We start from the raw sequence: 50,655 nt of genomic DNA on the forward strand, positions 1-50,655 counted from the left end.
ATCATGCGCGTCGCCTAAACCAAAGGGGAAAAGGGCAGGTTCGGCCTCCGGTGGAGTTCTGCAACAACCCCATCCGGACCGTTCAAGGGCATCCCGTCGCCGTCCTGGTCGTTGACGTAGACGGGGTCGGTCAGACGCGGGAACGGGGTTCCGCTCGCGCCGAAATCCTCCTGCCCGGGCAGAAGATTGTTGTCCATGCCGTCCACGGTCCGCAAGCCCGCCGGCATAAGCGCGGCATCCTGGGCGGACACGCCATAGACCTCTTGGATGGCCGCGATGGTTGACATGCCACCGGCATGCAGCTCGGCAATCTTGATCTGCTTCAGGATGAATTCGAGATCGTGCTGGTTGACGTGGAAACTCGTCGACATGGCTGGGTCCCCCTTGAGCCAGACAGGTTCGCACCCCGCACGGACGTGCGGCGCAGGGCAGGACCCAACGGCCAGGCAGCAAAGGACGCGACGCGGTTCTCGACCCCGCGCGCGACCCCGCTGACCGAAGGGCCGGAACTGACGTTTTCGGATGCGAACTTCCCCTAGTGTCCCAAGGCTACGGACGAGGGGGGGCGGATCGCAATAGCGACCGGTGTCTGGCGACCAATAGGACCAAGGTCCTAAGACCGCAGGGCGGCCAAGAGGTCATGCCTGTCCGGTCACATCGACAGCAATGAAATGATCCCGATCAAACATGTCCTTGATGTGTCTGCGCCGTAGTATTTCTTGGCCTTCTTCGCCATCCCGCACATGAATGCGGTCATATTGCCATAAACATTGATTGCGCGGCTTGCCTCGGCTAGCCTCGATCTTGGGGAGCCGGTCGCCGTGTGGAGTGGGCAGCCGGGTGAACGTGTAACTGTGCTGGTGGTCGGGTCATGGTAAGGATAGGCGCGGTCCATCGCTGGTCGTCCCTGAGCCTGTCGCGCCAGTTCGTCCTGCTGTCCATGTTCCTCATGCTGGCCAGCATCGGTCTCCTGGGCCAATGGATGTCGTCGCGCATCGAGGCGGCCGTGAAGGAGGATGTGGGCATCCGTGCCAGCGTCTACCTCGAGCACTTCCTGGAGCCCTACCTCACCGACCTTGCCGATGGAGGGGGGCTCTCGCCCGACAGCATCGACACCATCGACCGGGCGCTGGCCGCGTCGTCGGCCAGCCTCAACGTCGTGGCGACCAAGGTCTGGAGCCCGGAGGGCGTGATCCTCTACGCGACCGACCCGTCTCTGCGGGGGCGGCAGTTCCCCGTCGACGGCGGCCTGTCCAAGGCGCTGACCGGCGCCACCGCCATCGAGACGTCCGATTGGGACGATGCAGGACTGGCGTCGTCCGATCCGATGCTCCTGGAGGTCTATGTTCCGATCCGGCGGCACGCGGAGGGGCCGATTCTGGCGGTGGCCGAGTTCTATCAGGACACGACCGCGCTCATGGACATCGTGGCCTGGACGCGGGTCCAGACCTGGGTGATCGTGGGCGTCGTCACCGTAGCCGTCCTGGCCGGCCTTTACCTGATCGTCGCTCAGGGCAATTCGCTGATCGTCCGCCAACAGGGCGAGCTCAACGAGAAGGTCAAGGAGCTCACCCGGCTTCTCAATCACAACGAGTTCCTGAGGCGGCGCATCCAGCAGGCCTCCTCGCGCAGCGCCGAGGACGCCGAACTGAACCTGCGCCGCATTGGCGCCGACATCCACGACGGCATCGGGCAGCTCCTCACCATCGCGCTCCTCAAGCTCGAGCAGGTCTTTCCCGAAGAATGCGGACGTGGTCCCGACTATCAGGTGATCCGGGGGATGCTGGAGGATGCGATGACCGAGGTCCGCGCGATGGTCTCGGGCCTCACCCTGCCCCACATCCAAGAGCGCAGCTTGGTCGAAGCCGTGGACATGGTGGTCATGAAGCACCGTCACCGCACCTCGACCGAAGTCCTCCTCACCCTGGCCGACGACCTGGGCGAAGTGAACAGCGCGGTGAAGCTGGCGATCTGCCGCTTCGTCCAGGAAGGCCTCAACAACGCCTACAAGCATGCCGCCGGCGTGGGCCAGTCGGTGACGCTGCGCCGGAGCGGACAGTTCGTCGCCGTGACGGTGAGCGACCGGGGTCCCGGCATCACGCCGCACCGCGACAACGGCAAGCGCCAGCCCTTAGGCCTGATCGGCTTGCGCAACCGCGTCGAGAGCCTGGGAGGCGAGTTCGCCATCACCAGCGCTCCCGGGCAGGGCACCACCGTTTCCGCTTATTTTCCGCAAGATGTCTGAGGTGTGTCATGGTTGATCAAATCAAGATCGGGGTCGTCGACGACCATCCGCTGGTGCGGGAAGGGATCGTCTACGCGATCGGAACGTCGGACGACATACAGGTGGTGGCTCAGGGCGCCACCGCCGAGGAGGCGCTCCGACTCGTCCGCCAGCACGAACCCGACATCCTGCTTCTCGATCTCAGCATCCCCGGTCTCGGCCTGGTGGCGCTGCGCGAGATCAAGCGCCTGGAGATCGGCACCAAGGTGGTGATCCTGACGGTTTCCGAGGACAACGGCGACGTGCTCGAGGCCCTGCGCTGCGGGGCGAGCGGCTACATCCTCAAGGGGATCAGCGGCACCGATCTCAAGGACGCGCTGCGCCGCATTCACGGCGCGGAGCCCTATGTCTCGCCGGAACTGGGCGCGCGGCTCCTGTCGGACATCAGCCGCAACCTGGAGACGGTGAACAGCAAGCGCAGCAACCGCCTGAGCGAACGGGAACGTGAGATCTTCAAGCTGGTGCGACGGGGCTACTGCAACAAGGAGATCGGCAATTCGCTGAACATCAGCGAGAAAACGGTCAAGCACTACATGACCAACATCTTCAAGAAGCTCGACGTGAGGAACCGGACCGAGCTCGCGCTGCTGAACTGAAGCGATCGTCGGACCGGCTCAGGACGGGGTCGCCTGCTCGCGCCCGGCACGCGGGCCGCTCGACCTGCCTGCCCCGGCCGAACGCCGGACGCGCAGCGGTCATCCCGGCCATCCAATGGAGCGGGCCTCGGGCGGCGCGGATGGTGGTCCCGCATGGCCTCGGTCGGCCCATGAAGCGCCTTGATGCTGTCGATGCCTCTCCAGAACGGCAATCCACAAGCCGAGCTTGGTCCCAGATCCAATCTATCCGGGCAGGGTCCTATCTTGTCTGACGCCTTGGGACGGCCATGGCGCATATGCCTGAAGTGTCGCCTCGGGGCTGCGATCAGGGGGAGAGCGTCCGTTCCGTCCAGTGGCTTGCCAGTGTTTCGGGCAGCGCGGCACGTTCGCGGCCGCGACCAAAGACCGCCGTGGCGATTATTGTAACACTTCAAGCGAGCAGGACCTGCTCTTGACGATGTTGGAGTGGTTCAAACTCGCATGCCCACGAAGGGCCGGGGGCGAAGGGTGATGCCCCCGTGCCAGACATGGGACGGGGCGGTCCTACTCGACGGCCTCTTCTTCGATGACCTCACCCTCGGCCGGCTCCTCGACCACGACAGGGTCAGCCACTTCGCTAGGCCAGAGCCACCAGATGAGCAGCGCAAGCGCGATCGCCACAAGCAGCCACCAGAGCCACGTCCTCGAGCCGCCCCGATCGGTGGTGGTCACCTTTGGGTCGCGATAGTCCTTCGGTCCATCTGCCATGTTCGCTCTCCTATGTCGATTCTCGTGGCCTTCGGGGAACTAATGTCACAGCGGCGTGAGGGTTCCGCAGCAGCCGGCTGGCCAAGGAGCTCGCCCGCGCCGGCGTCACTTCGGGCATGGGGACTATAGCACAGTTCCGAATTCATCGTGGTGGCCAAGAAGCAGCTGCTATAATGGGCCTACAGAGCCGTTCGCCGATCCCGCGCCCGAAACGATCTCGCCAGAAACGACTTGGAACAGCGCGGCATCGGCCGCCGTGTCGTGAATCCGCTGAACCGCCGCTCGGCAATGCTCGTCTGCGAAGTCGAACCTCAACGTCGCCGCACGGATTGAAAGGCGCCGAAACCTCGTACAACCAAGACCGGGGCCGGCAAAGGCCGTGCCTTTGACTCCCTTGAGCAGAGCTTCGATCGCGTTGCCGACGAGCCAGACATCTTTGGAGATGAACGATCACACTGTTTGTCGATGTCGCGCTGACAGGGAACTCAGGAGTCGTGGTGACCCCATTCGATGGTGACGAAGAAATCGCGCCCGGGCAGCTCGTTCCCAATCAACCGCGCGCTGGGCGCCAACGTCCCCATGCCTGCGGTCAATGGCCATATCGGCGAGCCCTACGCCCTGTCCTCCGATGAGGCAGAAGACATGCACCATGGACCGAGCCGGCTGCCGGGTGGACTCGGTTTCTGCAAGATCCACGCCACGCGCCCTGCCCAGCAAATGCCCAGTCGTCGCATCCCGAGGGGCGTTGAGGTCCTGACCCTCCAGGGCCGGGATGGCCAGAAGATCCGCGGGCTCCTCAACACGGCCCTCGACGGCGCACCCCACCAGTCGGGCTCTCACGTTCGATAGCCGCTCCACGCAGGCGACCGCGATCGGGTACATCGGCCATGTGATCGCCTCCAGTTCCGCGTGCGGAGAACCCGCCCCGACAACGTCATGAAATCCGGGGCACGGTCCACTGGTCTGGTCGGCCGCGGCCAAGTCTCCAGAAAGAGATCGCTTCTCCCGCCTCGCTCGCCTGATGGCGCCCATACCGGCCAGAGCCCTCACAAGGCGCTCAGAGCCGGGGCACGACCTACCCACAGCTAGTCTCGTCAAATCGTGCGGGTTACAGGCTAGCTGGGCACCATCAATCCTCTCCCAGGAATCCCGCACGAAACAGAACAGAGCGCTGCGCGCCGCCTTCGCCGTGAACCGCAATGGCGCCATCCTCCTCGTGGAGGTCCACCACGGCCTCGCCGGACGGCCAAGCGATCGCACCGATGACGTGCCGCACCTCGGCCGTCCCATCGGGCACCAGCGTCAGCAGGCCGGGGCCGGACAGGTCGGCCTCGTCCGACAGGCCGAGCATGGTGGCCGCCGCTCCCTCCTCTACGCCCAAGCAGCCGACATGGCGGCCGGACCAGGGGGCGTAGTTCCGGCCCCCGTTGGAGTGCCAAAGCATCGTCATGGGCAGGAGGCGAGCGTCGCGCAGCGAGAGATAGACGTCGCCCTCCTCCGGCCGGGTCACGGCGGTCCAGCCGAGGCGATGGCCCGGTGCCTCCAGACCCATCACGAAATCCTCGTGGCGCGGGTTCCAGGGATAGCGGGTCAGGTCCGAGGAGCCCTCCACGCCGGGAAAGACACGAGGGTCCCGGGCCCTCGCGGGATAGCGCAGGGCCGAGCGCCCCCGCGCCGGGTCGCTTTCCTGGGGGCTGGCGGGCGTTTCCCAGGCCGCCTTGGGCGAGGTCCGCAGAAGGCCGCCGTGCCGTAGCGACACATTGGCATGGTTGGCTACGGGAACGCGTCCCTGCCCCCCGACAAAGACATGGCGCTGGTAGACGAAAGGATGGCCATCCTCGACCGACAACTCCTTGAGAAGCGCCGCGCCGGATACGGGCCGCCCGAGGGCCGCCCGCAACGTGCCGCCCGAGGCTTGGATCACGTGCCAGGGCGCGTTGCAGGGCCAGCCGTGAAGGGGCGAGTCCTCCTCGCGGCCTGCGAAGGGCGCGCAGAAGAAGTCGCCGCCCAGGCGCGCCATCATGGGCCCGGCCCCTTCCGGCATCGGCTCCCCTGTGCCGACCCAGGGCGCACGGTGGAGCGGCGCGATCTCGCGTCCCTCGTCGAGGACGGTGAAGCCGTCGAGAAGACCCACCTCTGCGTCGAAGCCGAAGCGGATGCCGGAGGCCGAGATGGTGAGCCTCATGCCGCGAGATGCTCCCCGGTGATGATGTCTTCCACCTCCTGGATCGAGGAGGTCCTGGGGGACAGGTCGTCGGCCACGATAGCGCCGCGCCGCATGACGACGATGCGGTCCACGACTTGAAAGACGTGGTGGATGTTGTGCGCGATGAAGATACAGGAATGCCCGGTGTCCCGCGCCTCCCGCACGAAGCGCAGGACGCCCTGCGTCTCGGCCACGCCAAGGTTGTTGGTGGGCTCGTCGAGGATGATAATGTCGCTGTCGAAGTACATGGCGCGGGCGATGGCGACGGCCTGTCGCTCCCCACCCGAGAGCGACCCGATGGGCGTCGTGGGCGGAATGTTCTTGGAGATGCCGACCCGCCGCAGCAGGTCCGCCGCGACGTGGTTCATCCGGTCGATGTCCATGCGGTCCAGGAAGCCCGGCCCCTTGCGCAACTCGCGGCCCAGGAAGAGGTTGCGCGCGATGGACAGCTGCGGGACCAGCGCCGAATCCTGGTAGATCGTCTCGATCCCGTTGGCGATCGCGTCGAGCGTGGAGCGCATCCGCACGGGCCGCCCCTTGATGACGATCTCGCCCGAGGTGTAGGGTACCGCCCCCGAGAGCACCTTGATGAGCGTGGACTTGCCCGCGCCGTTGTCGCCCAGGAGCCCCACGATCTCGCCCCGTCGGATCTGGAGGTTGACCCCGCGCAGCGCCCGGACGCGGCCGTAGGACTTCTCGATATTGCGCATGTCGACAAGGATCTCGGCCATCTCAGGTCCCCGCGTTGTGGCGGCGCTCCAGCGCCGAATGGAGGGCCATCATCCCCAGAATGATCGCGCCGATGAAGATGTTGTAGGCGAGGCCCGGCACCCCGATCATGACGATGCCGTTGCGCATGAGGCGCAGGATCAGCACGCCCAGCACGGTGCCGACGATGGTGCCGCGTCCCCCCGTCAGGACGGTGCCTCCGATCACCACCATGGCGATGACCTCCAGCTCGTAGCCCGTGCCCGAGTTGGGGTTCGCGGCCGACACGCGAATGGAGGAGATCATCCCCGCCAGCGCGGCCATGGCGGCCGAGACCATGAACAGGATCACCTTCACGCGGCCGATCTTCACGCCGCGGTTGCGGGCCGCGCCCGGGTTGCCGCCCGTGGCCTGGATCCAGTTGCCGAAGCGCGTGCGCGTGAGCACGTAATGGAACAGCACTGCCAGCAGGACGAACCAGACAAGGCTCATGTAGAGTCGCAGACCGCCGGTGCAGGTCTCGCCCTCCCCGCCCAGGCAGAAGCCGCCCACGAGGACCTGGCTCAGCCATTGATCGCCCGCGCTCCAGGTCCGTTGTGGAAAGCCGTCGGTCAGCCAGAGCGCCGTGCCCCGTACCACCAGCAGCATCCCCAGCGTGACAAGAAAGCTTGGGATGCCGAGCCGGGTGACGAAAAGGCCGTTGACCCAGCCGATCAGCAGCGCCGCCCCGATCGCCACCAGGAACGCCAGCGGCAGCGCCATGGCTCCGGTGTTGAACAGCGTCCACATCAGGACGGGGGCGAAGCCGAAGACCGAGCCCACGGACAGGTCGAATTCGCCCGAGGTCATCAGGAGCGTCATGGCCAGCGCGATAAGGCCCAGCTCGACCGTGAAGGTCAGCGCGTTCCCGATGTTGGTGAGCGACAGGAAGGCCGGGTTGATGGACGTGAAGACGACCAGCATCAGCACGAGAAGTACGAGCGGGCCGAACTCGGGCTTGGCGATGAAGGCGCGAAGGAGCCCCGGGGCCGATGCGCCGCCAGGGGGAAGAGTCGTGCTGCGGTCGGTCATGGGGATCTCCTGGCCGGAGGTGACGAAAGGGCCGCCCGCGCCGGTCGGGCGGCCCGGCATGCGTCAGTTGCCGCCCATGATCCCGTGATAGAGCGGCGCCTGCTCGGCCTCGTAGAGCGCGCCGGTGATGATGTCGAAGCCGATGGGGACGCCCGAGGACTCCATCAACAGCGACGACAGGCAGAGGTACGAGGTCGCCTGCGGGTCCTGCCACATGGCGGCGTTGACGTAGCCGTCCATGACCGCCTGCGTGGTGTCGAGGCTGTTGCCCCAGCCCACGACCGGGATCTCGCCCGCGGCGATGCCCGCCTGCTGCCAGACGCGCTGCACCGAGCCCGTGACCATGTCCCCGAGACCGATCATCGCGGCGATCCGCTCGCGGTTGGCGGTCAGGTAGTCTGTCATCCGGGTGATAACCTCGGCTTGGTCAAGCGTGGCGTCTGTGACCTCCCAGGTGATGCCCAGGGGCTCGAAGACCTCGGCGATGCCCTTCTCCTCCTCAACGCCGTAGGAAGCGCCGGGGACCTCGACGGGCATCCAGACGAAGTCGCCCTCCTGGACGTGGCCGTTGTCCACGAGGTACTGCGCCCATTGCCGGCCCACCGAGAGGAGGTCACCGCCCACATAGGCGTTCCAGTCCGGCGCATCGTCCGATGTGTTGAAGTTCACGATCGGGATGCCGGCGGCCCGGGCCTCGGCCACCACCTCGGTCATCGATCCCGGGTCGGGGCTCGTGGAGCAGATGCCGTCGGCGCCGGCGGCAATGGCGGCACGCACCGCCTCCTGCTGCGAAGGGACATCGCCCGAGTGGAACGAGGTGTTCACCGTCTGGCCTGTGTCGGTGCCCCATTGCTCGGCGCCCTGAAGGAAGTACGTCCAGACCGGGTCGGCGGGCGATCCGTGCGAGATCCAGTAGAAGGTCTTGGCCTCCTGGGCCATCGCACCGGTGGCAAGGGCCAGCGCCGCGGCTGCCCCCAAGAACGTGCGTCTCAGCATGGTTCGTCTCCTCCGCTGTGGGTGTGGCGTGGGGCTCTGGCGGCCCCTTGCCGGGTCCGGGCGATCTGGCGGGACGCGGCCCTGGGGCCGGATCCGAAGGCGCGAGCCGATCCGCCCGACGGCAGCCCGCGCTTCATGCTAGTGCCACGCCCCCCGATCGGGGAAGGGCCATCCCGGCATCCGGCGGCACGTCATTCGGCGGCACGTCCTGCGGCACGCCCGTCCAGGCCGGACAGGAATGCGTCCAGCTCGGCCGGCGGCATGCGCACGAGGTGCCGGTTCTCGGGGTAAGCGCCGCTCTCCACGTCCGTCACGAACTCGCGGAAGGCCGCGACGCGCTCCTGCTGGAGGCGGTCGAACTCGGCGGCGAAATCGCGGTAGACCTTGGCGTGGCGGGGGACATGGCCGCGGTTGGCGCCCAGGATGTCCTCGGCGAAGAGGTACTGCGCGTCGCAGCCCGGCCCCGAGCCCATCGACCAGAGCAGGATGCCGACGCGGTCGCTGATGGCGGAGGCGACCTCGGCCGGGACGACCTCGATCTCCACCGCGAAGGCCCCGGCGCTCTCGTAGGCTTTGACCTCCTCGTAGAGCCGCAGCGCCGTCTCGGCGGTCTTGCCCACGGCCCGGAAGCCCCCCGTCCAGGTCGCGCGCGACGGCACGAGGCCCACATGGCCCACGACGGGGATGTGCTCGCGGGCGAGGTGCTCGACGGTCCGCAGGCTCCCCGAGCAGTAGACCGCGTCCGCGCCTTTGCCCATGGCCTCGCCCGCCCAGCGCAAGTAGTCGTCGGGCCTGCCCGCCTCCAGATGCGTGAGGCCGGTCATGGAAAAGATGGAAGGGGCCACCTCGCGGTAGCGCGGACGGGCGAGCAGGTCGAGCGGCACCGAGGCCACGTCGATGCCAGCGGCCTCCGCGGCCTCTGCCTCATCCAGGCTGAAGTAGCGCAGCATGGTGAGCTGGCGTCGTCCCTTCAACGCGCGGAGGTCGGCAACGGTCGGTCGCGGTCGCATCATCGGTCCTTGTCGGCCATGGGGGTTCGATCTCAGGCGGTCGCGCGTTCGGGGACGGCGGTGTGCAGGTCCTCCTTGTAGGGGCGGGCGGTGGGCGGCAACTCGCGCTTCAGGTAGTAGCCCGGCTCGCGCCGCTGCCGAAGGACGGCCCCGAACATCTCCTTGTAGGCCGCCCATATCGAGGGATTGGGTGGCGGCAGGTCGTGCTTGATGGCCTCATGGAGCCGGGGCAGCGCGTGGTACGGCACCATGGGGAACATGTGGTGCTCCACGTGGTAGTTCATGTTCCAGTAGATCCAGCGGCTGATCGGGTTCATGTAGACCGTCCGCGAGTTCAGCCGGTGGTCGAGCACGTCCTCCGCCAGGCCACCGTGCTGCAGCAGCCCCGTCATCACCATGTGCCAGCAGCCATACAGGCGCGGCAGCCCGACGAGCAGGAAGGGGATGACCGACCGCCAGCCCTGCCCCGCCAAGAGCATCGCCAGCGCCACGAGGACGGTCGCCGCATAGATCGCCATGTGGACGCGCGCCCAGAAGATCGCCTTGGGCCACTCGCTTTCGGGAATGTAGTCCCTTTCATCGGCCGACAGCACGCCGGCTGCGTTGCGGGCCAGGACCTTGAGGCTATGCCAAGCGTCCACGAGGCCCACGTAGGCCAGCGCCTTGAGCCCGAGCTTGATGGGGTGCATCCAGGCGATCTCGGCATCGCGGCCGACGATGATGGTGTCGGTGTGGTGCCGTGCGTGGCTCCAGCGCCAGTTCACCGGGTTCCGCATCACTTGGAACGACGCGATGTGGTAGACGGCGTCATTCATCCAGGGCGTTCGAAACGCGGTGCCGTGGCCGCATTCGTGCCAGCGCGAGTCGCAAGCCGACCCGTAGACGACCCCATAGGCAATCCAGAAAGGCACCGACAACCACGGGTGGCCTGTGACCGAAAGCCAGACCGCGACGCCACCGAAGACGACGTGAAGCGCGATCCACAGGATCGTGTCCCGGATCGCCGGACCGTCGCTGCGGGTCATCAGCTCCTTCATAACCTTGCGCGGCACCTCGGTGTGGTACCATTCGGCCGCCGCGAGGCCCATTTCGACCGCGCGACGCGAGGACTCGCCGGTGAGCGCGTAGTCGCGGAACGTCCGGGGCTGCGCCGGGACAGGAGGGGACGATGACGGAACACTGGTCATGAGGGAACCTCCGTCAGGACGCGGGGCGGCAACCGCGCGGCCGGGAACCAGGTCGGCCGCGCAGGTCCGGCCAGACTCCGGCAGGTTCCTCACTCGTGCAACGAAGGACCCCATCAGATCACATCAGTCCGGGCCCGCTCCGCTTTCTCCGACAAGGCCCGGACAGGCTGACAAAGGGCGCGGTGGGCCCTAGCCTTCCGGGCAGACAGCACGAGAGCCGGAGGGCCATGGGCCGGGCCACCATTAGCGACGTCGCGCGCCGGGCGCAGGTGTCCACGGCCACGGTGGACCGGGCGCTGAACGGACGCGCGGGCGTCAGCGCCGCCAATCGGCAGCGGGTCTTCGAGGCGGCGCGCGACCTGGGCTACCTGCCTTCCGAGGGCATGGTGCCCTTGCCCACCCGCCCAGCCCATCTCGAGTTCTACCTGCCGGCCGGCAGCAACAGCTTCATGCGCAGCCTCGCCAGTCGCATCGCGGGGTTTGCGGCCTCCCTGCCCTTGGTGGCCTCCTGCCGCATCGTGACCATGGACGGCATCGGCCCCGACGCCCTGGCCCGTGCGCTCGACCGGATCGGTCCGCGCACGAGCGGCGTGGGCCTCGTCACCACCGACCACCCCCGCACCCGGGCCATGATCCACCAGCTGACCGAGGGAGGCGTGCGGGTCGTCACCATCGCTTCGGACCTGCCCGGGACCTCGCGCTCGGCCTATGTGGGTGTAGACAATCACGCGGCCGGGCGGACGGCGGCTCTGCTCATGGGGCTCACGGCCGGCCCCGCCGAGCGGTCGGTGGCGTTGTTCCTGGGCTCCCGCGCCTTCCACGGCCATCAGGAGCGCGAGCGGGGCTTCCGCGCACTCGTGCGGGAGCGCTTCCCTAACCTCCGGCTCTTGCCCGCTTTCGAGACGGGCGAGGATAACGCGCGCTCCCACCCGGCCATGGCGCGGCTTCTGCGCCAGGTGCCCGACCTGGGTGGCGTCTACTGCATCGGAGCGGGCCGCTCGGGGATCGTCGAGGCCCTTCGCGGCGTGCCGGGGGCCGCGCGCCCCTTCGTCATCATGCACGACCTGACCGAGATCACGCGCGCTTGGCTCGCTGCGGACCAGGTGGATGTCATCGTCGACCAGAACGCCCGGCTCGTGGGCGAGCAGTCGGTCATCCGGCTCCTGGGCTCGATCGCAACCACTGCCCCTTTCCTGGCGGACAAGGACATCGAGCCGCGCATCGTCCTGAAGGAGAACCTGCCCCGGTGATCGGCCGCCCGCGCGTTTGCGCGTGACGGAACGTCCCAGCCCCGTGCTAGGCTGCCCAGGCACGGCTTGGGGAAGCGACGGCGACGGAGACGCAGGGGAGGGCGGAGCAGGGACATGGAGGTCGGGCTTTCCAATCAGGTCATCGTCGTGACCGGGGCCGCAAGCGGCATCGGAGCGGCCATCGCGCAGCGCGCCGCGTCCAGCGGCGCCGAAGCCCTCCTTCTCGTCGACCGGGACGCGGACGGCCTTCGGGCGATGGAGCGGCGGCTGGCCTCGGTCGGCGCGACCGTGGCGGGTGCGTCGGTGGACCTGCGGGACCCCGCGTCGAGCGCCGCCGTCGCACGGGAGGGAGTCGAGCGGTTCGGCCGCATCGACGGCTTGGTCAATGCCGCGGGGCTTACCACCCGGGCCTCGTTCCGGGACGGCACGCCCGAGGTCTGGGACGACCTCTTCGCCGTGAACGCCCGCGCACCCTTCCTCCTGATGCAGGCCGCCATCGTCGACATGACGGCCCGCGCCACGCCCGGAACCATCGTCAACATCCTGTCGATGAACGCCCACTGCGGGTCTCCTGAGCTTGCCATCTACTCGGCCACCAAGGGGGCGTTGGCGACGTTGACCCGGAATGCGGCTCACGCGCACCTGCGCGACCGCATCCGGGTCAACGGCATCAATCTGGGCTGGGTCGCCACAGAGGCGGAGCACCGCATGCAGTCCGAGACGCTGGGCCTCGGGCCGGGCTGGCTCGCGGCCGCCGCGGCGCGGATGCCGCTCGGGCGGCTGCTGGAGGCCGAAGAGGCCGCGCGCCTTGCGGTGTTCCTCCTGAGCAAAGCCTCGGCCCCGATGACCGGCGCGCTGATCGACCTAGAGCAGAGGGTGACCGGGGCGCCGGGCTGAGCGGAGGAAGAGCCCATGATCCGCGATTATGATGGACTCGTCGCCGCGCTCGTCGCCCGAAAGGGACAGCTGAGCCGGCGGCATGGCGAGGTCGCGCGCTTCGTCCTGAACCATCCCGAGGACGTGGCTCTCAACTCCATCGTGCGGCTGGCCGAGCAGGCGGGGGTTCCGCCCGCGACGATCACGCGCTTTGCCAAGGAACTGGGTTTTGCGGGCTTCGCCGACCTCCAGCGCGTCTTCCGCGAGCGGCTGCTGGGCCCACGCCCCGCCTATTCCGCGCAGATGTCCGGGCTGCAGGCACGACCCGAGCCTGGCGGGGTCGAGGACGTGGACCTCGACGATCCTGACCGAGTCTTCGACGGCTTCGTGCAGGCGGCGGTCGGCTCGCTGCTGCGGATCAGCCAGACCTTGGACCGGACGGCGCTCGATGGTGTCGTGGCGGCGCTCGCGGCCAGCGACGCCGTCCATGTCGCGGCCGCGCGGGGGGCCTTCGGAATTGGAGCCTACGCCTTCTATGGGCTTGCCCGGTCCGGCAAGCGCGCGCATCTGCTTGACAACCTGGGCGCGATGCGAGCCGAGCAGGTCGCATCCATGGGCCCGGGGGATGCCCTTCTGGCCCTGACCTTCGACGACTACACCCCCGAGACGGTGGAGATCGCCCGTCGGGTCGCAGAAACCGGGCGGCCGGTCCTGGCGATCACCGACAACGAACTGAGCCCCATCGCCGGGCTTGCCCGCCACGTTCTCTACGTCAAGGAGGCCCGGCTGGGTCACTTCCGGTCGCAGGTGCCCGCACTGGTGGTCTGCCAAGCGATCATCGTCAGCTTGGGCCGGCGGCTTGGGGCCGGCGGCGATGAACACTTCGTTGCAAATTCGGTGAAATGAAAAACCACTTGCAGCGAAGCGGGGCCTTGGAGGAGAGTCGGCCAAGGGAGGACAAGGATGGCCGCAGCCGCCTTCGACTTTTCAGGGGCCGAGGTCCTGGTGATCGGCGCGAGCCGGGCCGGGATCGGGGCCGCCGTTGCGCGGGCGTTCCAGGACAGCGGGGCCCGCGTCGCCATCACGGGGGCCGAGCCTAAGCCTGTCGAGGAGGACCGGGGCCGCTTCCCGTACATCTGCCTGGACGTGACCGACCTCGACGCCGTGCGCGCCTTGGCCGAGTCGACCGGCCGGCTTGATGTCCTCGTGAACTGCGCCGCAATCACCCGGCGCGGGGAAGAGATGGAGCCGGGCTTCTTCCAACGCGTCGTCGACGTGAACCTGCACGGCACCTTCCGGACCGCGCTGGCCTTCCACCCGCACCTCAAGGCGAGCGCGGGCGCGGTCGTGAACATTGCCTCGATGTACGCGGGCTTCGGCAGTCCCCGGAACCCGGCCTACGGCGCCAGCAAGGCGGCGGTCGTCCAGCTCACCAAGTCGCTGGCCATCGCCTGGGCGCCGGATGGGATCCGGGTCAACGCCGTAGCGCCCGGCTTCATCCTGACCGAGCAGTCGGCCCGGAGCCGGACCGACCCCGCCCATGTCGCCGCCGTCACGGCGCGCACCCCCCTAGGCCGATGGGGCGAGCCTGACGACATCGCGGGGACAGTGCTGTTCCTGGCCTCGTCGGCGGCGGGCTTCATGACCGGCGCCTGCCTGCCCGTGGATGGAGGCTACTCCGTTGTGTGAGGGACGAGAATGGGCATGAGCCGACCCGGTGCCGCCGTGATCGGCACGGGCTTCATCGGGACGGTGCATCTCGGGGCCCTGCGGCGCCTCGGCGTGCGGGTCGCGGGCGTCCTGGGCAGCAGCGCGGGGCGGGGCAGGGAAAGGGCGGCGGCGCTGGGTGTCGATCGGGCCTATGCCTCGCTCGACGAGTTGCTGGGCGATCCGGCGGTGGACGTGGTCCATGTCACCTCGCCCAACCACCTGCACTACCCGCAGGTGAAGCAAATTCTGGCCGCGGGCCGCCATGTCGTCTGCGAAAAGCCCTTGGCCATGACCGCCGCCGAATCGGCCGAGATGGTCGCGCTGGCGCGAGACAGCGGCCGTGTCGCGGCGGTCTGCTACAACGTCCGCTTCTATCCGTTGAACCAGCAGGCCCGGGGCATGGTGCAGGACGGCAGGCTGGGAGAGGTCCGGCTCGTGACCGGTCACTACCATCAGGACTGGCTGGCCAAGGACACCGATTGGAATTGGCGGCTCACTTCCGAGGCCGGGGGCGCGCTGCGCGCCGTGGGCGACATCGGCACGCACTGGGTGGACCTCACGAGCTTCGTGACCGGGTTCCGGCCCACGGCGGTGCTGGCCGAGCTGTCCACCTTCATCCCAGAGCGCCACCGCCCCCTCGGCCCCGTCGAGACGTTCGCGAAGGCCGACGATACCAAGACCGAACCGGTGCCGATCGCGACGGAAGATGCCGCCTTGATCCTGTTGCGTTACCCCAACGGCGCACGCGGGTCGCTCACGGTGAGCCAGGTGAGCCCAGGGCGCAAGAACATGCTCCAGTGGGACATCTCCGGGTCGGCCGCCTCGGCGGCTTGGCAGTCCGAGACGCCGGACCACCTGTGGATTGGCTACCGCGACGGGCCGAACCAGATCCTGCAACGCGATCCGGGCCTGATGAATGCGTTGGGCGCAGCGGCGGCCAGTCTGCCGGGCGGCCATGTCGAAGGATTCGCCGACAGCTTCTTCGCGCTATTCCGCCAAGTCTACGCCGACGTGGAGGCCGGGGGACGGCAGCCCGGCTCCACCTACGCGGGCTTCGAGGACGGCCATTACGAGATGCGGTTCTGCGAGGCGGTGCTGCAAAGCGCAGGGAACGGAGCCTGGGCCGATGTGCGCGACTGAAGGGAAGACATCATGAAGCTCGGCCTGCTCACGGCCCCGTTCCCGGACACCGACCTCCTGGCCGTTGCCGATTGGGCGTCAGGCGTAGGATTTGAGGTGCTGGAGATCGCCTGCTGGCCGCGTGCAGGCGGCGAGACGCGGCGCTACGCCGGGACGTCGCACATCGACGTGGACGACCTGACCGACGAGCGGGCGGGCGAGGTCGTGGCCGCCCTGGCCGAGCGGGGGATCGGGATCTCTGCGCTGGGCTACTACCCCAACCCGCTCCACGCCGAGGCCGACCACCGCGACCGGGTGATCGGGCATCTGCGAAAGGTGATCGCGGCGGCGGCGCGGATGAAGGTGCCGGTCGTGAACACGTTCCTTGGCGGCGACCGCACGCTGCCCCTCGACCGCAACTGGGAACGCGCGCAGGCGATCTGGCCGGGTATCCTCGCCCATGCGCGCGACCACGGCGTGACGCTCGCCTTTGAGAACTGCCCCATGATCTTCAGCCAGGATGAATGGCCGGGCGGGCACAACATCGCCTATTCGCCCAAGATCTGGCGTCGCATCCTCGAATGGGACGGCGTGGGGATGAATTACGACCCCTCGCACCTCGTCTGGCAGATGATCGACCAAGGCCGCTTCATCCGAGAGTTCGGCGCCCGCATGGTCCATGTCCATGCCAAGGACCTGATGATCGACCGCGACGGCCTTTACGAGAACGGCATCCTTTCGCTGGGAATGGGCTGGCAAGTGCCGCGGATGCCCGGCCTGGGCGACGTCGACTGGGCAGAGATCTTCTCGGGCCTGTACCGTGTCGGCTACGACGGCCCGGTCGTCATCGAGCACGAGGATCGCCGCTTCGAGGGCACGGACGACAAGGTCAAGCGCGGTTTCCTGTTGGCGCGTGACGTGCTTCGGCCTTACGTGAAATGACAAGAACCAAGAATCGACATCGGGGAGGATCACAATGACGCATCGGCATCGGGCCGTGGCTTTGGCCGCGCTGCTCGTGGGCATGGGTGGGATGGCCGCGGCCCAGGACACCTACACCATCGGCATTTCCAACACCGTGCAGGGCAACGGTTGGCGCGAGCAGATGATCTGCGCGATGAAGGCGCAGGCGCTCGACTCCGGCAAGGTAGCCTCGCTCAACATCGCCCACCGCAACACCGACGCGGCGGGCCAGCTCGAAGACATCCGCAACCTGATCCAGGCGGGCGTGGACGCCATCGTCGTGAACCCGGCCAACCCGGAAGGCATCAACGACGCCATCAAGGAGGCCACCGCTGCGGGCATCGTCGTGGTCGCCGTCGACCAGGCGGTGACGGAACCCTCGGCCTACGTCATCTCGAACAATCAGGAGGAGTACGCCTATCTTGGCGCCAAGTGGCTGTTCGAGCAGATGGGCGGGTCCGGCGACGTGGTCTACATGCGCGGCGCGGCCGGGGCCTCGGCCGACGACGACCGCGACCGCGGCTTCAAGCGGGCGCTGGAAGAATATCCCGAGATCAACGTGGCCCAGGAGGTCTTCACCGGCTGGCAGCAGGACCAGGCCAAGCAGCAGATCCTCGACTTCATCGCGAGCGGCATCCCCTTCGACGGCATCTGGACGAGCGGGATCGACAACGTGATCGTCGACGCGCTGGTGGAGTCCGAGGTGCCGCTGGTGCCGGTCGTGGGCGCCGACAACGCGGGCTTCGTGGGCCAGCTCCTCGACGTCGAGGGCCTGCAGGGCGCGGCGGTGACGAACCCGGGCTCCGTGGGCGGGGCGGGCGTGGCGCTGGCGCTCCAGATCCTGGACGGACAGGTGCCAGCCGAACAGACGGTGCTGGTCACACCCGAGCTTTGGGACAACGCCTCCGAGGACGGCCGCGCCAAGCTCGAAGGCGCGCAGAACCCCGACCTCGATCCCGAATGGCCGGTCAGCGTCTCGATCCCCGGATGGACGACTTACGACATGGCAGAGATCATCGCCTGCAAGGGCCCGGGCGAGTGACACCGGAGGGCCCCCGGCCGCGCGCCGGGGGCTTCCCTTCAAGAAGGCAGGACCGACCGAGATGCCGATGACCCAGGCCGAGGCCGGGCTCCCAGCCCTCGACGCGCAGGGCGTGTCGAAACGGTTCGGGGCCGTGGTGGCGCTGCGCGACGCTGCCCTGACGGTCCGGCGAGGCGAAGTGGTGGCCCTCATGGGCGCCAACGGCGCGGGCAAGTCCACCTTCGTAAAGATCCTGACCGGCGCGCTGCGCCGCGATGGCGGCGATGTCCGTATTCGGGGGCAGGACACCCACTTGGCCTCCCCGGCAGGCGCGCGGGCGGCGGGACTGATCCCGGTTTACCAGGAGCCCTCGCTCATCCGCGACCTCGACGTGGCGGACAACCTCCGGCTAGGCCGCACCCCGGCCGACCCCTTCCTCCACTGGGTGCGGGAACTGGGCATCCCCGATCTCCGGCTTGACGACCGCGCCGGCGACCTGCCGCTCGCCACGCTGCGCGTCCTTGACCTCGCTCGCGCCCTCGCGGCCGAACCCGACGTCCTGATGCTCGACGAGATGACGGCGGCGCTGCCCACCGACCTTGTGGAGCGCGTGCTTCGCGTTGTGCGCGGGCAGGCCGACGGGGGTCGGGCCGTCATCTACATCTCGCACCGCTTCGCGGAGATCGCGCAGATCTGCGACCGTGCGACCGTGCTGCGCGACGGGGCGACCGTGGGCGACCTGCCCATCGAGCCCGGTGTCGAGGACCGTGTGGTCGAACTGATGCTGGGCGCGGCCCTGACCCCAGCGGCGGCGCGGGACGGCGGGCCTCGGGCAATGACGGGCGAGCCGCGCCTGCACGTGCGGGGCCTGTCGTCAGGCGCCCGGCTCGCCGACGTGTCCTTCGACCTGCACCGGGGCGAGGTCCTGGGCGTGGTCGCGCTCGAAGGACAGGGCCAGGACGAGTTGTTCGAGGTGCTGGCGGGTCAGCGCCGTGCCAGCGGCGGGACGATCGAGATCGAGGGCCGCCCCCAGCGGTTCCGCCATCCCGCCGATGCCATCGCGGCAGGCCTGAGCTTCGTGCCCGGCGACCGGGCCGACGCGCTGCTCATGGTCCGCTCGGTCCGCGAGAACATCGCCCTGCCCATTCTGGCGCCCTTGCGGCGCTGGGGCGCGATCCCCATGCGGACCGAGGGCGCCCGCGTGGCATCCGCCATCGAACGCCTGCAGATCGACACGCGGGCCCAGGGCGAGGTCCGGCGGCTCTCGGGCGGCAACCAGCAGAAGGTCACCATCGGGCGCTGGGTCGCGGGCGAGGTTCGCACCCTTCTCCTGTTCGATCCGACGCGAGGCATCGACGTGCGGACCAAGCGGCAGATCTACGGGCTCGTGCGGGATCTCGCCGATCAGGGCGCGTCCATCCTGTACTACACCTCGGAGTTGCCCGAGATCCCGCAAGCCTGCGACCGCGTGGTGGTGATCTTCAACGGGCGCGTCGTCGAGATCCTCGATGTGGCGGAGGCCACGGAGGAACGGCTCATGCGCGCCGCCTATGGCCTGACGAGCCCCGAAGGCCGCAGGGCCGTCGCCGGGGCTGGCCGGGCATGACGCGGACGCTCCGGCGCAGCGGCTGGGTTCTCGGGCTCGCGGCGCTCCTCGCGGCGCTTCTCCTGCTGACAAAGCTCATCCAACCCGGCTTCGGGGCCTCGGGGATCGAATCCCTCGTCCGCGCCGCCCTGCCCTTCGCCTTCGCGACCGCGGCCCTGGCCGTCGTGGTTATCGCGGGCGGGATCGACCTGTCGGTGGCCTCCATGATGGCCGTAGCCAGCGTCACCGCCGCCGTCCTTATGGAGAGTGCCGGAGAGGCCGCGACGGTGCCGGTGGTCCTTCTGGTGCTCCTTGTCGGGATCGCGATGGGGGCGATCAACGGCGCGCTGGTGGTCTGGACGCGCCTGCCCGACATCGTCGTCACGCTGGCCATGCTCTTCGTCTGGGAAGGGGTCGCGCTCCTCATCCTCCAGGCTCCTGGCGGGGCTGCGACACCCTGGTTGCGACAACTCATCGTGGGGCCATTCCCCATTCCCGGGCTGCCGGAGGGCGCGACGGCGTTCCTCCCGAAGTCGCTGGTCGTGCTGGTCTTCTGCCTGGCTCTGGTCTGGCTTCCGCTGCGCCGCTCGCGGCTGGGGCTGTCCATCTACGCCATCGGCAGTGACCCGACGGCCGCTTTCCGCTCGGGCGTGGCGATCGGCCCGACGCGGATCGCGGCCTACGGCATCGCCGGGCTGCTCGCTGCGCTGGGTGGCCTGTCCCTGACGCTCAGCACTGGGATCGGCGAGCCCATCCCCGGCCCGTACCTCCTGGCCGCGGTCGCGGCGGTGGTACTGGGCGGCGTGGCGCTCACCGGCGGGCGGGGGGGCCTTCTAGGCCCCATCCTCGCCGTGCTGATCCTGCGGGTCGTGAGGCTCATCCTCACGCTGCTGTCGGTCGACCCGAACGTGACGACCATCATCGAGGGAACCATCATGGCCGTGGTCGTGATGCTGGGGGGCCTCTTGGCCATGAGGGAGCGGCGGGCATGAGCGTCGAAACGGCACGGCCTTCGGTCCTGGGGCGGGCGGGGCGGTTCTTGCGGGACCATCCGACGGTGACCCTGATCCTTCTCCTGCTGGCGCTGGTGGCGCTGCTGCAGGTCCTGCGGCCCGGCATCGTTAACGAGCGGTGGATCGGCAACACCGTCAAGTTCGCCATCCCGCTGGCGATGCTCGCGGCCTGCCAGACGCTCACCATGCTTACCGGAGGAATCGACCTGTCGGCCGGCACGGTGGCCACGATCAGCGCCTTTGTGGTCGCCACGCAGGCGCCGCTGGTGGGGACAGGTCCGGCCCTCCTGATCGCGCTCTTTCCTGCGATCATTTTGGGGCTCCTCAACGGCTTCGGAGTGGGGATCTGCCGCGTCCACCCGCTCATCATGACGCTGGGCACCGGGCTCATCGGGATCGGCTGCCTGCAGGTTTACCAGCGCAGCGTCATCGCGACAGGCTCTGTCGTGCCGCCGATCCTCGAATGGCTGGGGACTGGGCGGACGGGGGGCCTGCCCAACGCCCTTGTCCTCTTCCTGCCTTTCGCCGCGCTGATCCTCTGGGCGCAGGGCCGCTCGGGCTTCGGGCGTCTCCTTTACGCCCTGGGGGCCAACGAAGACGCGGCGCGGCTGTCGGGCGTGCGGGCCTGGCAGGTCTATCTGGCGCTTTACGCACTGTCGGGGCTGATCGCCGGTCTCGCGGGCTTGGTCTACGTGGGCCTCATCAAGGCGCCCTCGCTGTCCTTGGCCGAGCCGCTGCTCCTGCCCTCGGTCGCTGCGGCGGTGATCGGCGGGACGTCGATATTCGGCGGGCGTGGTGGCTACGCGGGCACTATCGTCGGCGCCCTGATCCTGACCGTGCTGGGCACGCTTCTTACCCTTCTGCAGATGCCCGAGGGGGCGCGGCGCATCCTGTTCGGGCTCATCATACTGTTCGTGACCACCGCCTACCTGAGGCTCACGGACCAAGGCTGACGGAGGAACTCATGGCACCGTTCCGCATCGCCGGCATCAGCTTCGACCACATGCACATGGGCGACCTGCTGCGCCTCGTGCACGAGCATCCCGGGGCCGAGATCGCCGGGATATTCGACCCCAACCCCGCCCGGATGGCCCACTCCGTCGAAGCCTTCGGCCTGCCCGAAGATCGTGTCTTCACCGATTTCGACACCTGCATGCGGACCGCGCGACCCGACCTCGCGATCCTCTGCGCCGCGACCGCCGACCACGCGACCTACGCGGAACGGATCGCGGCGTACGGAGCCCATCTCCTTGTGGAAAAGCCCTTCGCCGCCTCGGTCGAGGACGCGCGGCGCATGATCGCGGCCATGGCGCCCACGGGCCGGCTCCTCGCGATCAACTGGCCGCTGGCCTGGGTCGAATCGCACGTCACCGCCAAGCGGCTGATCGACGACGGCGTCATCGGACAACTGTTTGAGGTGCATCACTACGGCGGCAACCGGGGACCGCTCTATCACCTCGCCGACAAGGTCGAGGTCTCGCCCGAGGAGGTGGAGCGCCAGAAGCCCTCCTCCTGGTGGTACAAACGGGCCTCGGGCGGGGGCAGCCTCCTCGATTACCTGGGCTACGGCGCCACGCTGGGCACCTGGTACATGGACGGCGAGGCGCCGCTGGAGGTCACCTGCGTCGTGGACGAGACGCCAGGGATCGAGGTCGACCAGCACTCCATCACCGTCTGCCGGTACGCGCGGGGCCTCTCCAAGATGGAGACGCGCTGGGGCACCTTCACCGACCCCTGGACCGTCCAGCCGCAGCCCAAGTGCGGCTTCGTCGTGGTGGGCACCGATGGCACGATCTCGAGCTACGACTACGAGGATCACGTCACGGTCCAGACCCGGGCACGGCCCGAGCCCATGCCCGTTCCAGCCACTTCCTTGCCCAAGGGTCGGCAAAATCCCATCGAGTACATCTTGGGCTGCATCGAGCGGGGCGAGCCTCCGAGCGGGCCGCTCGACCCGGCCCTGAGCCTGACGGCCCAGCGGATCGTCGACACGGCGGCGCGCTCGGCCCGCGAGAAGCGCACGCTCGGGCTGCTGCCATGACCGGGTCGACGCCCGACCCCGACACTTACGCGCTGCGGTCCGGCGAGGTGCCCGACTTGCCCGCGCCGGACCTGCCCTACCTTCCCCCGGGGCCCCGGGCCTACCGGCCGCGCATCGGGCTGATCGGGGCGGGCGGCATCGCGGCCAGCCATCTCGACGCTTACGGCGCCGCCGGATGGGAAGTGGCTGCGATCTGCAACCGGACCCGCTCCAAGGCCGAGGAACGGGCGCGGACCTACGCGCCGCAGGCGCGGGTGACGGACAGCGTGGACGACGTCCTGTCCGATCCCACTATCGACGTGGTCGATGTCACGCCGCACCCCGCCGACCGCCTCCCGATCCTTGAGGCCGCGCTGCGGGCGGGCAAGCACGTCCTGTCGCAGAAGCCTTTCGTGCTGGACCTCGACAAGGGCGAGCGCCTGATCCGGCTCGCCGACGACCGGGGCCTGAGGCTCGCGGTCAATCAGAACGGCCGCTGGGCGCCGCACCTCGCCTGGATGCGCCAAGCGGTGCGGGCCGGGCTGATCGGCGAAGTGGTGAGCTGCCACGTCGCCATCCACTGGAACCACGGCTGGATCGCCGGCACACCCTTCGAGCGTGTCGAGGACCTGATCCTCTATGACTTCGCCATCCACTGGTTCGACTTCTTGGAATCGGTGACGGAGGGCCGCGCCCGCAGCGTGTTTGCCACCTCCGCGCGGGCCCGGGGACAGGCCGCCGCCGTGCCGCTACTCGCGCAGGTGCTCGTGCGGCTCGATGGAGGGCAGGCATCGTTGGCCTTCGACGGCGCGCTCCCGCTGGGGTCGCGCGACACGACCTTCGTCGGCGGTACGCGGGGCAGCCTCGTGAGCGACGGGCCCGACCTGGGGACCCAATCCGTCACCCTGACCACGGCCGAGGGGCGGTCGCGGCCGCGCCTTCATGGGGAATGGTTCAACAACGGGTTCCGCGGGGCCATGGGCGAACTGCTGTCCGCCATCGAGGATGGGCGGGAGCCCGAGAACGGCGCGCGCGCGAACCTGCGCAGCCTGGCCCTGGCCTTCGCCGCTATCGCCTCCGCCCGGACCGGCCGCGAGGTGGCCGTCGGAGAGACGCGACGCTTGGGAACCTGAGCCCCTCGCGACGACAGGTCGTTCATCGTTCTGGTCCCCTCTCCGGATTCGATTCCGAACGTCGTGCGGTTGCCCTGGGGCTCTCCAGAGCAGAGATCACCACGTCCCCGGCCGAACCCGGAGAGGAGGGCGCAGGAACAGGGGCCATTCGGCCTCCTCATGGCGTCGCGCCAGCTCCGTGCCCGAACGACGGAGATCACAGCGCGCGAAAGATGCGGTCCCGCCCGACGATGATGACGTGCCGCATCGCGGCTTCCGCACCGGGACCATCGCGGGCGGCGATGGCCTCCACGATCCGGCCATGCTCCAGGGCGACCTCGGATTGAACGATCGGGTTCTCGGCTGGCGAGCTGATCCAGAACGACGACAGGAGCGCCGCCTCGATCAGCGCGGTGACGGAATGCATGAAGACATTGCCCGATGCCTTGGTGATCTGGCGGTGCAGGTCAATGTCGGCGGCGGCGAAGGAGCGCCGGTCGGGCGCGGTGGCCAGCCGCTCGACGGTGGCGCGCAGGGCCGCGACCGCCACCTCGTCGGCCCGCTCCGCCGCAAGCCCGGCCGCATAGGGCTCGATGGCAAGTCGCATCTCGGACAGGTCGGCGAAGAAAGATCTCCCGGTTCCGCCCTCGATGTGCCAGCGCAGCACATCGGCATCGAACATGTTCCAGTCGTCGCGAGGGCGCACCTTGGTGCCGACGCGGCTGCGCGCCACCAGAAGGCCCTTGGCGGTCAAGGTCTTCATGGCCTCGCGCAGCACGGTGCGCGACACCCCGAAGCGGCGGGCCAGTTCCTCGTCCCGGGGCAGGACGGAGCCCGGCTCCTGCTCGCCCCGCACGATCGCCGCGCCGATCCCGTCCACCACCTGGGCGTGGCTGTTGCGCGCCAACTGCGTGTCGAGCGCCGCCAAGAGTAGATTTGCCATCTCCGCCTATGCCGTCCGCTGCAACTGACCGATCCTGAGAAGGCCCTTCTGGAGAACGATGAACAGAAAGAGAAGCAGACCTATGACGATCTTGGTCCACCAGCTCGACAGCGTGCCGTCGAACACGATGTAGGTCTGGATCAGGCCCATCGTGAGCACGCCGAACAGCGTCCCCAGCACGGTGCCGCTCCCACCGGACAGCAACGTGCCGCCGATCACGACCGCGGCGATGGCGTTGAGTTCCACCCCGACCGTCGCCAGCGGATAGCCCGCCGCCGTGTAGATCGCGAAGGCGATCCCGGCGAGCCCCGCCATGAAGCCCGAGAAGGCGTAGATCAGCACCGTCGTGCGCCCGATGGGCACGCCCATCATGCGCGCCGTCCCCTGCCCCCCGCCGATGGCGAAGACGTTGGTGCCGAAGCGGGTCCGGTGCGCCAGCAGCATCCCTCCGGCCACGCAGAGCAGCATCAGCACGCCCAGGAGGGTCAGCCGTCCCTTGCCGGGCATGAGCCAGTAGGCCTTCTGGAGCGTCTCGAAGAAGGGATGGTCGATGGGGACGGAGTCGAGCGTGAGGAGGTAGGCCACGCCCCGCGCGAGGAACATCCCCGCGAGCGTCACGATGAAGGCCGGCATGGCCAGCGCGTGGATCAGCGCCCCCTGCGCCGCCCCGAAGGCGGTCGTCAGCCCCAGCAGGAGCGCGAAGACGGGGAGCGGGTGCAGCCCCGTGTCCCGCAGCAGGACCGCGATGAAGACGCCCGCGAAGGCGATGACCGAGCCCACCGACAGGTCGATCCCGCCCGACAGGATGACGACCGTCATGCCCACGGCGGCGATGCCCAGATAGGCATTGTCGGTGAGCAGGTTCCCCACGACCCGGGTGGACAGGATGTTGGGGAACTGGAGCCAGCAGAGCAGGTAAGCCACCAGGAAGATCGCGATGGTCGCATAGAGCGGCAGGCGGCGGACGTTCACTGGCGGACCTCCGGCAGGACGCGGGGGGCTGCGGCAGCCTCGTCGGCGCGGCGGCGGCGCAGGGACATCCCGGCGGCGAGGTCGCCCAGGCGCGGCGACTGGAGCATCAGGATCAGGAGCACGAGCGCGGCCTTGATGACGAGGTTGAACTCGGGCGGGAAGCCCGCGAGCAGGATGCCGGTGTTGATCGACTGGATGACCATGGCCCCGATCAGCGACGCCAGGATCGAGAAGCGACCACCCAGAAGCGAGGTCCCCCCGATGGCGACGGCGAGGATGGCGTCGAGCTCCAGCCAGAGCCCGGCGTTGTTCGCGTCCGCCCCCCGGATGTCGCCGGTCACGATCAGTCCCGCCAAGGCGGCGCAGAGGCCCGAGATCATGTAGACCGTGAGCAGGAGGACCGTGCTGTTGACGCCCGCGAGGCGGCTTGCGCGCAGGTTCACGCCCACGGACTCGATGAGGAGGCCCAAGGCCGTGCGGCGCACCACGAGGCCCGCGACGATCCCTGCCCCGATCCAGAGCCAGGCGGGCGCGGGAAGGCCCAGCACCGTGCCGGAGCCCAGGAAGGCCAGCCCCGGATCGGAGAAGGTGAGGATCTGCCCTTCGGTGATGAGCTGCGCGATGCCGCGCCCGGCGACCATCAGGATCAGCGTGGCCACGATGGGCTGGATGCCCAGGACCGCCACGAGGAAGCCGTTCCAGAGGCCGCAGAGGAGGCCCGCGGCCAGCGCCAGCGGGATGGCCGCCCCGAGGCCCCATCCCTGGTCGATGGCCAGGGCGGCCGAGGCTCCGCAGATGGCCATGACCGCGCCCACCGACAGGTCGATGCCGCGCGTCGCGATGACCAGCGTCATGCCGATGGCGAGGAGCGCCACGGGGGCGCCGCGCTTGAGCACGTCGATGGGGCTGCCCACCAGCCGGTCGCCGCTGACGCCGACCGACAGGAAGCCGGGGAAGAAGATCGTGACCAGCACCAGGACCGCGAGAAGGGTCAGGAGCTGGGGGGCGACACGTCGAAGAAGCCCGGTCATTCGGCGGCCTCCGTTGCGGCCTCGGGCGCGGCGATGGCGCGGACGATGGCGTCGGTGGTAATCTCCTGGCCGGTGAGCTCGGCCACGTGGCGGCGGTCGCGCACGACGATCACGCGGTCGGAGACGGTGACCAGCTCCTCGAGTTCGGAGGAGATGACGAGGAGCGACATGCCGCCCGCCACCATCTCGTTGATGAGGCGCAGGACCTCGGCATGCGCGCCCACGTCGATGCCGCGCGTGGGCTCGTCGAGGATGAGGAAGCGGGGATTCATGGCCAGCCAGCGCGCGAGGATGACCTTCTGCTGGTTGCCGCCCGAAAGCTGGCCCACAGGCTTTTCAGGGCCGGGCGTACGGATGTCGAGGCGGCGGATGAAGTCCTCGGCCAGGCGGCGCTGCTCGGCCCTTGGGATCGGGCGGGCCCATCCGCGATGGGCCTGGAGCGCCAGCGCGATGTTCTCGCGCACGGACAGATCGCCGATGATGCCGTCGGTCTTGCGGTCCTCGGGGGCGAAGCCGAAGCCCGAGGCGATGGCTCGGGCGGGGGTGGAGACGTCGATGGCCCCTGCCCTGTCCTTTACCGCGCCGCTGTCGGCGGCGGTCGCGCCGAACAGGACCTCGGCGGTCTCGGTGCGGCCCGAGCCCAGGAGCCCGGCCATGCCGACGACCTCGCCCTTGCGGATGGAAAGGTCGAAGGGGGCGATGCGGCCGCGCTTGCCGAGGCGCTCGGCCCGCAGAAGCTCCTCGCCCGCGTCGTGCGCCGTCCGGCCGTGGCCGGTGGCCTGCTCCAGCTCGCGCCCGAGCATCAGGTTGACGAGGCGGAGGCGGTCGAGGCCCGCGGCCTCGGTGGTGGCGATGTGGCGGCCGTTCCTGAGGACGGTGATCCGGTCCGAGATGGCGAAGACCTGGTCGAGGAAGTGCGACACGAAGACGATGCCCAGGCCCCGTTCCCGCAGGCGCCGCACCACGTCGAAGAGCATCGCCACCTCGCGGGCGTCGAGGCTCGCCGTCGGCTCGTCGAGGATCAGGACCTTGCCGGACAGGTGGACGGCGCGGGCGATGGCCACGATCTGCTGGACGGCGACGGAATAGGCGCCGAGGTCCCGCTCCACGTCGATGTCGAGCCCGTAGCCCGCCAGCATCTCGCGCGCCAGCGCCCGCATCCCCCGGCGGCTGGTCAGGCCCCAGCGACGGGGCTGGCGGCCCAGCGTCAGGTTCTCGGCCACGGTGAGGTTCGGCAGGAGGTTCACCTCCTGGTAGACGGTGCCGATCCCCAGCTCCTGCGCATGGGCGGTGCTCTGCGGGTCGACGGGCCGGCCGTCGAGGACGATCTCGCCGCCGTCGCGGCGGTAGGCGCCGGTCAGGCATTTGATGAGCGTGGACTTTCCGGCCCCGTTCTCGCCCAGGAGGGCGTGGACCTCGCCCGCGGCAAGTTCGAAGGTCACGCCGTCGAGCGCGAGCGTGCCGGGAAAGCGCTTTGTCAGGGATCGGGCTTGCAGAAGCATGGATCGGGTCCTTTCGGCGTCCATCCTGCGGGCGAGAGATTAACGGAGTGTAGCACCACCGCGCGGTGGTCGGGCGATTCGCGCAACACCCTTGACAGGCCGGAGCGGCAGGGAGGCCGCCCCGGCCACGGGGGCCGGCGCCGACGGCAGGGAGAGGCTGGCCGGCGCCGGCCGTCCGGTCAGTAGCCCAGGCCCTTGCGGCGGTCGTACTCGCCCTGCGGGTCGTCGGCCTGGGTGTAGAGCTTGGATTCGGTTTGGATGAACTTGGGCGGCTCGGTGCCCGCGTCCCAGTAGGCCTGGAGCGCGTCGAAGGCCGGGCCCGCCATGTTGGGGGTCAGCTCGACGGTGGCGTTGGCCTCTCCGGCGGCCATGGCCTGAAAGATGTCGGGCACGGCGTCGATCGACACCACGAGGATGTCCTCGCCGGGCTTGAGGCCGGCTTCCTTGATGGCCTGGATCGCGCCCACCGCCATGTCGTCGTTGTGGGCATAGAGCGCGCAGATGTCGGCGCCGCCGTTCTCGGCCTGGAGGAAGGCCTCCATGACCGTCTTGCCTTCGGCGCGGGTGAAGTTGCCGGTCTGCGAGCGGACGATCTCGATGTTGTCGTGGCCGGCGATGGCGTTCTCGAAGCCGGTCTTGCGGTCGATGGCGGGGGACGAGCCGGTCGTGCCCTGAAGCTCCACCACGCGGCAGGGCTCTCCGCCCACCTGCTCGACCAGGTACTGGCCGGCAACCTCGCCCTCGTGCACGAGGTCCGAGCCCACGGCGGTCAGGTAGAGCGAGGGATCGCTGTCCACCATCCGGTCGAGGAGGACGACGGGGATCTCGGCCTCGGCGGCCTCCTCCAGCACGGCATCCCAGCCGGTGGCGACCACGGGGGCCAGGAGGATGGCGTCCACGCCTTGCGCGATGAAGGACCGCACCGCGGCGATCTGGTTCTCCTGCTTCTGCTGGGCGTCGGAGAACTGGAGCTGGATGCCGCGCGCCTCGGCCTCCTGCTGGGTCACGGTGGTCTCGGCGGCACGCCAGCCCGACTCCGACCCGATCTGCGAGAATCCGACGACCTGCGCGGACGCAGCCGTTCCCAGCGCCAGCACGGCGGCGCTGGCGAGTAGTGTTCTGGTCATTCTGACTCCTCCCATGAGCCTTTCGGCTGGGGTGAGATTAATCATACTATATCCGGAAGCAAGGCAGAAATCCGCCTGATCCGACCGGCTTCGATGTGCGCCCCGTAAGGCCGGCAGGGCCTTGATCCGATTTGCGGCTTCGATCGGCCAAGGCAGGGTCCCGAACCACCGTTGGCGGGAGGCGTCGACGAGCAAGCCAGCGTGATCGGGCCGGATCTGGCAAAGCGCGCGCGCCAAGCCTAGGGGACGGAGGCATTGGGGGCGGATCAGGTTTCGCCCGCAGCATCGGCGGGCGTAGGTGCCGGAGGTCTTTGGCTGGCCGCCCCGGTAATGCGTGGTGATGATGGAGGCGTTATGAACGCCGGGGTCCGGAGTTGTGAACCGGACTGACCGCGCCGCCCGTGCGACTGGCACCGGATCGGAACAGGTGGCCGATCCCGGCGCGGCGGAACGATGATGCGGCCGCCCTCGACAAAGGTCAGATCCATCCGTTGTCGACCAGGAAGGCTTGGTTCGACCAGCCGGCTGCCGTGGGAGGCGAGCGAGGCGGCATGGCCCGGGGCGCCCCGGCCACGACGGCGGTCTCAGGAACTCCAATTCATCGCCTGCCCCCAAGCCAAGGCGCTGATACGATCGTCGACGAGTCCGCGCCGGCCGAGGAAAGCCTTGAGATGGTCCCGTGGACCGATGCCATCGCAATTGCCGGCCAGACTCGTCTCTCCTCTGATCCGAGGAGGGAACGGGCGCATCACCTTGCCCGGTCGCTTTCCGGGACGAGACAGGGCCCCGAGCGACGCAAGCGGAACCCGCCCATGAACGGGCGCCCAGTCCCGATGCAGGCCAGCCGGACCTCAGAACACTTCGACCTCCTTGCATTGCGGCGCACCTGGGAGCTATTCGGCCCCCTCGCCACAAGGCCGATGTGACGGGGTCAGCGACGCACGCGCCGTCCTGGCCCAGCAGCGCTTGCAGCCGGACCAGATTTGTCACTCGGTTGTAAGCCACTTGGTCCTGGCTTAGCTTATCTGCTTGTCAGCCTGAATTTCTCCTACGATGATCAGGCACCATCGTCTGACATCCCATGCGAGGCCGCGTCCTTGTCGCTACAGCTTGCCATCCTGGCCGACGATCTGACCGGTGCGCTTGACTCGGCGGCTCCGTTCGCCGCGCGCGGCTGCCGGGTGGAGGTCGCTCTCCGTCCCGACGTCACCGCGGAGGTCTGCGCCTTGGAGGCGGACGTCCTCGCGGTGAGCACCCGGTCGCGCGAACTGCCCGCCGCGGAAGCCAGGGCCGCGGTGGCCCAGTCCGCGGCCGCCCTGCCGCGAGGGGTCCGCCTGTTCAAGAAGATCGACTCGCGCCTGAAAGGCCAGATCGAAGCGGAACTGTCGGCGCTGGCCTTCTCCCGCGCGCTCGTGGTCCCGGCGATCGTGGGCTTCGGACGGGTCGTGAGGAACGGAGCCGTGACGGGCTTCGGCGTCGACGACGACATTCCCATTGCGCCGGTCCTGGGCCGGTTCGCGGAGCGAAGCCTCATCCCGGACGTGGAAAGCGACGGAGGGATGCGGGCGGCGCTGGAACAGGCGGCCGAAGCCGACCTCCTGGTCGGGGCGCGCGGCCTTGCCGAAGCCTGGGCGCGCCAGATGACCGGCCGGGAGGCGGAGGCGGCCCCCGCGCTGGCCGGCCCGCGCGGCATCTTCGTGATAGGATCGCGCGACCCGATCACGCTGGACCAGGTCGAGGCCCTGCGGAACCGGGGCGGCGTCCTCCACGTCCCCGCCCCCAACGGAACATTCGATGCGGAGCCGGTCCTTCGGTCGGACGCGGATCTCGTCGTGATCCAAGCCGTGCCGGGGGACCGGGGGCTGCGGCCCTCCGAGGTCGCGTCCAATCTGGCGGAGCACCTGAGGCCGCTCGCGCCAGCCCGCTGCGGCACGCTGCTCCTGACCGGCGGGGCCACGGCGGAAGCCGTCCTCGGCGCCATGGGCCTCGACCGCATGCGCCTTCTGGGCGAGTGCCTGCCCGGGCTTCCGGTCGGACGCGCGGGCGGCCTGACCATCGTCGCCAAGTCGGGCGGCTTCGGGGACGTCGGGACGCTGGTGCGCGTGGCCGACATGATCAGGGGAGCGAAGGGATGAGTCCTGCAGCGGACGGCCCGGGCCGCAAGAGCCTGGCGGATGTGGTGTTCGACCGGATGCACCGGGCCATCAAGTCCGGCGCCTACAAGCCCGACGAGCGCCTGCCCACGGAACACGAGTTGTCGGCCGAGTTCGAGGTCTCGCGTCCCATCGTGCGCGAGGCCCTGCGGCGCCTGCGGGAGCAGGGGCTGATCTATTCGCGGCAGGGCGCGGGCAGCTTCGTCCGCTCCATCGGGCTCAAGCAGCCCTTGGGCTTCGGGCAGCTCGAAAACGTGTCCGACCTGCTCAACTGCTACGAGTTCCGCCTCACCCTGGAGCCCGAAGGGGCGGCGCTCGCGGCCGAGCGGCACAGGCCCGCGACCCTGGCCGCCGTGGAGGCGGCGCTCGAGCTCCTGCGGGACGCCACGAACCGGCAGTCGCACCGCGAGGACGCCGACTTCGAGTTCCACCTGGCCATCGCCGTCGCGGCGGAGAACGGCTACTTCTCGACCGCGCTGGAGGCTCTCAAGGACCATATCGCCGTAGGGATGCGCTTTCACGGCATCTCCATCAAGCGAGACAGCACGGGGCTGGCGCGCGTCTTCGGCGAGCATGCCGCGATCTTCGAGGCGATCCGCGCCCGGGACAGCGCCCAGGCGCGCGACCTCATGCGCGTCCATCTCGCCGGGTCGCGCGAGCGTCTGTTCGAGCGTCGGCGGCCCATCGAGGGCGAACTCGTCGCTGAGTGATCTCAGAACGCCGCCTGGTAGATGGCGAGGACGTCGTCCTCGCTCATGTCCCGGGGGTTGTTGTCCATGAGGCGGCGGATGCCGTGGGCGTCGCGCGCGAAGCCGGGGAGCTGGTCCTCGGTCGCTCCATGCGCCTTCAGGCTCATCTGGACGCCGAGATCCGCGCAGAACCTGTGGGCGGTCTGCAGCAGGTCCTTGTTGCCGGCCCTTTCGGCCAAGCCCAGAGCGCGGACGATCTCGGCCGTCTTCCCGGGGGCGACCGGTTCGTTGTAGGCTAGGACATGCGGGAAGATGATCGCATTGGCGAGCCCGTGCGGGAGATGAAGGCGCGTGCCCAGGGGATAGGCCAGCGCATGGCCCGCCGCCGTGTTGACCGGTCCCAGGCAGATGCCGCCATAGAAGGAGGCCAGCATCATGCCCTCGCGCGCTTCGGTGTCCGTGCCGTCGGCGACCGCACGGGCGAGATACCGCCCCACGAGATCGATGCCCATGCGGGCGAAGCCGTCGATCACGGGATGGGCGTTGACGTTGGTGAAGGCCTCCACGCAATGCGCCATCGCGTCCACGCCCGTCGCGGCGGTGACGGCCGGCGGGACGGAGTAGGTCAGCTCGGGATCCAGCACCGCAAGATCCGCGATGAGGTGCGGGCTTTCCACCGCGATCTTGGCCCCCGCGCCGGGATCGGTGATCAGGGACCGGATGCCGGCCTCCGAGCCCGTTCCGGCGGTGGTCGCGACCTGCGCGAACCGGGTCCGCCGACCGGCCACGCGGTTCGGCCCGGCGACGTCCCCGAGCGTCTGCTCGCCGTCCCACATCGCGGCGACCAGCTTGGCCACGTCGAGGACCGACCCACCGCCAAGCCCCACCACAAGGTCCGGCCGGGCGGCGCGCGCCGCCTCCAGCGCCGCCTCGAAGGTGGGGATGTCCGGCTCGCCGGGGATGGCGTCGAAGACCGTGACCTGCCCCTTCAGGCCAAGCCGGTCCACGAACCCGGACGTGTGGGGCGTCGCGAGGACGAAGGCGCGCCCGGCCCCGTCGGCCCAGGCCCCGACACGCGCCGAAGCGCCCGCGCCGATCTCGAGCCGCCTGGGCTGGTGCAGGGTGATGATGCGGGACTTGGACATGACGGGATCCCTTCTCAGATCGACTCGAGGCGGGCCATCTCGGCCCAGACCTTCTCGCATTCGGGCTCGGAGAGCGGCGTGAAGGGTGGATGGATGTTGAGCCAGCCCAGGTCGCCCCGCCGGCGGGCGAGCATCGTCTTGACGGTGGGAAGCTGGACGTAGGCGTTGGTCAGGTTGCGCCAGGCCACGATGGTGTCCTGCGCGGCGCGGACCTCGTCCGCCCGGGCCGGGTCGTTCCAGTGGTCATAGACGGTCCGCAGCTCGCGCGCGACGACGTTCGACGAGGCGGTGATGCAGCCCGCGCCGCCCGCCTGGAGCACGGGCAGCAGCAGCGGGTCGGCCCCTGCCAGCACGCCGAAGCCGGGGAAGCGGGCGGACATCGCCTGCATGTTCTCGATCTTGCCGTCGCTGTCCTTGATGCCGACGACGGTGTCGGGAAAGGCCTCGCGCAGCATCGCGATCAGCGAATGGCTGATCGGCACGCCCGTGAGCATGGGGATGTGGTAGAGAAGGATCCTGAGGCGGTCGTCGGCCACGCCCTCGATGACGCGGGCGTAGAAGCGGAACAGCCCCTCGTCCGAGAAGGCCTTGTAGTAGAAGGGCGGCAGCATCACGACGCCCTTGACGCCCGCCTGCACCGCATGGCGCGTGAGCGCGACCGTGTCGGTCACGGACGGGACCGAGGTGCCGGGAAGGAGCGCGTCGGCGGGCACCCCAGCCCTGAGCGCGGCCTCCAGCAGGTCCATCCGCTCGCACAGGCCGAAGCTCGCGGCCTCGCCCGTCGAGCCCAGGAGGGCCACGCCGTGGCAGCCCTCATCAAGGAGCGCGCGCGCATGGGCGCCGAAGAGGCGCAGGTCGGGCGTGCCGTCGTCCTTGAGGGGGGTGGCGGCGGCGCAGTAGACGCCCTGGATGGCGAAGCTCATTGGGCGCGTCCCCCCTGGACCAACTTGCGGGCGTAGGCGATGGCCGAGTTCATGTTGCCGTGGTCCGCGATGCCCTTGCCGGCGATGTCGAAGGCGGTGCCGTGGTCGACCGAGGTGCGATCGATGGGCAGCTCAACCGAGACGTTGACCGCCGTGTCGAAGGCCACGAGCTTGACCGGGATGTGCCCCTGGTCGTGGTACTGGGCGACCACGAGGTCGAAGGCCCCGGCATAGGCGCGGTAGAACAGGGTATCCGCCGAGATCGGGCCCGCGGCGTCGATGCCCTCGGCCCGGGCGGCGGCCACGGCCGGGGCGATCTTCTCGTCGTCCTCCCGGCCGAAGAGGCCATTCTCGCCGCAATGCGGGTTGAGGCCCGCGACGGCGATGCGGGGGGCCGCGATGCCGATGCGCTTGAGATGGGCGTTCCCGGCGCGGATCGTGGCCAGGACGCGCTCCGGCGTCAGCCGCTCGATCGCCTCCTTGAGCGAGACGTGGGTGGAGACATGGATGACCTTGAGCCGGTCAGATGCCAGGAGCATGTAGGCCGCCTTGGACCCGGTCAGCGACCGCAGCATCCCGGTATGGCCGTCGTAGTGGTGACCTGCGGCGTTCAGGGCCTCCTTGTTGATCGGCGCCGTCACGATGCAGCCAATGCGGCCGGCCTCGGCGTCGCGCACGGCCCGCTCGATGAAGCGGAACGCCGCGTCCCCGGCCACGGCGGAGAGCTGGCCCCAAGGCAGCGGCGCGCCCTCGACGGGAAGGTCGACGACCTGGCCCGCCAGGTCCATCTCGATCCCCAGGGCGGCCCGGGCCGCCTCCAGGGTCGGCAGGTTGCCGTAGATGCGGGTCCGGGCGCGGTCCGCCTCGCCCATCTCGGCCAGGGCCCGGACGCAGATCTCGGGGCCGACCCCGGCCGGGTCGCCCATGGTGATGCCGATGATGTCGCTCATGCCGAGCCTCCGGTTGCAGGATTCCAGCCGGGCGCGAGCCGGACGTACTTTATCGCGCGGCGATGGTAGGTGTAGGCGATGTGGAGCGCCCCATCCGGCCCCTCGAGCAGCCAGGGATAGGACATCTCTTTGTTCCGGCCGTCCGTGGAGTCGTTCGAGGTGCAGGTGCCGGGCCCGTCCTCGACGATGATCCGGCGCGGGAAGGTGCGCCCGCCGTCCGAGGACAGGCAGACCGCCACCGGCGCGCGCGGCACGCCCCAGACGGGCACGCAGCCCCCGGTCGGATCGGCGTCTGGCCGGGCGTCGTCCTCGCCCAGCTCGTCGTAGAGCGAGGCCCGCCGGTCCGAGGACGTCGCGGCCGAAGCGGGATTGCAGATCATCGCGACCCCGCCCGAGGCGAGCCGGATCGCGGCGATCGAGGAGTTGTTGTTGGGCACGTCGGTCGGCTCGGGCGCGGACCAGCTCCGTCCGCCGTCCGCGCTCTCGGACCGGTGGACGAAGTCGGCCTGACGGCGGCGGTAGAAGGCGGCGTAGCGGCCGTCGTCCAGCGCCACGGGGCTCATGTGCACCGAGCCGATGGAGTCCGGCACCTCCTCCAGGGTCCAGGTCTCGCCCGCATCCGTGGACACCCCGACCGCCGCCAGGTCATGGCTGCCGTTCCAGCGCTGGCCGGGTCGCTGGATGCAGCGGAAGATTGGCAGGAGCCAGGCGCCGTCCTCCCTGACGACCAACGGGGCCCGGATGAAGCAGCCGAGCGGCAGGTCGAGGAAGCGCCCCTCCTCCGCCGAGATCAGAGCGGGGTTTTCCCGGTCGCGCATCAGGCGGGCCATGCGGATGCGGCACTCGTCCTGGTTGCCCGAGGGCTGGGCCGTATGGAACAGCCACAGCCCGCCATCGGGGGCCGTGAAGATGACGGGGTTCTGCTCGGACCGGTGCGGATCGCCACTGAGCGCGCAGGCGGGCCCCCAGGCCGACGCCCCAGGCGCCAGGATGGACGCGTGGATGGATATGTCGGACTTGCCTTCGAGCGTGCCGCCGAACCAGGCGCAGATGAGCGACCCGTCGGCGAGCGGGGCCAGGAAAGCGGCGTGGTTCTGCACCTTCGGGGACGGCAGGAACGCCTCGTGGCGACCGGGCGCCGTCTCGGACAGATCGCCGGTCATGGCTGCGGCGATTTCATTGGGCTCCATGACTGGCTCCTCCTCCAGCAGACAAGCCGCACGTTCAACAGCACGGCCATGTTGTCAAGTTGAAGTTTGCCCGCCCGCAAGCAATGCGCCAAGAGATCGCTTGGCTTTGATCAGGTTTTTCATTGGTTTGCTGGATGAAGCCGACGATGGCGGCTTTTGCCTCCATGAACTCGTTGACAAGATGACGATCCGGGTCCATGGTCTGGCCGCCGGGCATGGAGGATGGCCGGAGTGGAGGAGCCAGTGACCCGAGACGTGGGAAGAGCTACGCCCGCGGCCCTTGCGGTGGGACTGGCGGCGTCGGCCGCCGGCCTCGCCGCCGTGGATGCGGCCATCGTTCGGGCGCTGGGCGGCTCCATCCACCCGTTCGTCATCGGGTTCTTCCGGGCGGCCTTTGGCGCGCTGGCAGTCCTGCCCTGGATCGCCGTTCGGCCAGGGATGCTCAGGACGGCCTATCCGCTGCGGCAGCACGCGCTGCGGGCGGGGCTGAAGCTGCTGGCCCTGGTTTCGTTCTTTGCCGCCTTCTCGCACGGAAAGCTGACCGACGTGACAGCGATCGCCTTCACCTCGCCCATCTTCGTCGTGGTGGGGGCGGCCGCGATGCTGGGCGAGCGGCTGAGGGCTTCGACCATCCTCGTCGTGCTGGCCAGCTTTGCCGGGGCGCTCCTCGTGATCCGTCCGGACGGCGGGGCGCCGGCGGCGGGCATGGGCTTCGCCCTGATCGGGGCCATGCTGACGGCCCTGATCCAGCTCATGCTCAAGTCCATGTCGTCCGGGGACCGGACGGACACGCTGGTCGCCTGGAACCTGCTCCTGACCGCGCCCATGGCCCTGCTGCCGGCCCTTCTGTTCTGGACCACGCCCACGGCGTGGGAGGCGGGGCTCCTGGTCACGCAGGGCGTCCTGGGCGCGGCCTGCATGGCGCTGATGACCCACGCCTTCAGCCTGGCGGACGCGACCATCGTGGCGCCCGTCGATTTCCTGCGGCTGCCCCTCGTGGCCGCCATGGCTTACGCGCTCTTCGGCGAGGTGGCCGGCCCGGCCACCTGGGCGGGCGGCGCCATCATCTGCGGATCGGCCCTCATGGCCTCGCGGATGTCGCGGGCGGCTGCGCCCGCAAGCATCAACAAACTCTGAACGTCAACTGGGAGGTAGACAATGTTTGGAAAGGTGATGACCTGGGGAGCCCTGATGCTCGCCACGAGTCTGACGCCGGTCTGGGCGCAGGACGACAAGGCCGTGACCATCGTGCTCAACGAGGAAGTGGACGTGATGGAGCCTTGCATGGCCACGCGCTCCAACATCGGCCGCGTGATCCTGGGCAACGTCAACGAGACGCTGACCGAGCTCGACGTGCGCGGCGACCAGGGCCTGATGCCCCGGCTCGCCGAGTCCTGGGAGCAGATGGAGGACGGCAGCTGGCGCTTCAATCTCCGTCAGGGCGTGACCTTCTCGGACGGCAGCACCTTCGATGCGCAGGACGTCAAGCATTCGTTCGACCGGGTCTTCGACCCGACCATCACCTGCGAGTCGGCCCGCTACTTCGGCGGCATGACGGTCACGGCCACCGTGGTCGACGACCGGACCATCGACTTCGTGGTGGACCCGGTGCAGCCGATCCTGCCGCTCCTCGTGTCCCTCATAACGATCGTCCCGGCCGAGACCCCCGTCGAGTTCGTCCGCGAGCCCGTGGGCACCGGTCCCTACGCCGTCACGGAATGGAGCCCGGGCCAGCAGATCGTCCTAACCCGCCGCGACGACTATTGGGGCGAAGCGCCCGAGGTCAGCCAGGCGACCTACGTGGTCCGGACCGATCCGGCCGTGCGGGCGGCCATGGTCGAGGCGGGCGAGGCCGACATCGCGCCCACCATCTCGCAGGACGATGCGACCAACCCGGCGACCGACTTCCCCTACCTGAACTCCGAGACCGTCTATTTCCGGCTCGACGCCTCCCAGGCCCCGGTCAGCGACCTTCGCGTGCGCCAGGCGCTCAACATGGCCATCGACCGCGAGGCCTTCATCGGCACGCTGGTGCCGCAGGACGCTCTCCTGGCGACGGCCATCTATCCGCCGACCACGCAGGGCTGGAACGCCGACGTGCCGGTGCCCGCCTACGACCCGGAGGGCGCCCGCGCGCTTCTGGAGGAAGCACGCGCCGACGGGGTGGCGGTGGACACGCCGATCACCATCATGGCCCGCACCGCCAACTTCCCCAATGTCACCGAGGTGATGGAGGCCATCCAGCAGATGCTGCAGGAAGCGGGTTTCACCGTCGAGCTGCAGATGGTCGAGGTGGCCGAGCACGAGGTCTACTACTCGAAGCCCTACCCGACGGACCGCGGCGCCTACATCATCGCGGCCATGCACGACAACCGCATGGGCGATCCGAGCTTCTCGGCCTACTTCAAGTACCACTCCGAAGGCCGCCAGTCCGGCATCGCCGATCCCAAGGTGGACGACCTCATCACCCGCGCCTCGGCGGCCACGGGCGAGGAGCGGAACCAGCTCTGGTCCGAGCTGCAGGCCTACGTGCATGACGAGCTCTCGGCGGACGTCCTGCTGTTCCACATGGTCGGCTTCGCCCGCGTGGCCGAGCGCATCGACTGGACGCCCACCATCGCCACCAACTCGCAGCTTCAGCTGTCCGAGATCGGCTTCAAGCAGTAATCCCGAGGGCGCGGGGGCTCACTCCCGCGCCCGTTCTCTTCCAGGGACGCCCCACCATGCTGACGTTCATCCGAAAGCGCTCCGTGGCCAGCCTCGTCTCGCTCGTGGGGCTCATCGTTCTCGTCTTCTTCCTGTCGCGGCTGACGGGCGATCCCACCGACCTTTACCTGCCCATCGACGCCACGGACGAGATGCGGGCGCAGTTCCGCGATATCTACGGGCTCGACGACCCGCTGATCGTCCAGTTCGGCCGCTACGTGGGCGACCTCGTCCAGCTCGACTTCGGCGAGTCCATCCGCAAGGCGCGTCCGGCCATCGACGTCGTGCTCGAGGCTTTCGTCTGGACGCTCCAGCTCGCGCTCATCACCATGGCGCTCGTCACGGTGGCGGCCGTGGTCGTGGGATCGCTCGCGGCCTTCCGGGTCGGCGGCTTCTTCGACCGGGTCTCGGGCATCGTCTCGCTGGTGGCGGCCTCGGCGCCCGATTTCTGGATCGCCATCGTCGCCATCGTCGTCTTCGCCGTGGGCCTGGGCTGGCTGCCGACCTCGGGCACCGGCACCGTGTGGCACTGGATCCTGCCGATCGCGGTCCTGTTCATCCGCCCCTTCGGCCTGATCGTGCAGGTCGTGCGCGGTTCGATGATCAGCACGCTGTCCTCCGCCTATGTAAAGACGGCCCGCGCCAAGGGCGTGCGCACCCGCTCGATCATCTTCGTCCACGCCCTGCGCAACGCCATGCTGCCGGTCATCACCGTCATCGGCGACCAGGCGGCCTCGCTCCTCAACGGCGCGGTCGTGATCGAGACGATCTTCGGCTTCCCGGGCGTGGGCAAGCTCATGATCGACTCCATCCTCCAGCGCGACTTCACGGTGGTGCTCGCCTCCATCATCGTCACGGCCCTGGCGATCTTCGTCATGAACCTCCTGATCGACCTGGCCTACGCGGCCCTCGATCCCCGCATCCGCAACTAGGGAGCGCCCCATGAGCACCGCGCCAGCCATGACCGACGGGACGGCCCTTCCCAACGAGCCGAGCGCGCCGCGCCGGTTCCTGCGCATGCTGTGGGCCGACAAGTTCGCCTTGGCCGCCCTTCTGTTCCTTCTCCTCGTCGTCCTCATGGCGGTGATCGGACCAGCCCTGCTGGGCGAGGTGGCGCAGAAGCAGAACCTGCGCGGGCGCAACGCCCCGCCCTTCGAATGGGACCGCGGCTGGCTCTGGTGGATGGGAGCGGACTCCCTGGGCCGGCCGCTCTTCGCCCGGATCATCGTCGCGGCGCGCAACACCATGACGGTCGCCGCCGGCGCGGTGCTGGCCTCGGCGCTGATCGGCACGACGCTGGGCCTGATCGCCGGCTACGCCTCCCGCCGGGTCGGCGAGGCGATCATGCGGCTCGCGGACGTCATCATGTCGTTCCCCTCGCTCCTCCTCGCCGTCATCGTGCTCTACATCCTGGGCCCCTCGGTTACGAACGTCATCCTCGTGCTGGCGATCACCCGCATCCCCGTCTACCTCCGCACCACCCGGGCTGAGGTGCTGGAGATCCGCGAGCGCATGTTCGTGTCGGCCGCGCGGGTCATGGGGGCGTCCTCGCGCCGGATCGTGCTCCGCCACATCCTGCCGGTGGTCCTGCCCACGCTGATGACCATCGCGACGCTGGACTTCGCCTATGTCATGCTGGCCGAAAGCGCGCTGTCCTTCCTGGGCATCGGCATCCAGCCCCCGGAGATCACCTGGGGCCTGATGATCGCCCAGGGCAAGGAACACCTCACCCGCGCCTGGTGGCTCTCGTTCTGGCCGGGCCTCGCGATCATCCTGACCACGCTTTCGCTCAACCTGCTGTCCAACTGGATGCGGATCGCGCTCGATCCCACGCAGCGCTGGCGCCTTGAAATGAGGGGACGGACCGATGCCTGACCACCTGCTCGAAGTCCGGAACCTGTCCGTCGAGTTCCACACGGCCGCCGGTGTCGTGAAGGCCGTGCGCAACGTGAGCTGGCATGTCGACCGCGGCGAGACCCTGGCGATCCTGGGCGAGTCGGGCTCGGGCAAGTCCGTCTCGACGGCGGCGATCCTGGACCTGATCGACATGCCGCCGGGGCGCATCACCTCGGGCGAGATCCGCTTCGACGGCCGCGACCTGCTGAGGCTCGGCGCCGCCGAGCGGCGCGACATCAACGGCCGCCGCATCGCGATGATCTTCCAGGACCCGCTGAGCCACCTGAACCCGGTCTACACGGTCGGCTGGCAGATCGTGGAGACGATGACGGCCCACGGCCAGTCCAGGGCCCGGGCCCAGGCCGAGGCGCTCCGGCTCGTCACGCGCGTCGGCATCCCCGACCCGGCCGCCGCGCTGCGCAAGTATCCGCACGAGTTCTCGGGCGGGCAGCGCCAGCGCCTCATGATCGCGATGGCGCTCGCGATGAAGCCCGACGTCCTCATCGCCGACGAGCCCACGACCGCGCTCGACGTCACCGTGCAGGCCGAGGTGCTGGCCCTCCTCAAGGAGCTCCAGCGCGAGACCGGGATGGGCGTCGTCATCATCACCCACGACCTGGGCGTCGTGGCCGAGATCGCCGACCGGGTGGTCGTGATGAACTCGGGCGAGATCGTGGAGGCCGGGAACACGCGCGAGGTCTACCGCAGCCCGCAGCATCCCTACACGCGCAAGCTCATCGGCGCGGCGCCCGGAAAGGGCGACATGCCCGAGCCGCTCCCGAGGGCGGAGCCGGTCCTGAAGGTCCGAGACGTGGTGAAGACCTACGGCACCTTCGCGGCCCTGGCCGGCGTGGGGTTCGACCTGATGCCGGGCGAGACGCTGGCCGTCGTGGGCGAGAGCGGCTCGGGCAAGTCCACCCTGGCCCGCATCCTGCTCCGCCTGGACGAGCCGGATGCCGGAGAGGCGCTCTGGAAGGGGCGCGACCTGTTCCGCCTGCCCCCGGCCGAGCTCTTCGCCCTGCGCCGGGACCTGCAGATGGTGTTCCAAGACCCCACGCAGTCGCTCAATCCCCGGATGACCGTGTTCCAGCTGATCTCCGAGGCCTGGGCGATCCATCCCGAGATCCTGCCCAAGGCCCGCTGGCGCGCGCGGGTCGCCGAGCTGCTGGCGCAGGTCGGCCTGAAGCCCGAGCACGCCAGCCGCTACCCGCACCAGTTCTCGGGCGGGCAGCGCCAGCGCATCGCCATCGCCCGGGCGCTCGCCCTCGAACCCGAGCTGATCATCTGCGACGAGGCGGTCTCCGCGCTCGACGTCTCGGTGCAGGCGCAGGTGATCGAGCTTCTGACGAAGCTGCGCCGCGAGATGGGCATCGCCTTCATCTTCATCGCTCACGACCTGCCGGTGGTGCGCGACTTCGCCGATCATGTCATGGTGATGCAGAAGGGGCGCGTCGTGGAATACGGGACGGTGCGGCAGGTCTTCGAGGCGCCTCGGGAGCCCTACACCCAAGCCCTGCTCGCGGCGGGGCTCGATCCCGACCCCGAGGTCCAGGCCGCCCGACGGGCCGAGCGCGTGGCGATCAGGGCATGAGGCGAGCCACGGGCCTGCGGATCGTTTCGCACAGGCGGCCCGCAGGTTGCCCGGACGCGACCCTGCAACAGGAGCGGCATGGCCATGCCTCGTGACGAGATCCGCGTGACCTACCGCATCGAGACCTCGGGCGACCCCGAGGCGCTGGCGGGCAAGATCGCTTCGGATCAGTCCACCGGCACCTTCACCGAGCTGCCGGGCGAGACGGCCGCCGTGCGGGCGCGCTGCGCGGCGCGCGTGGTCGGGATCGAGCCGCTGGAGCCGCTGAACGTCCCTTCCATCCCCGATCCCACGGGACACGGGCCTTACCGGCGCGCCGACGCAACGGTCGCCTTTCCACTCGAGGCCGTGGGCACCGACATCGCGGCGCTCCTGACGATCTGCGTCAACGGAGCCTATTCCGTCCGCGGGCTGACCGGCCTCCGCGTCATGGACATTGACCTGCCTCCGGCCTGGGCCTGTCATCCAGGCCCCCAGTTCGGCATCGACGGCTCGCGCCGCCTGATGGGCGTGGCCGAGGGCCTGATCATCGCCTCGATCATCAAGCCTTCGCTGGGCCTCTTGCCCGAAGAGACGGCCGAGGCGGTCCGGGTGCTCTGCGAGGCGGGCGTGGACTTCATCAAGGATGACGAGAAGCTGATGAGCCCGGGCTACTCGCCGCTGGCCGAACGCATCGCCGCCGTCATGCCCGTGATCCACGAGCACGAGCAGCGGACGGGTAAGAGGGTGATGTATGCCTGGGGCATCTCCTCCGCCGACCCCGATACCCTGATGCGCAACCACGACCTTGTGCTCGATGCGGGCGGCAACGCGGCGGTGGTCAACATCAACTCCATCGGGCACGGAGGCATGAGCTTCCTGCGCCGGCGCTCGGCCCTTTGCCTGCACGCGCACCGCAACGGCTGGGACCTCCTCACGCGGCATCCGGGGCTGGGAATGGAGTTCCGCCCCTACCAGAAGATCTGGCGCCTTCTGGGCGTCGACCAGTTCCAGATCAACGGCATCCGCGCCAAGTACTGGGAGCCGGACGAGAGCTTCGTGCGCTCGTTCCGCGACTGCATGACGCCGATCTTCTCGCCCGCCGACCGGCCGCTGCCGGTGGTCTGCTCGGGCCAGTGGGGCGGGCAGGCCTGGGACACCTATGCCCGCACGGGTCGCACGCTGGATCTCATGTACCTGGGCGGGGGCGGCATCCACGGCCATCCGATGGGTCCGGCCGCCGGCGTGGCCGCCATCCGGCAGGCCTGGCAGGCCGCGGCCCAGGACATCCCGGCGGAGGTCATGGCGAAGGAACACCCCGAACTTGCCGCTTCGCTGAGGAAATTCGGTGGACCCGGGGGGAGCCCGTCATAAAGCCGGGCCGGGGTTGACGCCGAGAGTCATGCTCCGCGTGGTTGGGCACGCGCTGCCGCGCCACAGCAGATGCATCCGGTGGCCCAAACCAGTAGACGAGAGCCCCTGGGGCGCCAGGAAAGCCTTGGGTGCGACGAAGATGTGTCCCGTAGAGGCTGCAATACTGGTGACACCTCGATCACGAGAGTCGGTGGGTGGCGGAACAGAGGCGTGACCATGCAGCGTTCATGCCGGCCGTGTGGAGCCGCAGGTCATCTCGAGCGACAAGCAGCATTGGGGCTCCGGTGACGGGCCCTGGCCCATTCTCTCGACGGCCGAGACACGGCAGGATGGATCAGGTGGGTCAGAAGGTCGCCTTGCCTGGTGGCCGACCATGGGACCCCGTTGCGAGCCCAGCCCCTTGTCGCTGCGATCTGGCTAGGCATATCGATCAGGCTGTTGATGTGCCAAGAGTTGCAGACGAGCGCCGTCAAGCTGAACTCGCCATGGATACATCCTGCTCGTTTCATCAGGACGGCGCCGTGATTCATTCGTTGCTCGATCGTGCCGAGGGCGTGTTCGCAACAGGTGCGATGCTGATCGAGGGTTTTGGGACGGGTGGCCAGCCGCGCGGCCATGCGGTCAAGCACGGCCTCGTTCTCCAGACGAGCGACCTGCCGGTAGGTCCTGATGCAGCGCGGTCGGAGTTGGCAGGTCAGGCAGGCCTCGCGGCGGCTGGTTTCGATCTTTATGCTGTCCCGTGACTGCCCCCGCCGGCACGGTCGAAGCGCCTGACCGCCAGGGCAGGTAAAGAAGTTCGTGGACGGGTCGCAGGGGAACTGGTCTTTGGAAAGGAAGCCTTGGCGCACGGCCGGGCCGGGCACCGGCTTAGGCACCCAAGGGGTGATCCCGGCTGCCCCGCAGGCCTCGGAGCCCTCGATCTTGAGGGTGACCCGGTCGCCACGGTCTCGATCTGGTCGACCCCAAGCGCCTCGATGAAGGCCTTCGCCGTGGATGCCGCAGCGCCATGGCCCTGCTGTCAGGGTCTGTGGGATGGACCGTTCCTCGCCGGTGCGGTCCAAGTCGTTCCGGAGCCCCTTGTGGCGCTTGCGCTCCCCCCGGCGTGCCGCGTTCATCTAGGCCAAGCGTGGGGCCTCACGGCTGAAGCCAGAGTTCGAGCCGTCCGCTTCTGCGTCGCCCCAAGTCTGGCGCGTCCGAGACCCGGCCAGCTTCTCGTCCGCTTTATGAACGCAGGCGATCAGCGCCGTCCGTGTGGAGTTGCAGGCCTTGCTGTTGACCGCCTTGGATGGCGGGGGCCGTCCACCGCCACGAGCTCGTGGGCGAGGAGGCGCCGGAGGTCGCTGGTCCTGGCTGACAGGCGGGCGAACCCGACCGGGATGGTCCGATGGCGGCGCCCCCGCTCCGGCGTGCGGCCGAGGTCTGGGTCCGAAGGCTGGTCGGGCGGCCTGTGGGTAGGATACGCCGGTCCCGCCTGCCTGAGCCCTGAACGGTCCCCTGGGGTTCCGGGCGACGAGGAACCGGGGTCGAGGCTTGGTCATGGGTGAGCCGCGGCTGGCGCGAGATGCCATCGGTCACAACTCACGCCATGTCGGACCTGCGCTCACGGCAACGCCCGGCCCGATCCGAACAGGGCCCGGGCGCCTTGGCCGACCTCGAACGGCTTCTCGCAGCAGGGCACGCGGTCGTAGGCCTGAGGCAAGGACTCCATGTCATAGCCGGTCGCGAACAGGAACGGGGTGCCGCGGTCGCGCAGCACCTTGGCCACCGGGAAGACCATCTCGCCACGCAGGTTGATGTCGAGGATGGCGCCGTCGATCAGCCGGTCGGCGGCCAGGAGCGTCAGGGCGCTCTGGACGGTCGGCACGGGCCCGACCACCTCGGCGCCCTGCTCCACGAGTTCGCGGCAGATATCTTCGGCCACGACGTACTCGTCCTCGACGACGAGGATGCAACGGCCCCTGAGAAGGGACGCCTCCGGGTGGTCAAGCATCGTCCCTCTCCATGGTTGAGGACACCGGCAGCACGATGGTGCAGCGCACGCCATCGGGCGCAAGCACATAAGTTGTCTCCGCCCCGAGCTGATAAGGCAGCGCGCGCTCGATGAGCTCGCGCCCGAAGCCCCCGCCCTGTGGCGCGGCGTCGGGGTCGGGCATGGCGACGCCCGTCTCGATCCAGGTCACGTGCAGCCGGGGCTCTTCGCCCTCGTGCCGGAGGCGCCAGCGCACGGTCAGGTGGCCGTCCGGTTGCCCGAGCGCCCCGTACTTGACCGCATTGGTGGCCAGCTCGTGGATCGCCAGGGCGAAGGTCTGGAGCGGGCTCGACGGCAGCCGGATGCCCTTGCGCCCGTCCAGCGTCACCCGCTCGCCCCGGCCCTCGGCGTCGATGGCGCCGACGGCGGACAACTCCGTGCGGATGAGCTCGTCGAAGGTCACCCGGCCGTTGTCTTTCAGGCGCGACAGCAGGCCCTGGACGCGGGCGAGCGCCCGGAGCCGGTCATCGAGAGTCGCCACGAAGGACGCCAAGTTCTCACTCTGCTGCCGGGTCCTGACCATGACGCCGCGCACCACGGCCATCAGGTTCTTGGTGCGGTGCTGGAGTTCGGCCACAAGGACGCCCTGCCGCTCCTGCATCTCGCGCAGATCCTGAACGTCGGTGGAAGTGCCCAGCCATTCGACGATGGCCTCGTGCTGGTCGCGGACCGGCGTGGCGCGCGTGTGGAACCATCGGAACTCGCCGGTCGCCTCTTCGCGGACCCGATACTCCGCATCGAACAGGCCCGTGGCCTTGGAGTGCTCCCAGGCCGCGCGGGCAGCGTCCTGGTCGTCCGGATGCAGGGGCTCCAGCCAGCCCCAGCCATGGCTTTCCACCTCCGGCTGGCCGGTGAACTCCGTCCATTGCGGGCTGGCCCAGGTCCAGTGCCCGTGGTCCACGGCCCGCCAGACAAGCTGCGGGATGCCCTCCACCAACGTCCGGAGCCGCCGCTCGCTGTACTCGAGCGCGCGCTGCACCGCTCGCTCCCGTGTGGCGTCGTGGCCCACGCCGCCGATGCGGGCGACCTGGCCCTCGGCGTCCCGGATCGGGAAGTCGGTGTTGCGCAGGGCGCGGACCTGCCCGTCCACGGGGCGGCGGACCCGGTACTCGAAGGTGACGCGCTCGCCGGCTCTCGCCCTTCCGATCTCGGCCCGGGCGTGTTCGCGGTCCTCGGGCTCGACCAGGTCGAGCCAGTTGCGCCACGTGTCGCCCGAGAGCGCCTCCTCGCGCGAAAGGCCGTAGATGCTCTCGAAAGCGGGGCTGAGGTAGACCCACTCCAGTGTCTTCGCGTCGCGGATCCAGAGCACGTCCGACGAGGCCTCGCCGAAGGCGCGAAGCTGGTCCTCGCTCTCGCGCAGCGCCGCCTCGGCCCGCACCCGCTCCACCGCCGCCCAGGTGCGCTCGGCGACGGCCTCCACAGTGATGATCTCCCCATCCGTCCAGTTGCGCGGCTTGTCATGCTGCACGGTCAAGGCGGCGGCGATCCGGCCCGACTTGACGGGAGACACCGTGATGGCGGACAGGCAATCAACCGAGCGGTAGGCTCCCCGCTCTGAGGGCGCGATGCGGGCGTCGGTGTCGACGTCGCGGATCACCAGGGTCCGGCCGGCCCGCATCACCGAGACCACGCCCTCGCCGAACGCGGCGAAGGGGTAGCGAGGGGGCATCCCGACGCCCCTGCGGACGTGCTCGCCCAAGGCGTGACCAACCTCCTCGCCGGGTCCGCCCTCGACGACGCTGTATTGGACGCGGCTGCCATCGAGCCGTTCGGCCAACAGGCGGCACGCGGTTGCGGCAATGGCGCCGGCATTGGGCAGCGGCCGCATGGCGTCGTTCAGCCTGAGCAGGAACGCCTGCCGCTCCTCGCTCTCGCGCAGCGCCGTCTCGGCGCGGGCTCGCTTCACGGCCGACCTCACGCGCTCGGCGACCTCGCGGATCAGGATCTCCTCGGCCGCCGCCCAAGCGCGAGGCGTTGCGCTTTGGACGGCGAGCAGGCTGACCGCATCGCCCTCCTCGAGCAGGACGGCGTCGGCAAAGGCCGCGACCTCCCGGCCACGCAGCGCGTCGCGCGCCGTATCGGTCGCTTCGGGTCGCGCGCGACGTCGTCGACCAGGATGACCTCGCCCGGCTTGTAGACCGCGAGGAAGTCTGGCCCGAACGGCTTCAGTGAGTGCTCGCCCACGAGGGACGGCACGCCCCGGGTGTGGTCCCGCTCGACCGTCAGCCGGTCGCCCGCGATCTCGCCGTAGAGGACCCGGTCGACCCCTAGGTGCTCGCAAAGGCGGGCGGTGGCGACCGCCGCGATCTCCAATGGCGTGACAAGGGCGCCGAGCGCGTCCGACAGCGCCAGCAGGAACGCCTGCCGCTCCTCGCTCTCCCGCAGAGCCGCCTCTGCGCGGGCACGCTCCACCGCCGCCCAGGTGCGCTCGGCCACCTCCTCGGCCAGGGAGATCTCGTTCGGCGTCCACCGCCGGGGGGTCGCCGACACCGAGACGATCGTCCAGAGCGGGTTGCTCTCTCCCCGTCGCAGGGCTGGCGCGACCAGCGCGCCGAAGCCCAGGCTCCCGATGCTGTTCCGGTCGGTCTCGGACAGGCCGGGGGCCCCTGCCACGTCCTCGATCACCAGAGTCCCGGCGAACGTGATCCGGAGCGCGGCCGGGAAGTCGGACAGGCGGATGGCGGGGGCATCGGGGCCACGCGGTCGCCGCCCACCTGATGGGTGATGTCGGCCCGGTCCTCGTCCATCCGGAAGGTCGCGACGTAGCAGCGGTCGAGAGCCATGTGTTCGCGCAGCATCGCGATCGCGCGGTTCGCCACGGCATCGGCGCTGGGCTCCGCCCGCAACGCATCGCCGAGCTTCAACAGGAACGCCTGCCGCGCCTCGCTCTCGCGCAGCGCGGCTTCGGCGCGGGCGCGCACGAGGTCGGCCCAAAGCCGCTCGGCCACCTCCTGCACCAGCGCGACCTCGTCGTCGCTCCAGCGCCGTGGCGCATGCTGGTGAACGGACAGGTTCACCACGAGCCTGCCCCCGACGAGAAGAGGCACGCTGAGCAGCGCCCGCACACCGACCTGGGCGATGGCGGCCAGATCCGGGCGCGCGAGGGCCGGATCGCCCGCGTCCTCGACCCGCACGGTGCGGCCCGCGCGAAGGTCGTCAAGGATCGATCCCTCGTAGTCCTGGAGGCGCATCACCGTTGGGAAGGGTTCCGCGCCATCGGCGAACCACCCATGGAAGATGTCGGCTACGCCTCTGGCCTCGTCAAACTCCGCGAACATGACCCGCGAGGCGCCCAACTGCTCCCCTACCAGGCGGGCCGCAGCCTCGATCACGGCCTCCGCGTCGCGCTCCGCGCGGAGGGTGTCGCCGAGCCGGAGCAGGAAGGCCTGCCGTGCCTCGTTGGCGCGGAGCGCCACCTCGGCGCGGAGGCGCGCACCTATCTCCAGCCCGGTCATGTGGACGGCCAGGACTTCGCCCGTCCGGCCGCGTACGGGCGTAAGGTAGGCCTCGAATATCTCGCCACCTTCGCGGATCAGATCCAGCGGCTGGGCGGGCACCGCGACGGCTTCGCCCGCGAAGGCGCGGTCGTAGAGATGCGCGACCGTTGCATAGCCCGCAGGCCAGGTCTCTGACAGAGGACGACCCAGCGCCTCGGGATGGTGCTCTCCGTAGAACTGCGCGGCGGCGTCGTTGTAGAGCAGCACGCGCTCGGGCCCGATGACGACGGAGGACAGGAGGGGGCTTGCGAGCATCAGGCTCACGACGCCCTTGAGCTCCTCGGGCCACGCCGCCGGAGGGCTCAGGGGCGTGCCGGTCCAGTCGTGCGCCCGCAGGCGAGCCGCCATCTCGCCGGGGCCGCAGGGCCAGCTCTCGCTTCGCGCCACCACATCCATCGTGCCGGTCCTCGGCTCCATGATCGCATCACCACAATGCACGAGGAGTACGGTTGGCTCCGTCGTGGGAACCGGGCAATCGTCCCCGCAGCACGGGCGGGCTTTTCCAGATGCTGAGAGCGCAGCCAGCGCATGAATCCTGCAGACCGCGTGAGAACCTCCGGCGGGTTGCACGGGCGGCTGAGCTGCCGCAGTGGGATGCTCGGTCATCGCCCATCTTTCTGGACATGGCCGCTCTCAGGTCCTGCTCTTGCCCTGGGCGGTGGGTGACCACCTAGGCCCGGACAACCCGGCGCGCTTCATCGACGCCTTTGGCGACGGGCTGAATTTCGCGGCCGCCCGAAGGCGACGGGCCGGCCGGGCTGCTGAAGCCCGCCATCCAAAGCGATCCTTACCGCGTGCTTCCCGCAGGAATCCGAAAGACGACCGGCACGGGAACGAAGACCGTCCTGACCCGGAAAACGACTGTGCGGTCGGTCTTGCCGGGGAAAGGTTTCGCATGGGCGCACTCGCGGTCGGCATCTCGGCGAAAGACGAAGCAGTGGCTTTCCTGCAGACCCAGGGCAGCAGGATGCAGCACCAGCGACCGGGCTCCGCCCGGAGCGCGCTCGATGCCGTGGTGACGCGGCAGGGGAAAGCGGAGTTCGAGCGTCCTCCGGCCGATTTCCACCTCATCGAACTGTGCCTGTCCGGAAGCTGCACGGGGCGCCGGCTTTTCGACGGGCTCGCGGGACCTGCCGACTGCCGCTATCGCCCGGGCGCCCTCTTCGCCATCCCGGCCGGGCGGGCCGCCCAGGTGAGCATCCGCGACGGGGAAGCCACCATCCTCCAGCTCATGATCGACCGCGCGGTGATGGACGAGGTGAAGCGCGCGATGCTGCGGGGCGACGCCGACCGGGTCGAGCTGCTGGGCTTCAACGCCGTCTTCGACGCCCGGATGAGGGCCTGCGCCCTCGCCATCCACAGGGAGCTGCGACATCCCTCCGCCGGGGGCGCGTTGGTCGCGGACGTGATGGCCGAGGCGTTGTTGCGTAACCCATGAGCGAGGGGGCTCGCGCGGCGGGTCTGCCTGCTTATCTGGGCGGCCA

At 69.2% G+C, this 50,655-nt stretch carries 46 protein-coding genes; 23 read left to right on the top strand and 23 right to left on the bottom strand.

What is annotated here, in order from left to right; translation table 11 throughout:
* Positions 1 to 14 precede the first annotated feature (14 nt).
* Entirely contained in the window at positions 15 to 371 is a 357-nt protein-coding gene (locus FHG71_RS14720) for a hypothetical protein (protein WP_139082459.1), read from the bottom strand.
* Between the two features lie 500 nt (positions 372 to 871).
* On the opposite strand from FHG71_RS14720, the gene FHG71_RS14725 reads away from it, so the two are divergent.
* Together FHG71_RS14725 and FHG71_RS14730 are read left to right on the top strand one after the other, a co-directional pair.
* The gene (locus FHG71_RS14725; RefSeq protein ID WP_139082460.1) at positions 872 to 2,245 is read left to right on the top strand and encodes a sensor histidine kinase; all 1,374 of its coding nucleotides are present in this window, start codon (positions 872 to 874) and stop codon (positions 2,243 to 2,245) included.
* Positions 2,246 to 2,253: 8 nt separating this feature from the next.
* Positions 2,254 to 2,880 (top strand): response regulator, encoded by a 627-nt coding sequence (locus tag FHG71_RS14730; protein WP_139082461.1) that lies wholly within the window; start codon positions 2,254 to 2,256, stop codon positions 2,878 to 2,880.
* 543 nt (positions 2,881 to 3,423) lie between these two features.
* On the opposite strand, the gene FHG71_RS14735 is transcribed toward FHG71_RS14730, so the two are convergent.
* From FHG71_RS14735 to FHG71_RS14765, 7 genes are all read right to left on the bottom strand, one after another.
* A complete protein-coding gene (locus FHG71_RS14735) occupies positions 3,424 to 3,627 on the bottom strand; it encodes a hypothetical protein (protein WP_139082462.1) in 204 nt (67 codons plus the stop codon).
* A gap of 1,129 nt (positions 3,628 to 4,756) precedes the next feature.
* Entirely contained in the window at positions 4,757 to 5,812 is a 1,056-nt protein-coding gene (locus FHG71_RS14740; RefSeq protein WP_139082463.1) for a hypothetical protein, read from the bottom strand.
* The gene (locus FHG71_RS14745) at positions 5,809 to 6,564 is read right to left on the bottom strand and encodes an ATP-binding cassette domain-containing protein (protein WP_139082464.1); all 756 of its coding nucleotides are present in this window, start codon (positions 6,562 to 6,564) and stop codon (positions 5,809 to 5,811) included. The genes FHG71_RS14740 and FHG71_RS14745 overlap by 4 nt, the downstream gene beginning before the upstream one ends.
* Position 6,565: 1 nt before the next feature.
* A complete protein-coding gene (locus tag FHG71_RS14750; RefSeq protein WP_139082465.1) occupies positions 6,566 to 7,612 on the bottom strand; it encodes an ABC transporter permease in 1,047 nt (348 codons plus the stop codon).
* Positions 7,613 to 7,675: 63 nt separating this feature from the next.
* Entirely contained in the window at positions 7,676 to 8,608 is a 933-nt protein-coding gene (locus FHG71_RS14755; RefSeq protein ID WP_139082466.1) for a substrate-binding domain-containing protein, read from the bottom strand.
* A 191-nt stretch (positions 8,609 to 8,799) separates the two neighbouring features.
* Positions 8,800 to 9,618, bottom strand: coding sequence for a 3-methyl-2-oxobutanoate hydroxymethyltransferase (locus tag FHG71_RS14760; RefSeq protein ID WP_246045464.1), 819 nt, complete (start codon positions 9,616 to 9,618; stop codon positions 8,800 to 8,802).
* Positions 9,619 to 9,650: 32 nt separating this feature from the next.
* On the bottom strand, positions 9,651 to 10,805 hold the full coding sequence (locus FHG71_RS14765) for a fatty acid desaturase family protein (protein WP_139082468.1): 1,155 nt from the start codon (positions 10,803 to 10,805) through the stop codon (positions 9,651 to 9,653).
* Between the two features lie 227 nt (positions 10,806 to 11,032).
* Here FHG71_RS14765 and FHG71_RS14770 point away from each other — a divergent pair, with 227 nt between their 5' ends.
* The 12 genes from FHG71_RS14770 to FHG71_RS14825 all read left to right on the top strand — a co-directional run bounded on the left by FHG71_RS14770 (position 11,033) and on the right by FHG71_RS14825 (position 23,495).
* Positions 11,033 to 12,055 (top strand): LacI family DNA-binding transcriptional regulator, encoded by a 1,023-nt coding sequence (locus tag FHG71_RS14770; RefSeq protein WP_139082469.1) that lies wholly within the window; start codon positions 11,033 to 11,035, stop codon positions 12,053 to 12,055.
* A 114-nt stretch (positions 12,056 to 12,169) separates the two neighbouring features.
* Positions 12,170 to 12,952: an SDR family oxidoreductase gene (locus FHG71_RS14775; RefSeq protein ID WP_139082470.1), complete on the top strand. Its 783-nt coding sequence runs from the start codon at positions 12,170 to 12,172 to the stop codon at positions 12,950 to 12,952.
* Between the two features lie 15 nt (positions 12,953 to 12,967).
* A complete protein-coding gene (locus FHG71_RS14780; RefSeq protein ID WP_139082471.1) occupies positions 12,968 to 13,837 on the top strand; it encodes a MurR/RpiR family transcriptional regulator in 870 nt (289 codons plus the stop codon).
* Positions 13,838 to 13,894: 57 nt separating this feature from the next.
* Entirely contained in the window at positions 13,895 to 14,620 is a 726-nt protein-coding gene (locus FHG71_RS14785) for an SDR family NAD(P)-dependent oxidoreductase (RefSeq protein WP_139082472.1), read from the top strand.
* Between the two features lie 15 nt (positions 14,621 to 14,635).
* The gene (locus FHG71_RS14790; RefSeq protein WP_139082473.1) at positions 14,636 to 15,781 is read left to right on the top strand and encodes a Gfo/Idh/MocA family protein; all 1,146 of its coding nucleotides are present in this window, start codon (positions 14,636 to 14,638) and stop codon (positions 15,779 to 15,781) included.
* A gap of 12 nt (positions 15,782 to 15,793) precedes the next feature.
* Positions 15,794 to 16,702, top strand: a complete 909-nt coding sequence (locus FHG71_RS14795; RefSeq protein WP_139082474.1) for a sugar phosphate isomerase/epimerase family protein — start codon at positions 15,794 to 15,796, stop codon at positions 16,700 to 16,702.
* Positions 16,703 to 16,736: 34 nt separating this feature from the next.
* Positions 16,737 to 17,765: an ABC transporter substrate-binding protein gene (locus FHG71_RS14800; RefSeq protein ID WP_139082475.1), complete on the top strand. Its 1,029-nt coding sequence runs from the start codon at positions 16,737 to 16,739 to the stop codon at positions 17,763 to 17,765.
* Between the two features lie 61 nt (positions 17,766 to 17,826).
* Positions 17,827 to 19,350 carry a sugar ABC transporter ATP-binding protein gene (locus FHG71_RS14805; RefSeq protein ID WP_218014101.1) on the top strand — a complete coding sequence of 508 codons (1,524 nt, stop codon included), beginning with the start codon at positions 17,827 to 17,829 and terminating at the stop codon, positions 19,348 to 19,350.
* Entirely contained in the window at positions 19,347 to 20,321 is a 975-nt protein-coding gene (locus FHG71_RS14810) for an ABC transporter permease (RefSeq protein WP_139082476.1), read from the top strand. The genes FHG71_RS14805 and FHG71_RS14810 overlap by 4 nt, the downstream gene beginning before the upstream one ends.
* Positions 20,318 to 21,295, top strand: coding sequence for an ABC transporter permease (locus FHG71_RS14815; protein ID WP_139082477.1), 978 nt, complete (start codon positions 20,318 to 20,320; stop codon positions 21,293 to 21,295). The genes FHG71_RS14810 and FHG71_RS14815 overlap by 4 nt, the downstream gene beginning before the upstream one ends.
* 11 nt (positions 21,296 to 21,306) lie before the next feature.
* On the top strand, positions 21,307 to 22,383 hold the full coding sequence (locus tag FHG71_RS14820) for a Gfo/Idh/MocA family protein (protein ID WP_139082478.1): 1,077 nt from the start codon (positions 21,307 to 21,309) through the stop codon (positions 22,381 to 22,383).
* Positions 22,380 to 23,495, top strand: coding sequence for a Gfo/Idh/MocA family protein (locus FHG71_RS14825; RefSeq protein ID WP_139082479.1), 1,116 nt, complete (start codon positions 22,380 to 22,382; stop codon positions 23,493 to 23,495). The genes FHG71_RS14820 and FHG71_RS14825 overlap by 4 nt, the downstream gene beginning before the upstream one ends.
* A gap of 196 nt (positions 23,496 to 23,691) precedes the next feature.
* Here FHG71_RS14825 and FHG71_RS14830 read toward each other — a convergent pair whose 3' ends face one another.
* From FHG71_RS14830 to ytfQ, 5 genes are all read right to left on the bottom strand, one after another.
* Complete coding sequence (locus FHG71_RS14830; RefSeq protein ID WP_139082480.1) at positions 23,692 to 24,417, bottom strand: FadR/GntR family transcriptional regulator; 726 nt, start codon at positions 24,415 to 24,417, stop codon at positions 23,692 to 23,694.
* Positions 24,418 to 24,423: 6 nt separating this feature from the next.
* The gene (yjfF, locus tag FHG71_RS14835) at positions 24,424 to 25,389 is read right to left on the bottom strand and encodes a galactofuranose ABC transporter, permease protein YjfF (protein ID WP_139082481.1); all 966 of its coding nucleotides are present in this window, start codon (positions 25,387 to 25,389) and stop codon (positions 24,424 to 24,426) included.
* Positions 25,386 to 26,420: an ABC transporter permease gene (locus FHG71_RS14840; RefSeq protein WP_139082482.1), complete on the bottom strand. Its 1,035-nt coding sequence runs from the start codon at positions 26,418 to 26,420 to the stop codon at positions 25,386 to 25,388. Before FHG71_RS14840 ends, yjfF begins: the two co-directional genes overlap by 4 nt.
* A complete protein-coding gene (locus tag FHG71_RS14845) occupies positions 26,417 to 27,922 on the bottom strand; it encodes a sugar ABC transporter ATP-binding protein (RefSeq protein ID WP_139082483.1) in 1,506 nt (501 codons plus the stop codon). The genes FHG71_RS14840 and FHG71_RS14845 overlap by 4 nt, the downstream gene beginning before the upstream one ends.
* Positions 27,923 to 28,101: 179 nt before the next feature.
* Positions 28,102 to 29,049 (bottom strand): galactofuranose ABC transporter, galactofuranose-binding protein YtfQ, encoded by a 948-nt coding sequence (ytfQ, locus tag FHG71_RS14850; protein WP_176559436.1) that lies wholly within the window; start codon positions 29,047 to 29,049, stop codon positions 28,102 to 28,104.
* Between the two features lie 1,097 nt (positions 29,050 to 30,146).
* On the opposite strand from ytfQ, the gene FHG71_RS14855 reads away from it, so the two are divergent.
* Both FHG71_RS14855 and FHG71_RS14860 read left to right on the top strand, forming a co-directional pair.
* Complete coding sequence (locus FHG71_RS14855) at positions 30,147 to 31,184, top strand: four-carbon acid sugar kinase family protein (protein WP_139082485.1); 1,038 nt, start codon at positions 30,147 to 30,149, stop codon at positions 31,182 to 31,184.
* Entirely contained in the window at positions 31,181 to 31,912 is a 732-nt protein-coding gene (locus FHG71_RS14860) for a FadR/GntR family transcriptional regulator (protein ID WP_139082486.1), read from the top strand. The genes FHG71_RS14855 and FHG71_RS14860 overlap by 4 nt, the downstream gene beginning before the upstream one ends.
* A 2-nt stretch (positions 31,913 to 31,914) precedes the next feature.
* Here FHG71_RS14860 and FHG71_RS14865 read toward each other — a convergent pair whose 3' ends face one another.
* Genes FHG71_RS14865 through FHG71_RS14885 form a run of 5 tightly spaced genes read right to left on the bottom strand, consistent with a single transcriptional unit; the run spans position 31,915 to position 36,316 of the window.
* Positions 31,915 to 33,036: an iron-containing alcohol dehydrogenase gene (locus FHG71_RS14865; protein WP_176559437.1), complete on the bottom strand. Its 1,122-nt coding sequence runs from the start codon at positions 33,034 to 33,036 to the stop codon at positions 31,915 to 31,917.
* A gap of 14 nt (positions 33,037 to 33,050) precedes the next feature.
* On the bottom strand, positions 33,051 to 33,959 hold the full coding sequence (locus tag FHG71_RS14870; protein WP_139082487.1) for a dihydrodipicolinate synthase family protein: 909 nt from the start codon (positions 33,957 to 33,959) through the stop codon (positions 33,051 to 33,053).
* Positions 33,956 to 34,909, bottom strand: coding sequence for a 4-hydroxythreonine-4-phosphate dehydrogenase PdxA (pdxA, locus tag FHG71_RS14875; protein WP_139082488.1), 954 nt, complete (start codon positions 34,907 to 34,909; stop codon positions 33,956 to 33,958). Before pdxA ends, FHG71_RS14870 begins: the two co-directional genes overlap by 4 nt.
* Positions 34,906 to 36,099 carry a sialidase family protein gene (locus tag FHG71_RS14880; RefSeq protein WP_139082489.1) on the bottom strand — a complete coding sequence of 398 codons (1,194 nt, stop codon included), beginning with the start codon at positions 36,097 to 36,099 and terminating at the stop codon, positions 34,906 to 34,908. The genes pdxA and FHG71_RS14880 overlap by 4 nt, the downstream gene beginning before the upstream one ends.
* Before the next feature lie 34 nt (positions 36,100 to 36,133).
* Positions 36,134 to 36,316 (bottom strand): hypothetical protein, encoded by a 183-nt coding sequence (locus FHG71_RS14885; protein ID WP_139082490.1) that lies wholly within the window; start codon positions 36,314 to 36,316, stop codon positions 36,134 to 36,136.
* Positions 36,317 to 36,342: 26 nt separating this feature from the next.
* Here FHG71_RS14885 and FHG71_RS14890 point away from each other — a divergent pair, with 26 nt between their 5' ends.
* The 6 genes from FHG71_RS14890 to oiaX all read left to right on the top strand — a co-directional run bounded on the left by FHG71_RS14890 (position 36,343) and on the right by oiaX (position 43,645).
* Positions 36,343 to 37,236: a DMT family transporter gene (locus tag FHG71_RS14890; RefSeq protein WP_246045465.1), complete on the top strand. Its 894-nt coding sequence runs from the start codon at positions 36,343 to 36,345 to the stop codon at positions 37,234 to 37,236.
* 36 nt (positions 37,237 to 37,272) lie between these two features.
* Complete coding sequence (locus FHG71_RS14895; protein WP_246045466.1) at positions 37,273 to 38,766, top strand: ABC transporter substrate-binding protein; 1,494 nt, start codon at positions 37,273 to 37,275, stop codon at positions 38,764 to 38,766.
* Positions 38,767 to 38,822: 56 nt separating this feature from the next.
* Positions 38,823 to 39,737, top strand: coding sequence for an ABC transporter permease (locus FHG71_RS14900; protein ID WP_139082493.1), 915 nt, complete (start codon positions 38,823 to 38,825; stop codon positions 39,735 to 39,737).
* A 10-nt stretch (positions 39,738 to 39,747) separates the two neighbouring features.
* Positions 39,748 to 40,680: an ABC transporter permease gene (locus tag FHG71_RS14905; RefSeq protein ID WP_139082494.1), complete on the top strand. Its 933-nt coding sequence runs from the start codon at positions 39,748 to 39,750 to the stop codon at positions 40,678 to 40,680.
* Positions 40,673 to 42,292, top strand: a complete 1,620-nt coding sequence (locus FHG71_RS14910; protein ID WP_139082495.1) for an ABC transporter ATP-binding protein — start codon at positions 40,673 to 40,675, stop codon at positions 42,290 to 42,292. The genes FHG71_RS14905 and FHG71_RS14910 overlap by 8 nt, the downstream gene beginning before the upstream one ends.
* 84 nt (positions 42,293 to 42,376) lie before the next feature.
* Positions 42,377 to 43,645, top strand: a complete 1,269-nt coding sequence (oiaX, locus tag FHG71_RS14915) for a 3-oxo-isoapionate-4-phosphate decarboxylase OiaX (protein ID WP_139082496.1) — start codon at positions 42,377 to 42,379, stop codon at positions 43,643 to 43,645.
* A gap of 251 nt (positions 43,646 to 43,896) precedes the next feature.
* Here the strand turns inward: oiaX and FHG71_RS24760 are convergent, their stop codons facing one another.
* The 5 genes from FHG71_RS24760 to FHG71_RS14940 all read right to left on the bottom strand — a co-directional run bounded on the left by FHG71_RS24760 (position 43,897) and on the right by FHG71_RS14940 (position 49,588).
* Positions 43,897 to 44,760: a transposase gene (locus FHG71_RS24760; RefSeq protein WP_425467364.1), complete on the bottom strand. Its 864-nt coding sequence runs from the start codon at positions 44,758 to 44,760 to the stop codon at positions 43,897 to 43,899.
* A 485-nt stretch (positions 44,761 to 45,245) separates the two neighbouring features.
* The gene (locus FHG71_RS14925; RefSeq protein WP_139082498.1) at positions 45,246 to 45,635 is read right to left on the bottom strand and encodes a response regulator; all 390 of its coding nucleotides are present in this window, start codon (positions 45,633 to 45,635) and stop codon (positions 45,246 to 45,248) included.
* On the bottom strand, positions 45,628 to 47,580 hold the full coding sequence (locus FHG71_RS14930; protein ID WP_218014103.1) for a PAS domain-containing protein: 1,953 nt from the start codon (positions 47,578 to 47,580) through the stop codon (positions 45,628 to 45,630). Before FHG71_RS14930 ends, FHG71_RS14925 begins: the two co-directional genes overlap by 8 nt.
* Positions 47,581 to 47,612: 32 nt before the next feature.
* Positions 47,613 to 48,299 (bottom strand): hypothetical protein, encoded by a 687-nt coding sequence (locus FHG71_RS14935; protein WP_139082499.1) that lies wholly within the window; start codon positions 48,297 to 48,299, stop codon positions 47,613 to 47,615.
* Entirely contained in the window at positions 48,296 to 49,588 is a 1,293-nt protein-coding gene (locus FHG71_RS14940; RefSeq protein ID WP_176559439.1) for a GAF domain-containing protein, read from the bottom strand. Before FHG71_RS14940 ends, FHG71_RS14935 begins: the two co-directional genes overlap by 4 nt.
* A 478-nt stretch (positions 49,589 to 50,066) precedes the next feature.
* On the opposite strand from FHG71_RS14940, the gene FHG71_RS14945 reads away from it, so the two are divergent.
* Complete coding sequence (locus tag FHG71_RS14945; protein ID WP_218014104.1) at positions 50,067 to 50,609, top strand: hypothetical protein; 543 nt, start codon at positions 50,067 to 50,069, stop codon at positions 50,607 to 50,609.
* Positions 50,610 to 50,655 lie beyond the last annotated feature (46 nt).

The organism is Rubellimicrobium roseum (assembly GCF_006152145.1).
GTDB lineage: Bacteria > Pseudomonadota > Alphaproteobacteria > Rhodobacterales > Rhodobacteraceae > Rubellimicrobium > Rubellimicrobium roseum.

Coding starts and splice junctions, on each gene's coding strand:
- FHG71_RS14895 (WP_246045466.1), top strand. CDS start 37,273: ATGACCTGGGGAGCCCTGATGCTCGCCACGAGTCTGACGCCGGTCTGG.
- FHG71_RS14725 (WP_139082460.1), top strand. CDS start 872: ATGGTAAGGATAGGCGCGGTCCATCGCTGGTCGTCCCTGAGCCTGTCG.
- FHG71_RS14865 (WP_176559437.1), bottom strand. CDS start 33,036: ATGTCCAAGTCCCGCATCATCACCCTGCACCAGCCCAGGCGGCTCGAG.
- FHG71_RS14720 (WP_139082459.1), bottom strand. CDS start 371: ATGTCGACGAGTTTCCACGTCAACCAGCACGATCTCGAATTCATCCTG.
- FHG71_RS14820 (WP_139082478.1), top strand. CDS start 21,307: ATGGCACCGTTCCGCATCGCCGGCATCAGCTTCGACCACATGCACATG.
- FHG71_RS14840 (WP_139082482.1), bottom strand. CDS start 26,420: ATGACCGGGCTTCTTCGACGTGTCGCCCCCCAGCTCCTGACCCTTCTC.
- FHG71_RS14785 (WP_139082472.1), top strand. CDS start 13,895: ATGGCCGCAGCCGCCTTCGACTTTTCAGGGGCCGAGGTCCTGGTGATC.
- FHG71_RS14750 (WP_139082465.1), bottom strand. CDS start 7,612: ATGACCGACCGCAGCACGACTCTTCCCCCTGGCGGCGCATCGGCCCCG.
- FHG71_RS14815 (WP_139082477.1), top strand. CDS start 20,318: ATGAGCGTCGAAACGGCACGGCCTTCGGTCCTGGGGCGGGCGGGGCGG.
- FHG71_RS14885 (WP_139082490.1), bottom strand. CDS start 36,316: ATGCCCGGCGGCCAGACCATGGACCCGGATCGTCATCTTGTCAACGAG.
- FHG71_RS14755 (WP_139082466.1), bottom strand. CDS start 8,608: ATGCTGAGACGCACGTTCTTGGGGGCAGCCGCGGCGCTGGCCCTTGCC.
- FHG71_RS14845 (WP_139082483.1), bottom strand. CDS start 27,922: ATGCTTCTGCAAGCCCGATCCCTGACAAAGCGCTTTCCCGGCACGCTC.
- FHG71_RS24760 (WP_425467364.1), bottom strand. CDS start 44,760: ATGAACGCGGCACGCCGGGGGGAGCGCAAGCGCCACAAGGGGCTCCGG.
- FHG71_RS14830 (WP_139082480.1), bottom strand. CDS start 24,417: ATGGCAAATCTACTCTTGGCGGCGCTCGACACGCAGTTGGCGCGCAAC.
- pdxA (WP_139082488.1), bottom strand. CDS start 34,909: ATGAGCGACATCATCGGCATCACCATGGGCGACCCGGCCGGGGTCGGC.
- FHG71_RS14945 (WP_218014104.1), top strand. CDS start 50,067: ATGGGCGCACTCGCGGTCGGCATCTCGGCGAAAGACGAAGCAGTGGCT.
- FHG71_RS14790 (WP_139082473.1), top strand. CDS start 14,636: ATGAGCCGACCCGGTGCCGCCGTGATCGGCACGGGCTTCATCGGGACG.
- FHG71_RS14870 (WP_139082487.1), bottom strand. CDS start 33,959: ATGAGCTTCGCCATCCAGGGCGTCTACTGCGCCGCCGCCACCCCCCTC.
- FHG71_RS14940 (WP_176559439.1), bottom strand. CDS start 49,588: ATGGAGCCGAGGACCGGCACGATGGATGTGGTGGCGCGAAGCGAGAGC.
- FHG71_RS14765 (WP_139082468.1), bottom strand. CDS start 10,805: ATGACCAGTGTTCCGTCATCGTCCCCTCCTGTCCCGGCGCAGCCCCGG.
- FHG71_RS14825 (WP_139082479.1), top strand. CDS start 22,380: ATGACCGGGTCGACGCCCGACCCCGACACTTACGCGCTGCGGTCCGGC.
- FHG71_RS14910 (WP_139082495.1), top strand. CDS start 40,673: ATGCCTGACCACCTGCTCGAAGTCCGGAACCTGTCCGTCGAGTTCCAC.
- FHG71_RS14740 (WP_139082463.1), bottom strand. CDS start 5,812: ATGAGGCTCACCATCTCGGCCTCCGGCATCCGCTTCGGCTTCGACGCA.
- FHG71_RS14760 (WP_246045464.1), bottom strand. CDS start 9,618: ATGCGACCGCGACCGACCGTTGCCGACCTCCGCGCGTTGAAGGGACGA.
- oiaX (WP_139082496.1), top strand. CDS start 42,377: ATGCCTCGTGACGAGATCCGCGTGACCTACCGCATCGAGACCTCGGGC.
- FHG71_RS14745 (WP_139082464.1), bottom strand. CDS start 6,564: ATGGCCGAGATCCTTGTCGACATGCGCAATATCGAGAAGTCCTACGGC.
- FHG71_RS14925 (WP_139082498.1), bottom strand. CDS start 45,635: ATGCTTGACCACCCGGAGGCGTCCCTTCTCAGGGGCCGTTGCATCCTC.
- FHG71_RS14800 (WP_139082475.1), top strand. CDS start 16,737: ATGACGCATCGGCATCGGGCCGTGGCTTTGGCCGCGCTGCTCGTGGGC.
- FHG71_RS14805 (WP_218014101.1), top strand. CDS start 17,827: ATGCCGATGACCCAGGCCGAGGCCGGGCTCCCAGCCCTCGACGCGCAG.
- FHG71_RS14905 (WP_139082494.1), top strand. CDS start 39,748: ATGAGCACCGCGCCAGCCATGACCGACGGGACGGCCCTTCCCAACGAG.
- FHG71_RS14775 (WP_139082470.1), top strand. CDS start 12,170: ATGGAGGTCGGGCTTTCCAATCAGGTCATCGTCGTGACCGGGGCCGCA.
- FHG71_RS14795 (WP_139082474.1), top strand. CDS start 15,794: ATGAAGCTCGGCCTGCTCACGGCCCCGTTCCCGGACACCGACCTCCTG.
- FHG71_RS14880 (WP_139082489.1), bottom strand. CDS start 36,099: ATGGAGCCCAATGAAATCGCCGCAGCCATGACCGGCGATCTGTCCGAG.
- FHG71_RS14810 (WP_139082476.1), top strand. CDS start 19,347: ATGACGCGGACGCTCCGGCGCAGCGGCTGGGTTCTCGGGCTCGCGGCG.
- FHG71_RS14860 (WP_139082486.1), top strand. CDS start 31,181: ATGAGTCCTGCAGCGGACGGCCCGGGCCGCAAGAGCCTGGCGGATGTG.
- FHG71_RS14730 (WP_139082461.1), top strand. CDS start 2,254: ATGGTTGATCAAATCAAGATCGGGGTCGTCGACGACCATCCGCTGGTG.
- FHG71_RS14735 (WP_139082462.1), bottom strand. CDS start 3,627: ATGGCAGATGGACCGAAGGACTATCGCGACCCAAAGGTGACCACCACC.
- FHG71_RS14770 (WP_139082469.1), top strand. CDS start 11,033: ATGGGCCGGGCCACCATTAGCGACGTCGCGCGCCGGGCGCAGGTGTCC.
- FHG71_RS14780 (WP_139082471.1), top strand. CDS start 12,968: ATGATCCGCGATTATGATGGACTCGTCGCCGCGCTCGTCGCCCGAAAG.
- FHG71_RS14900 (WP_139082493.1), top strand. CDS start 38,823: ATGCTGACGTTCATCCGAAAGCGCTCCGTGGCCAGCCTCGTCTCGCTC.
- ytfQ (WP_176559436.1), bottom strand. CDS start 29,049: ATGACCAGAACACTACTCGCCAGCGCCGCCGTGCTGGCGCTGGGAACG.